General features: G+C 59.8%; 55 protein-coding genes and 2 pseudogenes (2 of these 57 running past the window's edge). 20 read left to right on the top strand and 37 right to left on the bottom strand.

The annotated features are described in order from the left end of the window. Together R6G97_RS11880 and R6G97_RS11885 are read left to right on the top strand one after the other, a co-directional pair. Positions 1-1139, top strand: partial view of an SLC13 family permease gene (locus tag R6G97_RS11880; RefSeq protein ID WP_317848133.1) — the 3' portion only. The gene continues 691 nt to the left of window position 1, outside the view; the window shows 1139 of its 1830 coding nt (coding positions 692-1830); its start codon lies off the left edge, out of view; its stop codon occupies positions 1137-1139. Between the two features lie 161 nt (positions 1140-1300). Beyond that, a complete protein-coding gene (locus R6G97_RS11885) occupies positions 1301-2710 on the top strand; it encodes a GGDEF domain-containing protein (RefSeq protein WP_043211689.1) in 1410 nt (469 codons plus the stop codon). A gap of 1 nt (position 2711) precedes the next feature. On the opposite strand, the gene R6G97_RS11890 is transcribed toward R6G97_RS11885, so the two are convergent. After that, on the bottom strand, positions 2712-3473 hold the full coding sequence (locus R6G97_RS11890) for a sulfite exporter TauE/SafE family protein (RefSeq protein WP_317848134.1): 762 nt from the start codon (positions 3471-3473) through the stop codon (positions 2712-2714). Between the two features lie 99 nt (positions 3474-3572). On the opposite strand from R6G97_RS11890, the gene R6G97_RS11895 reads away from it, so the two are divergent. After that, a complete protein-coding gene (locus R6G97_RS11895) occupies positions 3573-4478 on the top strand; it encodes a LysR family transcriptional regulator (protein ID WP_090344534.1) in 906 nt (301 codons plus the stop codon). Between the two features lie 546 nt (positions 4479-5024). Here R6G97_RS11895 and R6G97_RS11900 read toward each other — a convergent pair. After that, positions 5025-5516, bottom strand: coding sequence for a GNAT family N-acetyltransferase (locus R6G97_RS11900; RefSeq protein WP_043211682.1), 492 nt, complete (start codon positions 5514-5516; stop codon positions 5025-5027). A 515-nt stretch (positions 5517-6031) separates the two neighbouring features. Between R6G97_RS11900 and R6G97_RS11905 the strand changes: the two genes are divergently transcribed. Beyond that, a complete protein-coding gene (locus R6G97_RS11905) occupies positions 6032-6208 on the top strand; it encodes a hypothetical protein (protein ID WP_167358086.1) in 177 nt (58 codons plus the stop codon). 74 nt (positions 6209-6282) lie between these two features. Here R6G97_RS11905 and R6G97_RS11910 read toward each other — a convergent pair. From R6G97_RS11910 to R6G97_RS11935, 6 genes and pseudogenes are all read right to left on the bottom strand, one after another. Then, positions 6283-7001, bottom strand: a pseudogene (locus tag R6G97_RS11910) (hypothetical protein). A gap of 124 nt (positions 7002-7125) precedes the next feature. Continuing rightward, positions 7126-8700, bottom strand: a complete 1575-nt coding sequence (locus R6G97_RS11915; RefSeq protein ID WP_102082273.1) for a DUF5666 domain-containing protein — start codon at positions 8698-8700, stop codon at positions 7126-7128. Then, a complete protein-coding gene (locus R6G97_RS11920; protein ID WP_317848136.1) occupies positions 8697-9557 on the bottom strand; it encodes a DUF6502 family protein in 861 nt (286 codons plus the stop codon). The genes R6G97_RS11915 and R6G97_RS11920 overlap by 4 nt, the downstream gene beginning before the upstream one ends. A 207-nt stretch (positions 9558-9764) precedes the next feature. Further along, positions 9765-10172, bottom strand: coding sequence for a hypothetical protein (locus R6G97_RS11925; RefSeq protein ID WP_090344523.1), 408 nt, complete (start codon positions 10170-10172; stop codon positions 9765-9767). A gap of 448 nt (positions 10173-10620) precedes the next feature. Next, positions 10621-11394, bottom strand: coding sequence for an ABC transporter ATP-binding protein (locus R6G97_RS11930; RefSeq protein ID WP_090344520.1), 774 nt, complete (start codon positions 11392-11394; stop codon positions 10621-10623). Positions 11395-11483: 89 nt separating this feature from the next. Then, positions 11484-11666 (bottom strand): hypothetical protein, encoded by a 183-nt coding sequence (locus R6G97_RS11935; RefSeq protein ID WP_080642114.1) that lies wholly within the window; start codon positions 11664-11666, stop codon positions 11484-11486. Between R6G97_RS11935 and R6G97_RS11940 the strand changes: the two genes are divergently transcribed. Then, on the top strand, positions 11665-11979 hold the full coding sequence (locus tag R6G97_RS11940; protein ID WP_102082249.1) for a phage holin, lambda family: 315 nt from the start codon (positions 11665-11667) through the stop codon (positions 11977-11979). The genes R6G97_RS11935 and R6G97_RS11940 overlap by 2 nt on opposite strands. A 61-nt stretch (positions 11980-12040) precedes the next feature. On the opposite strand, the gene R6G97_RS11945 is transcribed toward R6G97_RS11940, so the two are convergent. Next, positions 12041-12424: a hypothetical protein gene (locus tag R6G97_RS11945; protein WP_043212267.1), complete on the bottom strand. Its 384-nt coding sequence runs from the start codon at positions 12422-12424 to the stop codon at positions 12041-12043. Between the two features lie 661 nt (positions 12425-13085). On the opposite strand from R6G97_RS11945, the gene R6G97_RS11950 reads away from it, so the two are divergent. Both R6G97_RS11950 and R6G97_RS11955 read left to right on the top strand, forming a co-directional pair. Then, on the top strand, positions 13086-14309 hold the full coding sequence (locus tag R6G97_RS11950) for a tyrosine-type recombinase/integrase (protein ID WP_060492758.1): 1224 nt from the start codon (positions 13086-13088) through the stop codon (positions 14307-14309). Between the two features lie 250 nt (positions 14310-14559). Next, positions 14560-15294, top strand: coding sequence for a hypothetical protein (locus R6G97_RS11955; RefSeq protein WP_317848138.1), 735 nt, complete (start codon positions 14560-14562; stop codon positions 15292-15294). Here the strand turns inward: R6G97_RS11955 and R6G97_RS11960 are convergent. After that, positions 15213-17438 (bottom strand): Mov34/MPN/PAD-1 family protein, encoded by a 2226-nt coding sequence (locus R6G97_RS11960; protein WP_060492760.1) that lies wholly within the window; start codon positions 17436-17438, stop codon positions 15213-15215. The genes R6G97_RS11955 and R6G97_RS11960 overlap by 82 nt on opposite strands. Continuing rightward, positions 17431-18627 carry a hypothetical protein gene (locus R6G97_RS11965; RefSeq protein WP_046785944.1) on the bottom strand — a complete coding sequence of 399 codons (1197 nt, stop codon included), beginning with the start codon at positions 18625-18627 and terminating at the stop codon, positions 17431-17433. Before R6G97_RS11965 ends, R6G97_RS11960 begins: the two co-directional genes overlap by 8 nt. Positions 18628-18758: 131 nt before the next feature. On the opposite strand from R6G97_RS11965, the gene R6G97_RS11970 reads away from it, so the two are divergent. After that, positions 18759-19634, top strand: a complete 876-nt coding sequence (locus R6G97_RS11970) for a WYL domain-containing protein (RefSeq protein ID WP_046785943.1) — start codon at positions 18759-18761, stop codon at positions 19632-19634. Next, a complete protein-coding gene (locus R6G97_RS11975; protein ID WP_046785942.1) occupies positions 19627-20166 on the top strand; it encodes a hypothetical protein in 540 nt (179 codons plus the stop codon). Before R6G97_RS11970 ends, R6G97_RS11975 begins: the two co-directional genes overlap by 8 nt. 83 nt (positions 20167-20249) lie before the next feature. Here R6G97_RS11975 and R6G97_RS11980 read toward each other — a convergent pair whose 3' ends face one another. Beyond that, positions 20250-21461: a hypothetical protein gene (locus R6G97_RS11980; protein ID WP_317848139.1), complete on the bottom strand. Its 1212-nt coding sequence runs from the start codon at positions 21459-21461 to the stop codon at positions 20250-20252. A 244-nt stretch (positions 21462-21705) separates the two neighbouring features. Here R6G97_RS11980 and R6G97_RS11985 point away from each other — a divergent pair, with 244 nt between their 5' ends. The 5 genes from R6G97_RS11985 (at position 21706) to R6G97_RS12005 (ending at position 25415) form a co-directional block, all read left to right on the top strand. Continuing rightward, positions 21706-22035 (top strand): hypothetical protein, encoded by a 330-nt coding sequence (locus tag R6G97_RS11985; RefSeq protein ID WP_080952104.1) that lies wholly within the window; start codon positions 21706-21708, stop codon positions 22033-22035. Positions 22036-22127: 92 nt separating this feature from the next. Then, positions 22128-23096 (top strand): DUF932 domain-containing protein, encoded by a 969-nt coding sequence (locus R6G97_RS11990; protein WP_060494215.1) that lies wholly within the window; start codon positions 22128-22130, stop codon positions 23094-23096. Between the two features lie 75 nt (positions 23097-23171). Continuing rightward, positions 23172-24176: a YqaJ viral recombinase family nuclease gene (locus R6G97_RS11995; protein WP_046785938.1), complete on the top strand. Its 1005-nt coding sequence runs from the start codon at positions 23172-23174 to the stop codon at positions 24174-24176. Positions 24177-24265: 89 nt separating this feature from the next. Continuing rightward, a complete protein-coding gene (locus R6G97_RS12000; RefSeq protein WP_046785937.1) occupies positions 24266-25153 on the top strand; it encodes a recombination directionality factor in 888 nt (295 codons plus the stop codon). Continuing rightward, positions 25131-25415 (top strand): hypothetical protein, encoded by a 285-nt coding sequence (locus tag R6G97_RS12005; protein WP_372241096.1) that lies wholly within the window; start codon positions 25131-25133, stop codon positions 25413-25415. The genes R6G97_RS12000 and R6G97_RS12005 overlap by 23 nt, the downstream gene beginning before the upstream one ends. A gap of 83 nt (positions 25416-25498) precedes the next feature. Here the strand turns inward: R6G97_RS12005 and R6G97_RS12010 are convergent, their stop codons facing one another. Beyond that, positions 25499-25846 carry a helix-turn-helix domain-containing protein gene (locus R6G97_RS12010; RefSeq protein WP_060494216.1) on the bottom strand — a complete coding sequence of 116 codons (348 nt, stop codon included), beginning with the start codon at positions 25844-25846 and terminating at the stop codon, positions 25499-25501. Between the two features lie 137 nt (positions 25847-25983). Between R6G97_RS12010 and R6G97_RS12015 the strand changes: the two genes are divergently transcribed. Next, positions 25984-26337 (top strand): hypothetical protein, encoded by a 354-nt coding sequence (locus R6G97_RS12015; RefSeq protein WP_060494217.1) that lies wholly within the window; start codon positions 25984-25986, stop codon positions 26335-26337. Positions 26338-26382: 45 nt separating this feature from the next. Beyond that, positions 26383-27171, top strand: coding sequence for a hypothetical protein (locus R6G97_RS12020; protein ID WP_080952103.1), 789 nt, complete (start codon positions 26383-26385; stop codon positions 27169-27171). 593 nt (positions 27172-27764) lie between these two features. Here R6G97_RS12020 and panC read toward each other — a convergent pair. The 16 genes from panC to R6G97_RS12100 form a co-directional block, all read right to left on the bottom strand. After that, positions 27765-28640, bottom strand: coding sequence for a pantoate--beta-alanine ligase (gene panC, locus R6G97_RS12025; protein WP_060494218.1), 876 nt, complete (start codon positions 28638-28640; stop codon positions 27765-27767). Between the two features lie 4 nt (positions 28641-28644). Next, positions 28645-29196, bottom strand: coding sequence for a glutathione peroxidase (locus tag R6G97_RS12030; RefSeq protein ID WP_046785933.1), 552 nt, complete (start codon positions 29194-29196; stop codon positions 28645-28647). Positions 29197-29220: 24 nt separating this feature from the next. Beyond that, positions 29221-30423 (bottom strand): MFS transporter, encoded by a 1203-nt coding sequence (locus R6G97_RS12035; protein ID WP_054573056.1) that lies wholly within the window; start codon positions 30421-30423, stop codon positions 29221-29223. Then, positions 30389-31246, bottom strand: coding sequence for a cache domain-containing protein (locus R6G97_RS12040; RefSeq protein WP_046785931.1), 858 nt, complete (start codon positions 31244-31246; stop codon positions 30389-30391). Before R6G97_RS12040 ends, R6G97_RS12035 begins: the two co-directional genes overlap by 35 nt. A gap of 58 nt (positions 31247-31304) precedes the next feature. Continuing rightward, complete coding sequence (locus tag R6G97_RS12045; RefSeq protein ID WP_046785930.1) at positions 31305-32429, bottom strand: acyl-CoA dehydrogenase family protein; 1125 nt, start codon at positions 32427-32429, stop codon at positions 31305-31307. A gap of 41 nt (positions 32430-32470) precedes the next feature. Further along, positions 32471-33271: a crotonase/enoyl-CoA hydratase family protein gene (locus R6G97_RS12050; RefSeq protein ID WP_046785929.1), complete on the bottom strand. Its 801-nt coding sequence runs from the start codon at positions 33269-33271 to the stop codon at positions 32471-32473. Between the two features lie 2 nt (positions 33272-33273). After that, complete coding sequence (locus tag R6G97_RS12055; RefSeq protein ID WP_060494219.1) at positions 33274-34341, bottom strand: acyl-CoA dehydrogenase family protein; 1068 nt, start codon at positions 34339-34341, stop codon at positions 33274-33276. After that, the gene (locus R6G97_RS12060) at positions 34341-35489 is read right to left on the bottom strand and encodes an acyl-CoA dehydrogenase family protein (RefSeq protein ID WP_046785927.1); all 1149 of its coding nucleotides are present in this window, start codon (positions 35487-35489) and stop codon (positions 34341-34343) included. The genes R6G97_RS12055 and R6G97_RS12060 overlap by 1 nt, the downstream gene beginning before the upstream one ends. Positions 35490-35599: 110 nt before the next feature. Further along, the gene (locus R6G97_RS12065; protein ID WP_046785926.1) at positions 35600-36907 is read right to left on the bottom strand and encodes an amidohydrolase family protein; all 1308 of its coding nucleotides are present in this window, start codon (positions 36905-36907) and stop codon (positions 35600-35602) included. A gap of 133 nt (positions 36908-37040) precedes the next feature. Then, positions 37041-38318, bottom strand: a complete 1278-nt coding sequence (locus R6G97_RS12070; RefSeq protein ID WP_317848140.1) for a cytochrome P450 — start codon at positions 38316-38318, stop codon at positions 37041-37043. Between the two features lie 139 nt (positions 38319-38457). Continuing rightward, the gene (locus R6G97_RS12075) at positions 38458-38961 is read right to left on the bottom strand and encodes a carboxymuconolactone decarboxylase family protein (RefSeq protein ID WP_169774691.1); all 504 of its coding nucleotides are present in this window, start codon (positions 38959-38961) and stop codon (positions 38458-38460) included. A gap of 1 nt (position 38962) precedes the next feature. Next, entirely contained in the window at positions 38963-40138 is a 1176-nt protein-coding gene (locus tag R6G97_RS12080; protein WP_046785925.1) for a thiolase family protein, read from the bottom strand. Beyond that, positions 40135-41040: a 3-hydroxyacyl-CoA dehydrogenase gene (locus tag R6G97_RS12085; RefSeq protein WP_046785924.1), complete on the bottom strand. Its 906-nt coding sequence runs from the start codon at positions 41038-41040 to the stop codon at positions 40135-40137. The genes R6G97_RS12080 and R6G97_RS12085 overlap by 4 nt, the downstream gene beginning before the upstream one ends. Beyond that, a complete protein-coding gene (locus R6G97_RS12090; protein ID WP_060494221.1) occupies positions 41037-41903 on the bottom strand; it encodes a fumarylacetoacetate hydrolase family protein in 867 nt (288 codons plus the stop codon). The genes R6G97_RS12085 and R6G97_RS12090 overlap by 4 nt, the downstream gene beginning before the upstream one ends. After that, a complete protein-coding gene (locus R6G97_RS12095) occupies positions 41903-42967 on the bottom strand; it encodes an amidohydrolase family protein (RefSeq protein ID WP_051095689.1) in 1065 nt (354 codons plus the stop codon). The genes R6G97_RS12090 and R6G97_RS12095 overlap by 1 nt, the downstream gene beginning before the upstream one ends. A gap of 321 nt (positions 42968-43288) precedes the next feature. Further along, positions 43289-44026, bottom strand: coding sequence for a TetR/AcrR family transcriptional regulator (locus tag R6G97_RS12100; protein ID WP_060494223.1), 738 nt, complete (start codon positions 44024-44026; stop codon positions 43289-43291). A gap of 183 nt (positions 44027-44209) precedes the next feature. Between R6G97_RS12100 and R6G97_RS12105 the strand changes: the two genes are divergently transcribed. Next, positions 44210-45841, top strand: a complete 1632-nt coding sequence (locus R6G97_RS12105) for an ATP-dependent acyl-CoA ligase (RefSeq protein WP_060494224.1) — start codon at positions 44210-44212, stop codon at positions 45839-45841. Between the two features lie 53 nt (positions 45842-45894). On the opposite strand, the gene R6G97_RS12110 is transcribed toward R6G97_RS12105, so the two are convergent. After that, complete coding sequence (locus R6G97_RS12110) at positions 45895-46695, bottom strand: SDR family NAD(P)-dependent oxidoreductase (protein ID WP_046785919.1); 801 nt, start codon at positions 46693-46695, stop codon at positions 45895-45897. Positions 46696-46795: 100 nt separating this feature from the next. Between R6G97_RS12110 and R6G97_RS12115 the strand changes: the two genes are divergently transcribed. Beyond that, entirely contained in the window at positions 46796-47539 is a 744-nt protein-coding gene (locus R6G97_RS12115) for a DUF2889 domain-containing protein (protein ID WP_317848142.1), read from the top strand. 27 nt (positions 47540-47566) lie between these two features. Here the strand turns inward: R6G97_RS12115 and R6G97_RS12120 are convergent, their stop codons facing one another. From R6G97_RS12120 to R6G97_RS12135, 4 genes are all read right to left on the bottom strand, one after another. Beyond that, positions 47567-48142: an aromatic-ring-hydroxylating dioxygenase subunit beta gene (locus tag R6G97_RS12120; RefSeq protein WP_046785917.1), complete on the bottom strand. Its 576-nt coding sequence runs from the start codon at positions 48140-48142 to the stop codon at positions 47567-47569. Between the two features lie 92 nt (positions 48143-48234). Further along, positions 48235-49635: an aromatic ring-hydroxylating dioxygenase subunit alpha gene (locus R6G97_RS12125; RefSeq protein ID WP_051095695.1), complete on the bottom strand. Its 1401-nt coding sequence runs from the start codon at positions 49633-49635 to the stop codon at positions 48235-48237. Positions 49636-49748: 113 nt separating this feature from the next. Continuing rightward, the gene (locus R6G97_RS12130) at positions 49749-50750 is read right to left on the bottom strand and encodes a fumarylacetoacetate hydrolase family protein (protein WP_046785915.1); all 1002 of its coding nucleotides are present in this window, start codon (positions 50748-50750) and stop codon (positions 49749-49751) included. Further along, positions 50747-51448 (bottom strand): SDR family NAD(P)-dependent oxidoreductase, encoded by a 702-nt coding sequence (locus tag R6G97_RS12135; protein ID WP_060494226.1) that lies wholly within the window; start codon positions 51446-51448, stop codon positions 50747-50749. Before R6G97_RS12135 ends, R6G97_RS12130 begins: the two co-directional genes overlap by 4 nt. A gap of 135 nt (positions 51449-51583) precedes the next feature. On the opposite strand from R6G97_RS12135, the gene R6G97_RS12140 reads away from it, so the two are divergent. Together R6G97_RS12140 and R6G97_RS12145 are read left to right on the top strand one after the other, a co-directional pair. Then, positions 51584-51982, top strand: a complete 399-nt coding sequence (locus R6G97_RS12140) for a Zn-ribbon domain-containing OB-fold protein (RefSeq protein ID WP_046786390.1) — start codon at positions 51584-51586, stop codon at positions 51980-51982. Beyond that, a complete protein-coding gene (locus tag R6G97_RS12145; RefSeq protein ID WP_051095800.1) occupies positions 51982-53172 on the top strand; it encodes a thiolase family protein in 1191 nt (396 codons plus the stop codon). The genes R6G97_RS12140 and R6G97_RS12145 overlap by 1 nt, the downstream gene beginning before the upstream one ends. A gap of 9 nt (positions 53173-53181) precedes the next feature. Here the strand turns inward: R6G97_RS12145 and R6G97_RS12150 are convergent, their stop codons facing one another. The 3 genes and pseudogenes from R6G97_RS12150 to R6G97_RS12160 form a co-directional block, all read right to left on the bottom strand. Then, positions 53182-53952 carry an IclR family transcriptional regulator gene (locus R6G97_RS12150; protein WP_196996667.1) on the bottom strand — a complete coding sequence of 257 codons (771 nt, stop codon included), beginning with the start codon at positions 53950-53952 and terminating at the stop codon, positions 53182-53184. 107 nt (positions 53953-54059) lie between these two features. Further along, positions 54060-55642: pseudogene (locus R6G97_RS12155) on the bottom strand (MFS transporter). A 30-nt stretch (positions 55643-55672) separates the two neighbouring features. Then, positions 55673-56174: the 3' portion of a fumarylacetoacetate hydrolase family protein gene (locus R6G97_RS12160; RefSeq protein WP_054573045.1), read on the bottom strand. It continues 383 nt past the right edge of the window; only the last 502 of its 885 coding nucleotides appear in the window; its start codon lies beyond the right edge, outside the window; it ends in the stop codon at positions 55673-55675.

The raw sequence follows: 56174 nt of genomic DNA on the forward strand, positions 1-56174 counted from the left end.
GTCTGCGCATCCGCGCTCACTCTCCGCTGATCGGGCACACCTTGGGCGAGCTGGAGCTGCGCACCCGCCACGGCGCCAACGTGATCGGCATCGAGCGCCAGCACAAGTTCACCACCCGGGTGATGGTCGCCGATTCGAGCACGGTGCTGCACCAAGGTGACGTGCTGCTACTCGACCTGTTCGCCAATCGCGATGACTTGCGCAGCCTGTGCCAGACCATGCAACTTGAGCCCTTGCACTTCAAGGCTGCCTATTTCATCGACCAGTCCCAGGACCTGGGCATGGCCGAAGTTTCCCTGCCGCCCGGGTCGCAATTGCTCGGCAAGAGCATCCTGGAGCTGGCCTTCCGTAGCCGCTTTGGGCTGAATGTCGTCGGCCTGCGCCGTGAGCAGACCGCCATTGATGAGCAACTGGTGGAAGAGAAACTGCGCCTGGGCGACACCCTGCTGGTGGTCGGTCCTTGGAAGGCCATACGCCAGCTGCAAAGCCAGCCCAAGGACTTTCTGGTCTTGAGCCTGCCTGCGGAAATCGATCAAGTGGCTCCGGCCCGGACCCGAGCCCCCTTTGCACTGATCAGCCTGATGGTGATGGTCGGCTTGATGGTCAGCGGCATGGTGCCCAACGTCGTTGCCGCGCTGATCGGTTGCGTGCTGATGGGTGCCGGACGCTGCATCGACATGGACGGCGCTTATCGCGCCATCCATTGGCAAAGCCTGGTGCTGATCGTGGGCATGCTGCCCTTCGCCCTGGCCCTGCAGAAAACGGGTGGCATCGACCTGGCGGTGAGCGGCCTGGTCAGCCTGCTCGGTGATGCGGGGCCTTACGCTATCCTCGGCTGCCTGTTCGCCGTCACCGCGCTGATCGGTTTGTTCATTTCCAATACCGCCACGGCGGTGCTGATGGCACCGGTTGCTATCAGCACTGCACAGCAGCTAGGCATGTCGCCCTACCCGTTCGCCATGACCGTCGCCCTGGCGGCCTCGGCGGCGTTCATGACGCCAGTGTCCTCGCCGGTCAACACACTGGTCTTGGGGCCAGGCCAATACCGCTTCGGCGACTTCGTCAAGGTTGGGGTGCCGTTCACGATGGTGGTGATGCTGGTGACTGTTTTCATGGTGCCGTGGTTTTTTGGACTGTAGCCGGCGTCAATAAGTCGACGAAAATGGCCGCTGCCACATAGAAAGCCGCCCAGACACCAGCTAATTGACATCCCTCCATTCAGGAAACACACTGACGCCTCATTACCCCAGGTGCTTACAGGCGTTTTCCTGGATTCCGTCTCCGCTAGCCGGTCGAGCCCATGGTGTTCCCAGCCCCGTCGCGCCTGCTTCCTCTTCTTGCCTTGTTCGGCTTGTCCCTCGCCCTGACGCTGGGCGGTATCCTGGCCCGACCGATCGAATCCCTGTCGCTGTTCTGGCCCGTCAATGCGGTGCTTGCCGGCGTGCTGCTGCGCTATCCACGGCAGGCCACCTTCGCAGGGTTCGGCCTGGTCTGGCTGGCCATGGTCACCGCCGACCTCGCCACCGGCAGCGCCTGGAAGCCTGCGTTGTGGTTCAACCTATGCAATCTGGGGGTGATCATCACCCTCTGGCGGGTGTTGTCGCATTTGCCGCGGGTGCATCGCCGCATGCGCACGCCGGAAGGCGTGCTGCGTGTATTCGGCGCCAGCGCCGCCGGAGCCGTCGTCGCGGCGAGCATGGCGTGTGTAGTGGCCGCTCCTTGGTTCCAGGAATCGCTCAAGGCCACTTGGCTGGCCTGGTTCAGCGAACAGTTCTCGACCAATGTGCTGGTGTTGCCGATGCTACTCACCGCACCGAACCTACGCTCCTTGACTCGAGGCGGTGGCCAGGCGATTCGTCTGATGCCGCTGCTGATCCTGCTAGGCTCCCTGGCACTGAGCATCGCTTTCGGCGGGCCAGGCGCCATCGCCTTCCCCATCGCCGCCTTGTTGTGGTGCGCCTGGACATACTCGTCATTCATGGTGTCGCTGCTGACCTTCACCACCGGCACTACGCTGATCGTCGCCGTGGCGCTGAGCCTCATGCATTTCAGTCTCCCGCAGAGCATGCCTGGGGTGAACACACTGATGTCGGCGCGCCTGGGCATCGCCATGCTCGTGCTCGGTCCGCTGGTGGTGGCCTGCGTCAGCAATGCCAACCGCAGTCTGCTGGCACGCCTGGCGCACCAAGCCACCATCGACCATCTCACCGGCGCCCTGACCCGCAGCGCCTTCACCCGTCGTGCCAACGCCCTGCTCGAGAGCCGTCAGCAGCATGCCCAAGCGATGCCCCTGACCTTGATGATGCTGGATATCGATCACTTCAAGAACATCAACGACCAATACGGCCATGCCGTAGGCGACCAGGTGCTGCGTCAGTTCTCCCATACCATTCAGGACCAATTGCACGAAGGCGAGCTGTTCGCCCGCCTCGGGGGCGAAGAGTTCGTGATCATCGTTGCAGGGCTTGCGCCGGAGCAGGCCACATTCACTGCCGAGCGTCTGCGTCGCGCCGTGCAGGACTTGCGCGTGGTGGTGCTCGACCGCCGCCTGCAGATCACCGTCAGCATCGGCCTGGCGGGTTGCCGCGCCCAGCAGTTGGCGCCCAACCTCGACAGCTTGCTGGCACAGGCTGACCAGGCGCTCTACCGTGCCAAGGCTGCGGGCCGCAATCGCATCGTACAGGCCGAGGCGCAGCGCCAAGTCGTCTGACTCAAACCGCCAGCAAGTCCCAGGACAACTTGGCAATCAGCACGCACAACAGCACCAGGAACAGTCCGCGAACGAACCCCGCCCCCTTGCGCACCGCAAGCCAAGTGCCCGTCAGCGCCCCCAGAATGTTGAAGGCCGCCATCGGCAATGCGATGGCCCAAAGTACATTTCCAGATGGGATGAAAAACACCAGTGCGGCCAGGTTGGTGGCGATGTTCACAAGCTTGGCTGACGCCGAGGCATGGAGAAAATCCAAGGCGAAGAAGCGAATGAACAGGAAGATCAGAAAGCTTCCGGTGCCCGGCCCGAACAGACCATCGTAGAAGCCGATCGCGCCACCGATCAGCACCGCCAGGCACTGCTCCTTGCGACCGATCCGGGCGGGCTTGTGCAGGGTGCCGAAGTCCTTCTTGCAGAAGGTGTAGGTGGCCATCAGCACGATCAGCACCAGCACCGCCGGGCGCATCACGCTGGATGGCACCAGCGAAACCGTGGCGGCGCCGGCGAACGACATGACGAAGGCACTGGCAGCGGCTGGCACGATCAGGCCCCAGTCCAGATGCACCTTGCGCAGGAACGAACGAGCCGCGAACGAGGTGCCACAGACCGAGGCCAGTTTGTTACTGCCCAGCAGCGCGGCCGGTTGCGCGTTCGGCAGTACGTTGAACAGCGCCGGAATCTGGATCAACCCGCCACCGCCAACAGCGGCATCGATCAGCCCGGCGGCGAAGGCGAACAACGAAAGCAGCGCGATATCCATCATGGGGCAGGTTCCGGAACGAAAAGCAGAGCCCCAAGGCTAACCAAATGGTGGCGCTTATGTTGAAATGCGACGTTGCGAAAACTGCAATCAGGAGCATCCATGGCATTGGACATGTTGCGAGAAATCCAGGCCTTCGTCACCGTCGCCCACAAGCGCAGCTTCGTTGCCGCCGCCCGTGCCCTGGGGCGCTCGCCAAGCGCCGTCACCCGCGCCGTGCAGGCGCTGGAAGACAATGCCGGGGCCAAGCTGCTCAATCGTAGCGCCAGTACCGTGACCCTCACCGAGGCCGGTGAACGCCTGCTACCTCATGCCGAGCGCTTGCTGGATGTGCAACGGGATGCCGTCGACGAGCTGGCGGCGCTGAGCGGCTCATCCCAAGGCTGGATTCGCTTCGCCGCGCCCGAGCTGCTCGGCCAACAGCTATTGCCCGCGGTGCTCGCTTCATTCTCCCAGCAATATCCGCAGGTCACCCTGGACGTGCAGTTCAGCGACCAGGCCCTCGATCCGCTGCAGGGCAAGTTCGACTTCGTCATCCGGGGCGCCTTTCCGCAGTCCAGCGAGCTGATCGGTTATCCCCTTTGGTCCTATCGGCGCTACCTGTACGCCAGCCCCGATTACCTGGCCCGCCACGGCATGCCCGAGCATCCTGAGGCATTGCATGGGCACGCCCTGATCCTGCATACCGCGCCGCGCGTGCTCAAGGCCTGGCACTTCTATCGCGATGGGCAGATCAGCAGCCTGCGCCCACATCCGCGGCTGCGTCTGAGTGCTGGGGGGGCGATCCTGCAAAGCGCGTTAGCCGGTGCGGGAATCGCCCGCCTGGCTGATTGGGTGGCCGAGCCAATGGTGCATGCCGGGCGCCTGGTTCGCGTCTGCACCGACTACCGCCTGACCTCGAGCAGCGGCCAGGATCCGCAGATGCATGCGCTGTATCCCGCAGGGGAACTGCCCGTGCGGGTGCGCGAGCTATTGCAATGGGTGCGCCGCGCCTATCCTCAGCACTAGGTCAGTGAGCGTACGCATGCGCATAGCCCCTTACCGACAGCGCTGCTCAAATTCTGTTCAATTTAACAGAGCCCGCCGCCGGCTTGGGTTGCAGCGATTTATCCACAGACCTACCCACGTTTTTTGTGGACAGATTTCTCAACGCCGAGAATGACTTATCGTACGCACGACAACGCCGCAGGGCATCGCCCTGCAGCGTCTGGAAGCGGGCCATGCCCAAGAGAACAAGCCCGCCTATTGAGGCGGCGGGCCGGCACGAACGTATCAGCTTGGCGGAATGGTGCCTAACAGGCCGACCAGGATTGTCAGCAACAGGAATCCACCCAGGAAAAGTGCGAGCTTGCCCATCGGAACCTCTATAGGTAATGGCGAAACGGCGAGGCTGGCCGGTGCTGTTGCAGAGCAGCGCAGCTTGCCCAGCGCACGCCGGTTCGGAAGGCTGGGCTTGATGGGTATTGTCTGATCCAGGCTGATACGGTTACAGATTCAGGTTCATGGAAAAAAAGCATATCAGATGGGGCCGCAGACCCAGTCGCAGAGCAAACGTCACAAAGCCATGACCATCTCGTGCCAAGCCATCCCGCCATGGTCGGAGGCCGAAGGCTGCACATAGCGGTAGCCCATTTTTTCGTACAGCCCCACGTGGCGGTCCTTGCACATCAAGTGGATGGTGGCCTTGCCGCGCTGACGCATCTGATCGACGAAATGGCTCATGAGCAGGCCAGCGAACCCTCGCCCCTGAAAGGCAGGATCGACCACTACCGACATGATCACTACATTCGGCGCCTGGGCGTCATGGCCGACCAATTCCTTGAAGGACTCGTCGGACATCACCACGTCAAAGGCACAACCACTGTTGATGAACCCGATCACCACCCCCTCGAGTTCCAGCACCAGGAACCCTTCCGGGTACTGAGCGATGCGCGTGGCGATCTTCTCGCGGGTGGCGGCCTCGTCACCTTCGTAGGCGCTGATCTCGATCTGATAGCAACGATCCACATCCTTGGACGTGGCCTGGCGCAAATGCGGGGTACTCATGGGGGCAATATCCGAAATACAAAAACGGAACGACATGCTAGCGCAAGTCTGTGCGCACACCGAATGAGGAATGCCAGCATTCACCCGTAAGTTGTGCCCAATGAAGCAGCTACCCAGCGCGGCAGGCTTTCACCTGCTCTGCGTCCAGCGCTCAGAACCGGGATCGACGGCAGCCGTGGCCACGCGATCTCTGGAGCGACAGGCCGTGCGCGGCGCGTGATTTCGAGCCCCATTTGCAACATAACTTTTCAGTGAATCGACACTGGCCATGCGCGCCTGAGCGCGACACTGAGCGGACTGGAGCCCGTGCAACCCCCATGAACATTGAGTGCTAGGCCGTAGGCGGTACATCACCTGAAACACTCCTACCACCTTTCCTGTAGGAGGGTTCCTATGTGCTAGTAGCTTCCAGACTACGAGCTTGGCCGCTGCTGTATGAAACATCAGTTTCACCTGTTTGAACGAGCTGATACGGTCGCGGCCTCCTACCCCAGCATGGAATGCACGAGAGCGACATGGACCCCTATCGAACCTCCGCCCTGGCCCTGCAGAAGACGCTTCTCAACCTGCGCCAACAGCGTGACCTGCTCAAATCCCAAGGCCGCGACCAGGAAGCCGACAAGCTCGCCAGAACCATCGCCGGCATAGAGGCGACACTGCGCGAGATACCGGACACCCCTACCCTGCAGTAACACCTGATGCCAAAACCGCCTGGTTTCGCGGGCCAGGCGGCAGGCAGCTCTGAGGCAATCGCACCGGTGCGGGGTCAAAACGAATGGTTGAGCAGCAGCCCGCCGCCTGAATCAGGGCTCGCGTCGGAAAAGCCTTTCAGCGCATACAGCTGGACCTTCCAACCCTCGCTGAGTTTTTGGGTCAGAAACAGGGTGAGCTCCTGGATCTCATCGCCGTCTGATGACACTTTCTGTCGCCAGTCGTACACCGCCCCTATCGATGTGGCTGTTGCGATTCGGCTGAGCAGGCCGATGGAAGTGAAAACCGGATCATGGAAATCCGAGCCGGCCGGATCGCCAAACTTCTTCCAACCCAATGTGGCGAAGCCATTCACCGCACCGAATGCCCGAACCAGATCCACCTGGGCTGAATAATCGGTCTTGCCGGTGCCCAGGCAATGGTTTCATCGGCGGTAGGCAGCTTTATCTTTCCAACCAGATCCACAAGCAGATTACCGCCGTCGCGGCCATCGAGCAGTGCATAATCGGCACTGGCCACCGTATCGCCGAGCCCGCTCTCGACGCGGCCACAGTCGTCACCCGCCAGCGGTTCACCACCCGGCCCTACCGCAGGATTGGTGATGCGTAGATAGGGAATGGTCATCTTGTAGATCATCGGACCGGTTTCGTACTTGCCAATGACCGGGACATACCAGGTCTCGCTGGTGGCCGCCGTGCCGTAGTCCCCCCGCGAGTAATCCATCCCCGTAGACAAGGTCACTTCATCGGCCAGGGCTGGCCAGGCCAGGGCCATCAGGCAGGGAAACAACCCACGCATCGAAATCATGCCTACCTCGTTGCGATCAGGACATTACATCAGGTGCGGTACAGCCTGGTCTGGATGCTTTGAAGCATAGCCGGGCGCAGGCAAACCGAGCCTAATGAGAACCAGAATGTTCAGAGCGCTCGAGCTTCTCAGGCCGTTCCACTTTTTCAGGGCGCTCAGGGCGCTCGACCTTCTCGGGCCGCTCGACTTTTTCCGGACGCTCGACCTTCTCAGGGCGTTCGACTTTGTCCGGCCGCTCTACCCTCTCAGGACGCTCGACTTTCTCGATGCGCTCGATCTTCTCGATGCGGTCAGGCTTGTCTGGCCGGTCCGAACGCTCGATCTTCTCAATCCGTTCGATCCGCTCAACACGCACGCCATTTTCGAAGACCTCAATGCGCTCGCGCGTTTCCACCCGATCACCGGATTCGCGCGTTTCGATGCGTTCTCGACGCTCTACGCCCCCCGACTCAGATACGTCTGTGCGCTCCACCTTTTCTCGGGCTGCGCCACTCTCGATGCGCTCGCGGGTGTGCCCCTGTTCATGGCTGGAGCCACGGCCAGCTTGCTTTGCGGATTCGACGGCTGTAGACGTTCCCGATTCGACTTCCCGAGGCCCATCGGACTCGCCCCCCTGAGACTGACGGGGCTGCACGCCATGCCAGTGACTGTCGCCGTGATGTTCATGCACCACCTCCACTCGCTGCGCGTGAATGATGCGCCCAGTGTCGAACACACCGCTGACGCGGACGCGTTGACCGATGGCAAGCGTCTCGACCCGTCCCTCGGTGGCGCGGTCGACATTGGCTGTGAAACCACCGACTTCGATGCGATTACCCTGCTGTCCACGTACCAGCCCTTCGACCAAGGCGTTACGCACTCGTCCAGCGAAGGGGAAGCTTGGATCCCGGAGGGTTTGCGCCACATTCAGTTGTTGACCGTTCCAGGCGCCGCGCACCAGTACCTCACCCGTGGGTGGCAACACCTTATTCAAGGCCAGGCCATGCAAGTCGCCCGGTTTGCCGATATCACCGATGGCACTGACCTGGACCAGACCCGGCGCTCGATCTACGCGGCTGGCTACCACCTCGCCCTGCGCATTGCGCATGCCGCTGACACGCACCGGCTCGCCAATGCGCAGGCCCGGCGCTACCCGGGCACCTGCCGCCACCCGCACCGGTTGGCCCATGACGCGCATCGGCGTATCGCCGGATGCAAGCCCAGTCACCGGCCCTTCATAGGCATTGAGTATGGCGATGCTGCGCGCTTCCAGACCCCGACGGGACGGCTGGGCCTCGACGGCCACCACCTGGCCGATCGCCAATCGTTGACTGCTGGCAGGCTGGCCGTTCTCGCTGAGCGCCACTTTGTTGTCGAAATGAACCTCCACGCCATTGACGCAGATCGAACCGAATCCTGTGATGGTGCCGACGATGCCCGTGCCGCCCACACCACCTTCGTCCTGCGACGCACCGGTACCCCCGATGCCGCCACCGCCCGGACGCGCACCGGTCCCACCGACGCCTCCATTGTCAGGCGCGCCTGTCCCACCGACGCCGCCCGGCGCCATCATGCCTGTACCGCCGCTGCCACCCGGCTCGAGGCAGGCAGGCGCGGCACTCAGCGGCGCCGACAGGGTAAGCGCGCAGCACAGCGCTGCGAGCGAGCTCAGCAGGTGCGACGTCATGTCCATGGCTTACTGGCCTTGGTCGCGGACGCGGCCTCGGGCGGGCTGGGTTCGGCGTAGAAATAAAGGCCGACGGTGATGCGCTGACGGACCTCAGCCGGCGGCTGTTCGCGCTCCTCGAGCTCGGCGGCCAGCTGGTTGAGCGTGAGCAGGAGCTGCATGCCATCGGTACGCACGGCGTCTCTGAGCTGCTGGACACCCGCCTGGGACAAGCTGTCGTAGTGCACGCTGCGCTCGAAGAACGGCTCGCCTGCATCGGTCAGGTTATGTACAGCGGCGCAGGCATGGTCATGCAAGTTGTGCCGAAAATAGGCGATCTTTTCCTCGAAGCCGCGCTGAGGGATGAATGCTCGGGTCTGCAAATGGACCTGATCGTCTTCATCGACGCTCACGACCCCTAGGCGGAGCCACTCATCCAGCACGACACGGGCGCGGATATCCGTGCTCAGCGACGCGACCAAGGCATCGAATGACCGTTCGCCGCCCACACTGGCCAAACGCGGCAATGCCCGAGGTTCGCCGGGTTGTTCACAGAATGGCTCGTGGTTCAGCCAGATACTCACCAGATGCGCGCCAAAAGATACTGCTTCCGGCAGGCTGGCCTCGTCCTCCAGGACCTGGGACCGCAAGCGCCGGACGTCCTTGCGGTGAACCCCTGTCAGCAGACTGATCCGACTGTCGCTGGGCGGTTTTCCATCGAGACGGAACTCGCGCTCAGCAACCTCTACGAAGACCTCCTTGAGCAGGTTGACGAAGCTACTGAAGGTCACTCCCTTTCTCAGCATCAACCGCACCAATGGCCGCATCACAGAGCGCAATGCCGGTAACAGGGAGGGCGGTAGAGTGGGCAGATGCATTGCAAAGCTTCCTTAACCAAGGGGGAGCGCACGGTGTTCATGGGCGGTACATTCGAGCACCTTGCCCTGCACATCACAACCGTTCAGGACCCGCCTCGTCGATGCGAAACCCGGATCGCTCCGGGTTTCGGCTTCCGAGGTTCAGCGGTCAGGCACCGCCACGATCATCACCAACATCATGATCGGGGCCATCATCGGCGCCGCGGCCTACACCGTGATCGTCGCCCACGTCGTGGTTAGGACCATCATCTGCGCCATGGCCGACACCATGAGGCCCGCCAGCATCGTGGTTGGCACCATCATCGGCACCGTGGCCGACACCATGGGTACCACCGTCATCGCTGCCACGCCCCGAATTGCCATGGCCACTGTTACCGCTATGGCCTCCATCGCCCCCGTGACCTGAGCCACCGTGGCCACCACCACTACTACCATGGCCCCCACCGCTGCCGCCACCATGACCGCCTCCGCCGCCACCGTGGCCACCGCCGCCATGACCGCCACCACCTCCGCCATGGCCACCGCCGCCATGACCGCCACCACCTCCGCCATGGCCACCGCCACCACCACCACCACCACCGCCGTGGCCACCACCGCCGCCACCATGACCGCCACCTCCGCCGCCATCCTTGGCGTATGCGCTGGAGAAATCACTAATCGAGTCAGGCACCAATGCCAGCGATGCCGAAAGGACGCCACCGATGGCCAGCGCCAACAAGCATTTTTTGAGCAGCATGACGAATCTCCGCTTCAGAGTTGCATTTCCGTACTCAAATCGAACGCAACAACCAATGAACTCCAGCTGCCTTGCGGGCAACCAGCCAACCAGCGGCCGCTCCTTGGTGATGAAGGTGCAGTAACTCGTGCACGTTCCCTTCTATGCCAGTCAGCGTTTTTATTTTGTGGGAATTTTTCCCACGTCATGAGATTAGTTTTCCACACTGGAGAGTCAATGACCGGTTATCCGGTTATTGGGTGCAGAGATCGGTCAGGGGAAGCCCCGCCCTTCGGGAAAATGCCAGAGGTGGCTACAAAGGGCGCGGGTAAGACAGGCCAGTGGAGCTCACGCATGCCAGCAGCGGTACCAGCCATCCTGTTCGGTGATGCGCAGCTGCGTCTGGTAGAGGGCGGACAAGCGTTCGCTGGTCAGCACTTCGGCCTTGGGACCATCGGCGATGATGCGTCCCTTCTCGAGCAACACCACACGCTCGATCTCGGGAATGATTTCGTCGATATGGTGAGTGGTAATGATCATCGCATGGTCTTCACCGCAGAAGCGCCGCAACAGGTTGAGCATGCCCAGGCTGGCGCCCATGTCCAAGCCATTGGCCGGCTCGTCGAGAATCAGCGCTCGCGGCTGATGGACCAACGCCCGTGCCAACAGAAGCCTGCGTCGCTGGCCGGTGGACAGCCGCTGGAACATGGTCTGCTCGTATTCGGCCATCTCGACGACTGATAGCAACTGACGCGCCCGCTCGCGCTGCTCATCGCTCGGCTGCAGATGGCCATGGGCGCCAATGGCACCAAAGAAACCGGAAACCACCACATCCAGGGCCTGGGTATAGGGTGTGTAATCATCCTGCAGGTCTTGAGAGATGAAGCCGATGCGGCTTCGCAGCGCCCACAGATTGACCGTCTCGCTCCCGAACAGGCGCAAGTGGCTGCCTTCGCGCTCCACCGGGTAGAGCTCTCGGGTGATCAGCTTGAGCAACGTGCTCTTGCCGGCACCGTTGGGGCCCAGAATGGCGACTTTCTCGCCTTCGCCGATGTGCAGGGAAAACCCATCGAGCACGCGGGTCTGCTGCTGGAAGGCGGTCACATTGTGAATATCGATCATGGTTGGCTCATCTGAGGGCAAACGAACGCAGAGTGTGCCGTCGATGTACACAAACGGAAAGACATGAAGCGCGCCATGAAGCGCCAGTCCTAGAACATCTGCGGATTGTCGATTTTCGAGCCGCTGCAGACCATGCCGACATCAAGGCGATATCGCGCCGTTAAAAGGACACCTCCATGCCCCGCCCTGCCTGTAGCTTCACGAAAAACATTGCCGGTCTTGATTGCCCAGACCAGCCACAACCGAATGGCCATGAGGAAGTGTGCAATCATGATTGATCGACCTGAGGCCTGGGCCTGGCTCGAACGCTGGCTTCAAGATAACTGGCCAGGGCTGTACGCAGGCCTATTGGCCTTAATCATCGCAGCGTTACGCGTAATTTATGGGGGCGGCTCGCTGCGACGAATGCTGATCGAAGCCCCCTTGTGCGGCGCCCTCGCACTCGCTGCAAGTCACGGCCTTTCGCTGATCGGCGTGCCAAGCGAAACCGCACCCTTCTTTGGCGGCGTGATCGGACTGCTCGGCGTCGAAGGCATACGTGCCGCAGTCATCAAGTTCTTCGTTCAGAGAAAGCCGTTGCCCTGACGCTGCGCAACGGCGATACAAAAAGCCCAGCTCAGGCTGGGCTTGATGAGGGGGAGGATATTCAGAGACTGGCTCTAGAACACATCAGCGCCGCATCGAGCAAACGGCCTTGGTCGTACCAGGCATCTCGCTGGTATGCCAGATATTGATGCTCCTGCCCTGAACCCTTGACTTCGACAAGGCCAGTTGCCTGGTTCGGGTCGGTACTGTCGACATATAGCGCGAGCACGTCCTGATGCTCTTGCGTATACGTCTTCGCGCTTGCCGGGAGCTCACTCTTCACACAACTTAAGTAAGCCGATGGGTTTTTCCCCGTGTAGCCCGAGGAATTGTCGTGCCCCATGCGGATATCAGGATCGTGTGTACAGCCAACAACGAAGAAACCCGCAAGGACCGACAGCAGCGCGCCATGCGCCAGCGTTCTAGGCGTTATGGAACTGTTCATGTGAAATCTCCGGCCACCCCACTGAAATGGATAGGTTCGGACCCACACTGCCCCTTTTTTGAAATAATTACTGCGGTTCGATTTTCGAGCCTACACCCTCCGTTGGTGTTTGGCGCGTAAAAAAGCTCATCTATTTCAATTCGCTATAGAAACGAAATCACCTCGTTCTATACAACGAATGGCACTCGTTCTTGAATATACGGCACGATCTACCCAAGCAATTAGCGGGCATAATCCACCAACTCAAGCGGCGCATCACGCTCGAACAGCATGACCTCGAACCAAGGACTCATCGTTGCGGAAAATTTCGAAAACAGTCTGATCTTCACGACTGCACACGAGCGCTAGGCCATCGTGGCCGAGCGTCATGCTGGGTCGGTCAAGGATTCGAGGTGCCGACCCTGGTCCGGGGCCTTCAGGGATGACTGGCGGGATGGGCTCAGCAATGATTTGCCTACCCTAGAAATGCAAAAAGCCCTGAATAGTCAGGGCTTTGAATGTGGCGGAAGCGTAGTCCGCCTGAGCAATATCCACCAACGTCCACATACTTCCATGGAGACTCTGATTTTACTGGCCTCAAGTCCACATCACGTCCACCAACGTCTTGCACCATCTACTCAAATCCAGCTATAAAACGTGGGTAGAAAAATGGGTATGAATCATGGCGCGTGGCATCAACAAGCTCTCCGCTCTCGCGGTGCAAAAAGCAAAGGACCCTGGCTATTACGGGGATGGCGGCGGTCTCTGGTTGCAAGTCAGCAAACTAGGTGGGAAGTCCTGGGTGTTCCGCTACACCAGAAACGGCAAGACCCGCGACATGGGACTTGGCCCTGTACACACCGTTTCTCTCAGCGAAGCGCGCTCGAAGAGCCTGGAGCATCGAAAAAGCCTGCTTGAGGGTATCGACCCTCTCGAAGCAAAAAAAGCAAAGCAGCAGGCAGCCAAGCTTGAGGCTGCCCGGCATAAGACCTTCAAAGAGTGTGCGCTGGCCTACATCCAAGCCAACCGTGCGGGCTGGAAAAATCCGAAACACGTCCAGCAGTGGGAAAATACTCTTGAGGCCTATGCCTATCCAATCATCGGTGAACTGGCTATCGGAGCGGTCGACACGAACCTGGTGTTGAAGGTCCTACAGCAACAGGTCGGTTCGCCTAGCGAACCCACACAGTTCTGGTACACAAAGGCGGAAACCGCGAGCAGGCTCAGGGGCCGGATCGAGAACATTCTCGATTGGGCGACTTTCCGCGGATACCGCCAAGGTGAAAACCCAGCTCGCTGGAAAGGCCATTTGGAGCATGAGCTACCTGCAAGAAGCAAAGTCCAGAAGGTTGAACATCACGCCTCCCTCCCCTACGCGGAAGCTCCGGCTTTTATGCGGGAGTTAAGCAAGCGCAAAGGTGTCTCGGCCAGAGCACTGGAGTTCTCAATCTTGACTGCTTGCCGGTCAGGTGAGGTACGTGGCGCAGAGTGGAGCGAGATCAATTTTAAAGAGTCGACATGGACGATACCGGCAGCACGAATGAAGGCAGGCAAGGAACACTCTGTACCGCTGTCGCCCGAAGCAGTTCAGTTGCTCAAATCATTGCCTCGCATCGCAGATAGTCCATACGTGTTCCCCTCCCCGCGAGGAAAACAGCTATCGGACATGTCACTCACTGCCGTTCTGAGGCGTATGGAGTTGGGGCACCTCACACAGCATGGCTTTCGCTCCACCTTTCGAATCTGGGCAGCGGAGCAAACGCATCACCCTCGTGAGGTATGCGAGCATGCCCTTGCCCATAAGCTCCCTGATAGCGTTGAAGCCGCGTATCAGCGGGGTACTTTATGGCCGAAACGCGTCCAACTCATGCACGATTGGGCTCATTACTGCTTTGTAAGCAAGTGACAATACAGCAATGTAGATTTTTGGCTTCCGCTGTATCCGATTGAAATTTCTGTTAGCACCTAGTTATCCTATGGACAGGGCCTAGAGCCCAGGTCGCCGTGAACCGCCCTGCTGCGTGGGAAAGATCGGTGTTTTGACGCTAACCACATTACTCCCCGTGGCCAGCCCGGCTCGCAGCAAGCCCAGCGAAGCATCCAGGACTTGTCCCCTGGCAAGGTGCTTTTACGGCCATGACTTTGGAGTCAATGTCATGCCTTTCACAGCCGAATCTATCATCGAAACCTTCAAAGAAACTGAGGTTGCCGGTGCCCCCAAGCTTAAACATACCCAGTATTTGAACTACCTCGCCAAGCGTCTCGGCTATCAGAGTTTCAAGCATTTCACACAGTGTGTCGAAACCGCTCCGTCCGATCGCCTTGGTGACTACTACACGGGATTGATGAAGAAGATCTGCGGCATCCGTGTACCCAAACAGGACATTGGGCACATCCGCCTCAGCCACTTCGACGGGAAGTCGATCAGCTATGATTCGTACTTCATTGGTTGGGACGAGCATGGCCGAGAAATCCGAATGCCCAGTGCCGACCACGGCAGGCTGGCTATTATGGATTTCCGAGAAATTTTCGACATGCCGCTGTATGTGATCGAGACCCAAGCGGAGTTCATCGCCTGGCAATGGAACTGGGCCTCATTTGCCGTCGCGCCTCCCGAGCTTGTCAGAGCAAACTTCCCTTCGTTGTTCCATCAGCGCGATCGAGTGGTTGAGAATCCGCCCATGGATAAGGTCAAGCGGCGTTATCGTCGCGAGCAAAAAAAAGCGGCCTCATCTAAACGTTGCAGGGCGGTCTCAGACCGCCCATTCACCGCGCCGCACTGCCAACCTAGCGACGTGGTCTACGCTCGTTACCGAACAAACACCGCAACCTCCCCCTTGGACGCAATCACCATGAGCGCTGGCAATCCTTCCGCGCTCATCTTGCGATGAAGTGTATCCAGCAGATGCTCATCCAGCTGGCTCGGGCGAGCAGGACAATTATCAGGATGAGAGTGCCATTCCCCTACGTAGTCAACCACCCGAGCAGTGCGCGAGTGCACTGTGCCCAGGGCCTCAGCCTGACCTACCTGTCCCCTTATAAAGTGGCTCGGGCTCGCCTCACTGTCTGGGGGAGCTGGTAAAACATCCACGATAACGATGGTCTTCGTTTTCAGGTCGGTGACGCCGAGAATCGCGCCCCCCGTTTCATTCGGCAGCGCCGCAAGGCGAGAGGTGAGCAGCTTCTGAACCAGGGCCTCATCATATTTCACCGTCCATCCAGCAGACTCCACTGAATGTATCTGGGCAACTTCAATTTCGTGCGTTCTTACCGCTCCCGACTGCTCATCACACTCCCAAACGCAGATCCTGGCCTGAGGCTTCGCCACCGACTTGCGGAGCTGTCTAGCCAGAATCCCTGCGTGCAAGTGGATGTATTCGCCCGACAGTCTGACCGAAATATCTCGACATCCCCCGCCCACCCAGCGGTCACCCAGATGACTGACCAGGTGCGTACGTCCCCACTCATGATGAAGAAGTGCCCGATAGTATTGGCCTTCCAAACCATCAACCCGATGCCGTCTCGCCTCGTCCTCCAAAATCATCACACAAGACTGACCAGAAGGAGTGACGAATAGACTTACTGTACGCGGAGCTTCATCTCTGCGCGCAAGCTCTCGGGGCACCCCGAAGGTTGTAGTGACATCGACGACAAGGTCGGCGCTGGTCAACGATGAGGTGACCTCTGCGGACTCGTCCAGGACACTTCGATCAATAGCGCTAGGTGGCGTCCAGTTGGGATAGGTAGCACAAGCCATTTCCTGCAATACCTTGACCTTGGGCATTCCAACGAATCCATCAAAAGCGATGTGCCGACAAAGGTTGTGAGGCAGCAATCGGTCAGGATCGATGAAAGTCCATTGCCCCCACCCTTGGCGTATCCATAAATCAGCCAACACGCTACCCAGAGCGCCCACTCCGGCGAGTACGCCTTTGATTTCACTGTGCTCTTCTGGGGTGCCGGAGAGATCTCGTGCGGTTTGCGGAGTGAGTGCTGTGCGGATTTCCACAGGCATCAGTGAAAGGGAACGCCAGGCCGAGCCGGCAGCCCCACCCAACAACGTGATCCGCTGACACAGCCCTTTTGCATCAGGCATACCAAGCATGTCCAATGCAGTCGCAAGGTCAAACAGGGAAGCATTCAGCATGTATCCCGCGACATCGATCCGCTCAGCACCGCCTTCACGGACGCGAGGAATCCACACGGTGATGAGAATACCCTCGCCTTTTCCGTGCGCGGGCGATATCCCCCCTTCGATTGCCTCGTAGACGGTGTCATACAAGGCGCCGTAGAGATCGCTCCCCCACGAAACGAGTTGATCCTGTAATTTCCCAAGTGTTTCTGGAAAGCCGGCCAGCGTGGTCGTTCCTACCGGCTCAACCATCACCGGCACCATTCGCACCGTCTTCGATTGATCGTCGGGTCTGGACGGCTCAGCTTTCAGAATCACCGAGTCGCCCTGATCGACCTTGAAGATGGTCAACGTCCTACTACCTGCCTTGGCGTAATCTGGGTAGTTCGAGGGTAGGATCAGTTGGTAAGGGCTCATGTAAAACAGCTGCTCTAGCGGTTGGTCATCCCTGTGCAACTTCAGCAACGCAGACTCCCGCAGCCACCAGAACATTCGCGCTATGAAGCGCTCCGGCGTCCAACTGCGCTCTACTGTCGACCAGGCGCTATCGTACAAACACAGAACCCGGGGCCCATCGCTCGATGGCGGATGCTGGTGAGAAAGCAGCGGGAAGTCCTTGCGTAGGGTGTAAACGACGACTGGTACGCGATACCTGGGATTGACTCCAATCGCCAAGCGCTCCCGCCGGCGGATACCCGCTTGGTTGCCGGCATCCACGGTCCCGTCACCTGCATCAATGACGATGTATTCGGTACCGTCTTTCCCCGATGAATCTGCCCGAACCTCTCGAACATCGGTATAGGGGCACGCCCGCAAGGCGCTCAGTAAGGCCTGCGTTTGAGGATACAGTTCGTCTTCCCCGCAATCAGGCCTCGCATCCCCTAGCTCGAAGTACTCAAGCATCACAGGCGCCTGCGCGAGGCGGAACTGAAGCGGCTACCGAACTGGGCACCGCACCAGCGAGTGCTACAGCAGCGGCAAGCAGTTTCACCTTACCATCCGTGCAGACCTCAAAGTCCATGGCTGCCTTTTCGCCCAGATCGCCTGTGCACGAGAACCAGCCGTCCACATCGTCCAGAATTGCCTGGTATTCGCGCTTCGCCCGAATGCACGGCGGATCGCAGTCGTCGTCGAGAATTTCAACACTACTGGAAACGATCGTTGCTCCGTTGCGGGCCTGGCTCAACGCTTGGCGTGCATCCCAACTCACCCTCGCCTTTTCTCCCAGGCCCGACCAGCTATCCCAGGAAAGCGTGTGCCAAGAGCAATGATGAGGTGCCAGCAGCAGATCATATTCGAGCACCTCCGGCGTCTGCTCAAAGCGCTCCCACATGCGCTCCCAGATCAACACCTCAGCGTCGCCGCCGACGAGGAATTTAGTTCTCGTCTGTGCGTAGCCAAAGGGCGAAATCTGGATGTTCATGACCACGCTCGACTCGTTTTTCGACAGGCGCTCTTCGAGATAAGCGTCATCTTCATGCGGCGCGGGTGCGAGCAAGTGGGAAGTGAAGAATGGCGACATATCCTCACCTGCAATGCCGCTGAATTTTTCACCGGACTTGATCAGGATCGGGCCCAGATCGTCAGTCTTACCTGCGTTATCTTCGCCCATGATCTTGATGCGGTTACCGTGCCCTGCACTACGGTAGGTACGCCAATATTCCACACGCCGCCGCGCTTCCTTGTCGAAGGCTTTGGCATCGTCACACAAGACATGGTTCTTCTTCGAGCTCCGACGGAAAACCAGAGGAGACGACCACATTTCGCGAATCATGATCCGCTTTTCCCAACGCCCCTTCTCATCATCTGGGTAGTCGGCAGGATCACCGAGCCAGAAATGCTTTCTCATGCCTGCGCAATGATCCTGGTCTGGGTGGCTAAGCAAGAAGGCGTTCACGAATGGACGTCCCTTTTCGTCCCACTGCAGCCGCTCCCTCAACGCACGTCCGACATCAGGCGTGTCATCGTTGGAGTTATCCGCAGCCTGGCGGATACGCGAGTCGATCAAAATGGTGGTCACTGACGTGTCGGCGAGCCGGATCAACGTCATGTCGCCAGTACCTACTTGGAAAAAAGTCACCTTGGCAGCCATTTCATCCCTCCCCGGGCACTGCGCCAACTATGAGAAACGCTTCAGGTAAGATAAGATACGTATAGAAATTCAACCCGTCTAGATTTTATGCGAATATTTTTTATACCCAACCTTCTTCAGGCTGATCCTCCATGACTGCTACCGCTACTCGCACAGGTCGCTGGGGCCAGGAACGCCGCCTCGAATTCATTGACTTTCGACTGCTCTGGGAGGGCAGGCTAAACCGTTCCGACCTGACCGGTTTTTTCGGAATTTCTGTTCCACAGGCTTCCCTGGATTTCTCGGCTTACCAAGAGCTGGCTCCGGACAATATGGCCTACGATCGTACGCTCAAGGCATATGTGGCCGGCCCCAACTTCAAGCCCGTACTCGCGAATCCTGATCCTGGGCATTACCTGAATGAGCTGCTGCAGCGCGGCATCGGGAATATCGCGCCTTCAGACAGTTTCATCGGCTGGGCGCCCCCCGTTGCAAGCCTGCCATCCCCCACAAGACAGGTGGATCAGCAGATTCTGATCAAGCTGATCCGAGCGATTCAGATGGGTGAGGCCGTCGAGGTCGACTACCGATCAATGACCAACTTCGATTCTCCGGAGCTGCGCACGATTTTTCCCACGACGTTCGCGCATGACGGCTTCCGATGGCATACCCGCGCGTACTGCTTCCGATCCGAAAAATTCAAGGATTTCGTACTGGGTCGCATCACCGCTTTGCATGCGTCGATGACGGCGCCCGCCAAGGTGCCCCAGGACGTGGAATGGGAAACCTTTGTCGACGTGGTCATCGGCCCAAACCCGAGCTATCCGCCTGAAAAACGAAAAGCGATCGAGCACGACTACCAGATGGTGAACGGTGAAGCCTACCTTCGTGCGCGTGAACCTCAGCTGTATTACCTGAAGCGCAGGCTCAATTTGGACGTGAAGCCTGGCGAAACAGTGGGTGAGCATCAGCAGATTGTGATGCTCCGTATTGAAAAAGTTGTCAGGGAGTCGTCAGCAGATGAGTGAAGCATCCGCAACCAAGCCAAGAAGGGATTACACGATCCTGATCATTTTCTACCTGCTGGCCCTTCTGGTTTTTGCAACCTATTCCATCGGCTCCATGGCCTTGGACTGGCTACCTCAGCCCTACGCACCCTTGAAGGTGCCCCTGATGTGCGGGGCCATAGCCTATGTGGGCGGCGCGCTGTACTGCTTCCGCTCGATTTACCTGAACAAATGCGTTTACAAGCGCTGGGATCCCGACTGGCAGGTTTGGTATTTCATTCGCCCACTCACCAGTACGATCGCGGGTGCGGTCAGCTACCTGTTTTTGAAGGCGGGATTGTTGGTGCTGGAGTCGAGCTCAAATGCTGGTGCAAGCGAGATAGGCTTTTTCGCACTGGCTTTCATCGCAGGCTTCAACGTAGACAAGTTCGTCGCGAAAATTGAAGAAGTGGCGAAGGCAGTGTGGGGGATTGAGAAGACGCGAAGCAGTCTTGCCCGTACCGATCAAGGAGAGCCCCCTAAGCCACCCACCGCTACCCCGCCTCAAGGTTGAAGACATCTGGATTGTCACGACTATCTATCGAGTAGCAGTGGCAATCCAGATGTCCCCAGGCCTGAAACACTCCTCTGCGCCGGCTAAGGCAGTACCGGCAATAGGATCGTGAGCTGGAGGTAAACGAACCAGGCAAAGCAACCTCCGCTGACCATAAACAGGCTGATCAGGACTAGCCGACTCCATGGGCGCATCGTGTTCTGCCATTGGGCGATGATACGAGAGAAGGTGAGTGCCGACGCGTCGCTGCGGAACAGGTAGAGGAGCCCTTCAGCGTAGGCCGAGATCATCAGATTTCGGTAACCCGGTAGCTTCGTGAGGAATGTCAACGAGTTGTCAAACCAGCGCACCACCAAATCACCTTCCTGTCCGACCTTAGCCATCTCTGCCTCGCTTGAACTCATGCAGCTGAGGTAAAAATTGCGAAGAGGTGTGTTCAGTGGACAAATCCGGTGCCCCGGGGCGAACCGGTGGTACTCGTTTGGCTTGTAACCTTCTGTCCAGATGACCGCCGAGGTAAGTTGGCCATACTCATGTAGTGCGTGCTCAATGCGCGCGGCCGCATACTCCCCAAAGCCACCATAAGCTGGGGTGTCCCTATAGCTCTGGATCGCCTGAGCTATCTCATACTCCCCAGATTCTGGTCGAGTGCTACCAACCTCCATATCGTAGAGCTTGATGCTCCACCACCGCCTGAGTTCATCCTCGACGAGCGCAAGAAGCCAGCGCCGCCCCTCAATCCCCAGGTATTCATCCTTCCCGGCGAGGGTACGCTTGAGCAATACCGGACACCTAAATTCAAACCAGAGAACGGCGAGCAGGTAAAAGCCGCCACCCAGCAGCAACCAACTCAATGGGCCAACGGCTGCCTGGGCACCTTTCAGCTCAGGGGCGGCTTGAAGGAACGTGGCAATCAGGCCGCCCACTGCAGCCAGCTTGATACCTGTGGAAGATTTCATTCGCGACCAGAACGACCAACTCGTCATCTGGCGGAAACGGTGGTACGTCATCTCTTGCCTTGTGTTGCGTCGTTCGACGGGTGATGGCCTGTAGAAATCCTCATTCGGATATTGATCGAAGAACCAAGATATCCAACTGAACTCACGCCACCATTGGCGACGTTGCTCACGTCGATGCTCTTTCTCCGACTCAATCATTCGCCGGCACATCTCATCTGTGAACTCGAATTCTATTCGGGGCTTCTCGTTCAGGTCGTTTAGCTCGCTCTGTGATTCGAGTTCACCGGGTTCTTTCTGGGATATCAAATTCTCACTCCTTTGCTTGAATCGTTCCATTTGATCACCCGGAACGGGGCTCCACCTTCACGCGCACTTGTGCCTTGGTCTGCTTGATCTTGCGCAAGATCGAGCAAAGCTTACTGGGAGTGGCTGAACGGGGAATTGTTTCAGCACAGGTTGGACGGCCTACGCTGACTTTATCCGAGAGTCCTTAGGACAATGTGAGCAAGGCAACTGTTCTATTCAAAAAAAACTCAACCACACATAACTGCCCTGACATACCACTAAAGAGGTTCAACCCATGTCATTGCAGTGTCCCCGCTGTCACTCCCCCAAAGTTGCGTCCTTCCATCACGCCATGAAAGTCAGCGCCGCCATCGGTACCGTGGGCGGTGTTGCACGTGGCGTCAGCGCTGCCCTGGCTGGCGGTCAGGCGGGTGCAGCTATCGGCGCGTTCGCCGGCCCTGTCGGCGTCACCCTCGGTACCGTGTCGGGCGCCATCCTCGGCGGACTGGCCGGCGGCGTAGGCGGCTGCGCGCTCGGCGCTCAGCTCGGAGAGTCGCTCGACCGCCACGTCCTGGCTCACAACCTCTGTCTGCTCTGCGGTCATCGCTTCAACCTACCGACCTGATCCGGCTCCTCTCTCCTCATCTCATAACGTCCGGACGGTGCTGCGCCTCGCGCAGCACTTTATGCCCTCTTGCTCCCAAAGGAATCATTCAAATGGCACATCTCGTCGAAACCATGGCCTATGCCGGCGCCACTCCATGGCACGGTCTGGGCAATCAACTCACTCAAAAACAACCCATCGAAGTTTGGCAACGTGAAGCGGGCATGGACTGGCAGATCCTCGAAAGCCCCGTGCATTTCAAATCAGAGGTCACGGGCCACCTGGGCGCGATCCACTCTTTCCCGGAGCAGAAGGTGCTCTACCGCTCAGACACCAAGGCGCCGCTATCAGTGGTATCGCAGCGTTACCACACCGTGCAGCCTCGGGAAGTTTTGGAGTTCTACCGCGACCTCACCGAAGTTTCCGGATACGAGCTGGAAACAGCTGGCGTACTCAAAGGTGGTCGCAAGTTCTGGGCACTGGCGCGTACCGGACAAGGCGCCGCGCTCAGGGGCAACGACCAAGTCAATGGGTATCTGCTGCTTGCCACGTCGTGCGACGGCACCCTTGCCACCACGGCAACCCCGACCACCGTGCGGGTGGTGTGCAATAACACTCTGACCATAGCCCTGGATGGCACCAGCCGGGCGATTAAGGTACCGCACAACACCCGCTTCGACCCGAAGGTCGTGAAGAGACAACTCGGCATTGCCGTCTCGCAATGGGACGACTTCATGTACCGAATGCGCACGCTGGCCGAACGCAAGGTGCAGTGGCACGAGGCTTTGGGATTCTTCATGTCCGTGCTGTGCGAAACCAGCCCAACCGGTGCAATACCGGAGGTATTACCGAACGAGCGCGCCCTGCGCAAAGTCCAGGAGCTGTATGAAGGTCGTGGTCGCGGTAGCCAGCTCGAATCGGCCCGCGGCACTGCTTGGGGTCTGCTCAACGCTGTGACGGAATACGTCGACCACGAGCGCCGTGCGCGCAACAACGAATACCGCATGGACTCGGCGTGGTTCGGCCAAGGCGCTCAGATCAAGCAACGCGCCTTGGATGCCGCGCTGCGACTCGCGGCTTAAAGCCGCCCTCACCTCCCCTCGCGCTCGGTCAGTGTTGTGCTGGTCGGGCGTTTTTCCGTCTTCAAGGTGAACCGCATGAAAGCAATGTCATTGAACGGCAGTACTCGCAAGAAACGCCCAGCCCTGCGCCTGGTCAGCACCAAGGAGCTGCCGCGCTTGGACTGGCTGCAGATCCGCAAGCAAGGCATCGGCAGTTCTGATGCCGCCGCTGCGGTGGGGCTGAATCCATACAAGTCGCAGCTGGAGCTGTGGCTGGAGAAGACCGGTCGCGACACTGGACTGCCGAAGGCCGATCCCCAGGATGAAGAAAGCCCGATGTACTGGGGCAATGTCCTGGAGCCCATCGTGGCCTGGCACTACAGCAAGCGCACCAAACACAAGGTCCGTCGCACCAACGCCGTACTGCAGCATCCGGATCCGGAGTTGCCTTGGATGCTCGCCAACATCGACCGCGAGGTCGTCGGTACCGACGAGGTACAGATCCTCGAATGCAAGACAGCCGGCATAAACGGGGCACGCCTTTGGAAGGAAGGCGTGCCCGAGTATGTGGTGTTGCAGGTCATGCACCAGCTCGCCGTCACGGGCAAGCAGGCTGCAGATGTAGCGGTGCTGCTTGGCGGTCAGACGCTGGAGGTCCATCGAATTGAGAGGGACGAACAACTCATCGCGCGCCTGATCGAACTGGAGCGTAAGTTCTGGCAGCACGTGGAGACCGATACGCCACCGCCAGCCAATGGCACCGCTTCTTCCGAAGCGGCATTACGTTGTCTCTACCCGAAGGATGACGGCCAGATCATCGACTTCAGCAACCACGCCGGACTGAGCGCCGTCTTCATCGAGCTCAAAGCCGTACGCCAGTCGATTGCCGATAAAGAAAAGCGCGAGGCTGAGCTCAAGCAAATTCTGCAGCAGGCCATGGGTAATGCCAGTCGAGCTGAGTTCTCTAGCGGCTACGTCAGCTGGCGCAAAGCCAAGGACAGTGTCGCCCTCGATGTCGCTCAACTGCTTCAGGACAAGCCCTACCTGCAGGCCAAATACCCGCTGCTGAAACCCGGCGCGCGGCGTTTTCTGGTCGGCTGATTCCATTTTCTTCACCCTTCCCTCCCCTTGGCCAGTCCATGCAGTTCGCTCTGCATGGCTGGCTTTTTTTCATTTCCAGGAGAATCACGATGCTCAAAGGCTTAGCCCTGACGCCCCCTGTTCTCGGGCGCATCTCCATCGGCAAGGTCATCGAGAAAAACGGCAAGCGCCTGCCGGAAAAAGATGATCAGTTCACCATTACCTCTCAGGTACAGAGCAAGGACGGTTGGCTGTTGCACCCGCTCAACGACGAACTGCGTCAGAGCCATGGAGACAAGCTGCGAAACATCCCGGTGCGAATGCTATTCAACGAGCCGGAGTTGAATTTCCGTGCCGACTACACCTTGTTCGATCGACAGTCTGGACGGCCGCTATGTGTCGGTAATGGCGAGACCTGCAAACGGGTCACCCAAGACGGCATACAGTCGTTTCCTTGCCCTTCGCCCGACGCCTGTCCGCTGTCCCAGGGTAGAGCGTGCAAGCCCTACGGCCGGCTGAACGTGGTCATTGGCGACGACGATCCGCTGGGCAGCTTCGTGTTCCGCACCACGGGTTTCAATAGCATCCGGACCTTGGCGGCTCGCCTGCATTACTTCCAGGCGATCTCGGGTAATCGGCTAGCCTGCCTACCGCTGGAGTTGCGTCTGCGTGGCAAATCGACTCGCCAAAGCCTCGGCACCCCGATCTTCTATGTCGACCTGACGGTACGGGCCGGCATGGACATGAAGGAGGCGCTAAAGGCTGCCTGCGAGCTCGAATCGCAGCGGCAAACAGCAGGTTTCGATCAGACAGCCTTGGATAAGGCGGCACAGCGTGGCTTCGACAATGGTGCCTTCGAGGACAGCGAGGAAGACGTTAGGGCCATCGCCGAGGAGTTCTACCCTATCGAAGAAAACCAGGCACCAGCCGTTCTTCCTCAACGTACGTCGAAAATCAGCCTAGCCGAGAAGCTGGATGTACAAGCTGAAGCGCAATGAATCGACTGATACTTATCCCTACCGCTGGCTGAACAGGGATACTTTTGAGGAGAACATATTGATGAAACTGCTACGGGTCTTCCTTGCCATGCTCTTTTTCGCTGGCATCCTCGCAGGTAGCGTGGCTCTTCTGCTGCTGGTACTTCTAATAGTGCGGTTTCCGCCACTACTAATTGCCATGCTGTTGGCGTGCTGGGTTTTCTGCCGCCTGGTAAATACATTGGCGCCCAGCGGAGCAGATTCCTCGGCTCCATCGAACTAGACGCAATACGTAAGCTGCCAGCGGCCCTGGCAGCTCCAACCCAGCAGGAGCGTGAAAGCTCGGGCTTTCATTATGAAAAGCTCTTAGCCCCGACTTAGACGCGCCACCAAACGCTCCACGAACTCCAGCACCATCGCCCGATCATCCAGATTCAACGGGGTCAGCAGCGCCTGTAATCGACGTGCCTGATCCTCAGGACGCGAGCTGCCCTCGGTGAGTAGATCGGCTGTCTCGCAGCCAAAGATCGCCGCCAGTTCCACCAGACGCTCAACATTAGGCATCACGACCCCGCGCTCGATCCGGGAAACAGCTTCACTGCCTAATCCTAATCGCTCCGCGACCTGCTCTTGACTCAGCTTGCATCGCATTCGTTGGCGAGCTATCGCCTGCCCCACGACCTCAGCCAACTGCTTGGAATCAATTTTTGACATGCCACCCTCCAGATCAACCTGGATGGTTGAGCATCAACCTGTTGACATGAAGGGCCTTTCAAGATGAGACTCAACTCAAAAGGTCGATTTCCGACCTCTTGAAGATCTCCATACCTTGCAGGGAGCTGAGAAATACCATGATCGTCGTAACCGGTCTGAATGAAGCGCAGATTGAGGCTCTTGTGAAAAGCAAAGCATCCTTCCAGATTCACGGCCTCAGAGGCCAATTCATGGCAGGCATCAAACTGGTTGAAACCAAGATTGAAAGCCAGGGACTGAAGTGTCGAGTCAGAAGCGATGTGAAAAGTACCGTGGTACAGGGCGGCACACTCGGTGCTGTATTCAGCGTGCTGACAACACCTGCGACATTGACCATTGCAACACTAACGGCCGCGGCAGGTGTAGGCCATACGCTGGTTACATACAACCCCGACTACGAAATCATCAAGGACTACGTCAACAAAAAGCTCAAGATTGTTTACAAGAAATAGTCGTTTTGTTTACCCCACTCTCCCCGCCATAGTCAGAAATAAACCATGAAACGTATCTTTGGCATTTTTCTTCTTGCGTCCTGTGCTCAGGCTAACGCTGAAATTTCCGCATACCAAGGTACTGCGGCTTTCTTTCCTGATGAAACGTCACCGAGCGGCTTACCCGACGCAATCCCCTGTGTCACCAGACCAGCTCACACGGGTCAACCTATGCTGTTCTGCACGTGGCTTACCAGTACCCGTTACGTGGAACTCTGGGATGCGCAACGTCAACATAATGTGCGTTTAACTAATAAAGTCAATGGCATGTGTCAACGTGGCAGTTGTCGAGTTCGAGGTGCGGAGGTTGGCAACTGGAAAGAGGATACACCGTTCCAGCTCTCGATATGGTATCGCATAGGTAGCAGTACTGATGGCAAGCCAGTCGCATACCACATCAATACAACCCACCAAGTTTCCTACGCAAAAGCAGGCAGCCTGCTTATGAAGTTCTACATGGATTCCGGTGTCCCGAATAATGAACTGGTTTCGACCTTCGACAAACGGTACAACGGTGGTTGGGCAGCATGGAATCTGGAAAAAGACGGAGCTGCATCAGCCGCTTCAAACGGCCCTTCCACGCCTCGGTCCGAATGGCCAGAAGTCAAAACCGCTTGGTGTAATCCACGTCTGGATGACGACTGCCACATCAACAACAATAAGGTGCCTATAGCGGAGCTGGGTAAATGGTTGCCCGAGATCAGCGAATCGAATGCCGATCAGCTGGGCGGATATTGTGAAGCAATTCTCTGCTTCGATAAAAACGGCCAACCGATGGGTTATTTATTGCGATAGCTATTCTGAGCTCTGCTGAACCAGCGAATACTCAGCCGATTGGCTAATCTCAAGATAAGGGGCATGCGCCCCTTATTTATTTCAATGCAATATTATTTTTTGGTCACCTCAACCTTCGTATTCTGCGTTGCTTCGATCACCGCAAATTTCCACGCAAAGTTTCAAGCGTAGGATCCTCTACAGGGAGGGCAGCAATCGGCTAGAGACGAACAGGGGGTAACTAACATCAGAACAGCAGCTTATGTAATAAATGACCGAACACTATCCAACAGCGGGCCACGCACTCATGCCTCGCTTCATTTGTACAGCACCAAGAACTTTGAAGAACCACTTTTCGTTCGCGATCAGCTAGCAATCGCTGCTTGTAAGCGCTGGAGACACCTGCTGGACTGTTTGGGTGCGAAAGACAAAAGCACGCAAAGGATACGTTCTTTCCCAAACAGGAAGCCAGGTCGAACAGGCTGGTTGGTTGATCTTCTGGATGATTCGTTTTCTCCGCTCGCAGATTGTAATTGCAACTGAACCCGTAGAGAGCTGTACAATCGAAGGGGTAATCACGCGGTAGGTAGCTCCTGTAGAAGAAAATCCGCCTCTCACTTCAAGGTGGAAACGACCGCTGGAAAGAGAACATCGACCACAAGGTTGTCGATAAGCCGCGTCTTACCTAGACGAGCCGCAACCAGAATCACCCAGTGGTCGTCATCGTGTGTCGCCGGTTCCAAGCTCTGCGCGTTTCTGACCTCCAGGTACTCAAGCTCGAACCCTGCAGCCTCTAACCGCCGTCGGCAACCATTCAATGAGGGGCCGACCTCCTGCCCTAGCTTTAGCAATGACGCTAGGTCCACCAGGCACTTGTGCAGCAACGGCGCCATCGAACGTTGCTCCTCACTCAGATAGCCATTTCGGGAAGAGAGTGCCAAGCCGTCCTGGGCACGAACTGTCGGCGCCCCCACGATCTGCGTCCCTATGTTGAGGTCTCGCACCATTGCACGGATGACCGCTAACTGCTGGTAGTCCTTTTCACCAAAGATCGCAACGTCCGGCTGGACAACATTCAGCAGCTTGATGACCACCGTCGCCATGCCATCAAAATGGCCAGGGCGCGAGGCGCCACACAACCCTTGAGAAACTCGTGGCACCCTGACGAGAGTGACATCCTGCATTCCATCCGGGTACATCTGTTCGACGGTGGGTGCAAACAGCACATCGCATCCTACAGCCGCCAAGCGGTCCTTGTCGGCTTGCAGCGTTCTGGGGTAATTGGCCAGATCTTCGCCAAGCCCGAACTGAAGGGGGTTGACGAAGATACTGACCACCACGACGTCGGCCTTCTGCCTGGCCAGCTCAACCAACGCGATATGCCCGTCGTGCAAGTTGCCCATGGTGGCCACCAGCGCTATCTTGCTGTGCTCGGCACGCAGGTGCCCAAGGTGTGTGTGAAGCGCCTTGACCGTACCTATTGTCAGCACAGATTTATACCCCTCTGGCCAACTGAGCGTCGATTGCTTCGAGCAAGCGTGGGTCGTCAGCCGCCACATCGGGAGCGAAACGGGCGACAACCTTTCCCATCCGGTCTACTAGGAATTTCTCGAAATTCCACAGCACGTCCGTGCGGTTATTAGCCACGATGCCATAGCCCTTGAGCCGCTCCCTGAATGGGCCTTCACCAATCGTCTCGGGTTGCGCAGCCGTGAGCTCGGCGTATAGCGGGTGCCGATCTTCGCCGTTGACCGACAGCTTCGAGAACAGCGGGAATTGTATACCGTAGTTCAACGAGCAGAACTCGGCGATTTCAGTGTCGCTGCCGGGTTCCTGCTCCTTGAAATTGTTAGCTGGGAAACCCAACACCTGCAGCCCTTGGTCTTTCTTGCGCTGATAGAGTTTTTCCAAACCTTCATACTGTGGGGTTAGCCCGCACTTCGAAGCCACATTGACCAGCAATAGAACTTTGCCGCGATAACGGCCAAGGGTGCTGGCTGTGCCATCGATCTGCTGCAAGGAAATATCGTAAATGGAATTGCTCATGACTACTGCCCCTAAAGATTGAGTTCAACGGTGGAAAGAACTGGATTTCCAATACAGGTGAAGAACTAGCCCCCCAGCGCTCCCTGACAACAGTGCAGACCAAAGGAACACCCAAGCGTAGCCGTAGCCTGCAGCAACCAGGCCCAGCGCCGGCCCTGCCACCCCGACTGCGACGTCAAAAAACAATGAAAGTGCACTGAGCGCCAAGGTTCGGTTAGCCGCCGGGATCATCGCCAGCGTTTCCATGCCTAGCCCTGGATAGACCCACGACACGCCGATGCCAGTTAGGGTGCCCCCTGCGATCACCAGTGTCGGCGACGGTGCCAGCCCGACCAGCAGCAGGCCGCTCGTCTGTACCAGCAGGCAGCCAGCAACCACCGCGTAGCCGCGCAACCGGTGCAGAATGCCCGGCAATGCCAGCCGCGCCACGATGAAACCCGCACCAAACCCGCTCAGACAAAACGCCGCACCCTGCCAACCCAGGCTGTCGAAATACAGTGCGACGAATGCCATGAGCCCACCGTATCCAACCGAGCTGCACATGAGCACCATCCCATTGGGCAGCACCGCCAGCAGTACCCGATGAAAGGCCAGTCGTACCCCAGCCACTATCGGCGCTGGGCGCTTGACCAACGCCATGAACACAAATACCAAGGCCAGCAGAGCACTGCACAACCCGACACTGGCAATGCCGAACGTATTGCCCAGTAAACTTCCCAACGGCGCGCCAACCGCCACACCGCCATAGGCCGCGATGCCGTTCCAAGACATCACCTTGGCGGTGCTGGGCACACCGTTCAGGCCAATCGCCCAGGTACAGCAGGGCGTGGAGATCATGGCGGTACACAGACCTAAGATGATCCTGCCCAGCACCAGAAGCACCAGGCACAGCGACACTGGAGCCAGCAGCGTAAGCGCAAGCCAGGTCAACAGGCCGCTAGCGATCAGGCCACCGAGCCCGCACAGCACCGAGCACCTGGCCCCAAAGCGGTCCGCCACGCTGCCAGCCAGCGGCCGTGCAAGCAATGTAGCAACGTACTGCACACCGATCACAGCGCCGGCCAGCACCGCGCCCAAGCCGAGGTCATGAAGCACGAAGCCCGGCAGCACCGCCAGCGGCAAGCCGCTGCATATGTACCCGATGAAATTGAAGCAGATGATCGAAAGGATCTGCGCATTAGGATGCGCCGGCCTACTGACCGCTGTAGTATCCCAGCGCAACCACATACCCGTTTACCCGCTGCAATAAGGTTTTCTTGAACTCGTTCTGCCCAGTGATGGGGTTGCGCCACAGGTAGTCGAGTTCACCGGTTTCATGCTGTTGCATTTGCCGCAACATAGCCTCGCCAATCGGCTGGCCATCGGTGGAACGCAGCGACTTGAAATCCGTACCGATTAGGCGCGGCAGGAAGCCATGGGCAACGAAGCGCTGGCTCTTGATGTCCACCACGAAGGCATACAGGTCACCCTGAGTGAGCTCTTTGTCGTGCTGGTTGATGAGGGCAAAGGCCGCGTTTGGGTCCTTGTGCACTTGGTCCACGACCCGCTGCAGCAGCTCACGGGCCTGTTCAAAGCTGGAGCGCGGCATGTAATAGCCCACGGAGATCACCCGCTCGCCCACCCGTTGATAGAACACGCGCTTGCGCTCTACCTTGGCATGTTGCCAGTTCCACCAGCGATACTCGGCGCTGCGCACGGTGCCATCAGCGGGCTGCTCGATAGCTTGACGAAACGCGGCCTTGAGGTCGTCGTCCAGCACGCTCACCACCGGTTTGCCGACCAGCGACACCGATGGCCCGCCGCTGGCCAGCATCACCCCAGAGGTATCGACCACGTAGATGTACAACTCGCCATCGACGAACTCACCCTGGCGGCTGAACTCGGCCAGGGCGTTATCGCCGCTGGCCTGATAACGGGCCACCGCCTTCGCCAGCAGTGCACGAGCGCGCTGGCTTTCAGCATCGTAGACGTCACTCGACGGCGGCTGCGCCATGGCGAACAAGCAAGCAAGACACAAGCAAACACCTGTGAACGCTCGATAAAGGCTCATTGTTTTCATTTCTCCGGTGACCTTACTGGCAGCACTGCCACGCCCTGCCCGTCGGCGCCTAAAGCGTGCGACCGATAATCTCTTTCATGATTTCCGAGGTACCGCCGTAGATCCTCGCAACACGCGCATCGACCCAGGCTCGGCTGATCTTGTACTCGCTCATGAACCCATAGCCGCCGTGCAGTTGCAGGAATTCGTCAAGTAGCTTGCCCTGCATCTCCGAGCCCAGCAGTTTGGCCATGGCCGCCACATCCGCGGGCAGCTCACCGCGCATGACCTTGGCCAGGCAATCATCGACAAATACTCTCAGCATGGTGAACTGAGCCTTTGCTTCGGCGAGCTTGAACCGGGTGTTCTGGAAATCCAGCACCGGCTTGCCGAATACCTTCCGCTCCCGGGTGTACTCGATCGTCTCTTCCAGTAGCGTCTGGATCGACTGGGCGGCGCGAATCGCGATGATCAGGCGCTCCCATGCCAATTGATGAGTCAGGTACTTGAAGCCCTGCCCCTCCTCTCCGAGCCGATTGCTGGAAGGCACCCGCACATCGTCGAAGAATAATTCGGCGGTGTCCTGGCCCTTCAAGCCAATCTTCTCTAGCAACCGTCCCTTGGAGAACCCCTGGCACCCCTCTTCCACGCAAATAAGGGTGAGCTCCTTGGCGCTGAGGTCGAGTTTGGTCGCGGTCACCGTCAGGCCTGCATTACCCCCATTGGTGATGAAGGTCTTCTGCCCGGAAACGATATAATCATCGCCCTCCCGGCGCGCCAAGGTCCGCATCGAGCGCAGGTCGCTGCCGATACCTGGCTCGCTCATGGCGATCACACCAATCAGCTCGCCGCTGACCATCCGGGGCAGCCAACGCTGTTTCTGCTCCTCGCTACCGTAGGCGACAATGTATGGGGCAACGATCTCGGAGTGGGTAGTAAACCCCACCGCGGTTGCATTGGCACGCGCCAGTTCTTCGATCATCACCGCCGAGTGGCCGAAGTCCCCGCCAGGCCCGCCGTACTCCTCGGGTACCGTAGAACACAAAAGTCCGGTCTCCCCCGCCTTGAGCCAGACCTCCTTGGGCACAATGCCGTTCTTTTCCCACTCATGCAGGTAGGGCACGATCTCACGATCGACGAACCGGCGCGCTTGTTCGCGGAACATATTGTGGTCTTCACGGAAAACGCCACGCATCTTCAATACTCCAAAATTCCGTCGGTTGTGCCTTTATGCGGTCACCGATCGAGGTAGTCGGGATTTCGCTTTTCGACAAACGCCGAAACGGCTTCTTGATGATCTTCAGTGTGGTGGGCCAGCGATTGGTAAGCCGCCGACAGCTCGAGCAATGAGTCCAGGCGCATGTGCTGCCCTTCGCGCAGCAAGCGCTTGCACAGTCGCAGCGAGTGCCCCGGGTTGCTAGCGATGCGCCCTGCCAACGAACGCGCTTCGGCCATCAAGGTCTCGTGCGCGCACACCTGCTCAACCAGCCCCCATTCCAGGGCCTTGACCGCATTGATGGTATCGCCGGTAAAGGACATCAGACTCGCCTTGGGAACGCCGATGATTCGCGGCAGCAACCAGGCACCGCCATCGCCCGGCACGATACCCAGGCGTACGAAGCTCTCGGCGAATACCGCCGAGGTGGATGCCAAGCGGATATCACACATGCAGGCAAGGTCCAGGCCCGCTCCAATCGCGGGCCCGTTGACGGCGGCGATAACCGGAATGTCCAGGTCGTACAGCGCCAGCGGAATGCGCTGAATGCCGTCACGGTAAGTGTTACGCAGCTCATAGGGCGAGCCTGCGAAGATACCAGCACGCTCGTGCATATCCTTGACATTGCCGCCGGCGCAAAAGGCGCTGCCATTGCCGGTCAGCACCATGACCCTGACGGACTTGTCGCGACGCAACGCGGCGCACAGATCGACAAACTCCTGGATCTGCTCCGGTGTGGTCAGGGCATTGCGGGTGTCCGGGTGGTTCATGCGCACAGTGACGATACCGCCCTCGCGCTCGATCTGAAGAAAAGGGGTCATAGTCAATTGCTCGCAAGGCCGGTCAATGGTTGCTTGCCGTGGTGGGTCAACAATGGCCAGAATCCGTCGCTGCCACCCTGGCAGACTTGTGCGCCCAGGCGTTGGCTCCAGAGGCTGGCCGAGCCAAACTCGCTGCGCCATGCCCACAGCCGTCGGCTGAGCAGGTGAAGCGGGTATTCCTCGGTGAAGCCAATGGCGCCGTGTACCGAATGGGCGATGCTGGCGCCGGCACTCGCGGCGTCGGCGGTACTGATTTTCGCTACGGCGATGGTCAATGCCGCGAGCCCGTCGTCGGACTCGCAAAAGGCTGCTTCAGCGGCAATACTGGCAGCGGCCGTCTGTTCGGCCAGTACCGCCAGCTGTTGCTGGATCGCCTGGAACGACCCGATAGCCTTGCCGAACTGCTTGCGCTCTCGCGCATAGTTGGCGGTCATGTCCAGCAACGCATGCAGCGCACCGGCGGTCTGCGCCGAGCGGAGCATCGCGCCGCCAAGTTCCAGGACATCGACACCGAGGCCATCAGGCAGCTGTGCGTGGGCAACTACGCGCGCACCACGGAAGACCAGGTCATCGCGCGGCTCTCCCGCCACGTTGAGGCTGGGGGTGAGTTCGCAGGCCATGCTGCGTCGCAGCAACACCACCTGCGGTGTACCTGCATCGGTGGTGGCGACGGCCACCACGGCATCTACATTGCGCCCCCAGGGTACGGCGCGGGCGGTGCCGCTGACGTGCCCATCGATCAGGGCCAAATCGGCATGGGCGGCGATGCTCAAAGCGCCTTCGTGCCCTTCAAGGCCCGCCTTGCTCAGCAGCCAGTTGGCCAACAAGGCCTCGCCCAGCGGGGCCGGCACCGAATAGCGCCCGGCGGCTCGGACCATTACATAGATATCCGCCCAGCTGGCGCCCGCGCCGCCTAGCGCTTCGGCGGCGCCCGCTAGGGTAAAGCCTGACTCATCGAGTGCAGACCAGAGCTCGGCTGGCCACTCGCCGCCCTCGCAACCAAGCACATAGGCCGGGGTGGACAGATCGGCAAACAGGCGTTCGATCATCGTCTCAAATAATTCGCGCATTATCGCAACTCCAGGCCACGGGCAATGATGCCGCGTAGAATCTCGCGCGTACCGCCACGCAGTGAAAAAGACGGCGCCATTTGCGTCAGGTAGGCCAGCACCCGTGCGTATTCGCTGCCACCGACCTGGCGCGGCTCGGTGTCCAGCAGCAACTGCGCGATTTCCGGCAGTTCCTGTTCGAACACGTTGCCCAGGTCTTTCACGCACGAGGCGGCCCAGGCCGGATGCTCCCCTGCAGCCAGTTGTGCGGTGACCGACAGCGACATGTTGCGCAACGTCAGTAGCCTGGCCGATAGGCGCCCGATCTCCCGTGCCTGCAGGGCATCGGGCACCTTGCCCAACGCGTCGATCAGGCTGGTGAGCAGCGCCATGCAACTGAGAAAGCGCTCTGGGCCGCTGCGCTCGAACGCCAGTTCCGCAGTTACCTGCTCCCAGCCCTTGCCTTCGCTGCCGATCAGCGCGTCGGCGGGTAGGCGAACGTTGTCGAAGAATACTTCGTTGAAATGCTCACCCCCGGCCAGGTCGCGGATTGGCCGGATGGTAATCCCTGGCAGGCTCAGGTCGACGATGAATTGCGACATACCCTCGTGACGCGCGGCCTGTTTTTCGCCGGTGCGCACCAGCGCAATCATGTATTGCGAATGGTGCGCGTTGGTGGTCCAGACCTTCTGCCCATTGAGCAGCCAGCTGTCGCCCTCGCGTAGCGCATTGCTCTTGATCGAGGCCAGGTCCGAGCCGGAATTGGGCTCGCTCATGCCGATGCAGAAGTAGCTTTCACCCCGGCAGATGGCAGGCAGATAGCGCTGCTTCTGCTGCTCGGTACCGAAGCGGTTGATAAGCGGCCCGCTCTGGCGGTCGGCAATCCAATGGGCCGAGACCGGCGCACCGGCAGCCAGCAGTTCCTCGATGACCACATAACGCGCAAATGGCCCCGCCGCCGCGCCACCGTAGGCTTTGGGCAATGCCATGCCGACCCAGCCACGGGCGCCCAGCTGCCTACTGAATTCGGTATCGAAGCCCATCCAGGAATGGGCACGCAAGGTCGGTGGATAATCGGCCAGATGGGCCTGAATGAATGCCCGGACGTCGGCGCGAAGCGCCTCGGCCTCGGGAGGGATGGAGTTGTAGCTGAATTGACTGATGGCCATATGCGCTCTCTAACGCTGAACACAGGCGCAATCGCCCCGCTTGAGGCGACCACAGAACCGCCCCCTTGCTTCAGCCGCCGATGCGCGACACCTGAAGCAAGGTGGGCGACTTACAACGCGGTTTGCGCGTCAGCCTGGGCGAACATCGCATTGATGTCGCCGGAGGTGACAGGCTTGTTGTCATGGCGTCCATGGTCGGCGCCGCCCAGGCCTAGGGCGGGCTCGATGCTGACGTGTGTGGCCTGGGCCCGCAGCGCACCCACCGTGCAGTTTTCGCGACCGTGGATGGAGAATGGGTCGAAGGAAAACTCGCGCATCGCATTCAGATGGGTGACCTTGTCGATGACGTCCTTGGAGAGGTGTTGCAGCCCTTCCCAGGCGGTTTCCGGCGAGTTGGGCCATGTGCAGTCGGAGTGTGGGTAATCGCTTTCCCAGGTAACCATGTCGGCGTTGAGGAAATCCAGGTTTTTGAGGCCGAAATTGTCCTCAATGAAACAGGTGATGAAGTGCTTGTTGAAGATATCGCTAGGCATCTTCCCGCCGAAGTTGGAGTTGGTCCAGGCGTTGTGATGGCGGTGAGTGAAGTCAGCACGCTCTAGCAGATAGGGGACCCAGCCGATGCCCCCTTCGGACAGGGCCATGCGCAGGTCGGGGAATTTCTTCCACATTGGCGCCCAGATCCAGTCGGCCGCCGAATTGGCGATGGAGATAGGCATGGACGTGATCCAGGCATCAATAGGCGACATGTCAGACGCATGATTCGCTTTCACGCCAGTACCGATATGGCAGCAGATGACCACCTTGTTGTCGCTACAGGCCTTCCACAGTGGGTCCCAATAGTCGCTGTGAATCGACGGGTAACCATGGATGGCCGGGTTATCCGACAGCGAAATGGCATGCACGCCTTGCCGTGCCAGGCGCTCGACTTCAGCGGCGGCGGCCTTCATGTCCCACCACGGTACGATCATCAGCGGGATGAAACGGCCCGGAGCGGCGTTGCACCAGTCGTGCAGGTGCCAGTCGTTATAGGCCTGGATTGCAGCCAGCGACACGGCGCGGTCGCCGTGCACTTGAAAGCGCTGGCCGGCAAAGCCCGGGAAGGTGGGGAAGCACAAGGAGCCCAGTACGCCGTTAGCGTTCATGTCGTCGACACGGTCCTTGATGTTCCAGGTGCCACGACGCATCTGGTCGTAGCCCAGCGGCTCCATGCCGTATTCCTCTTTCGGCCGGCCGACTACCGAGTTCAAGCCCATGTAGCCGGTGGCCTGCTCCTCGAACACCCAGACGTCGCGCTCGCCTTTCTTGACCACATGCGGCTCGCGCCCCTTGAAGCGGGCCGGCATATGGCGGGCAAAGGCATTGGGCGGCTCAATCGCGTGGTCATCGACACTGACGAGAATCAGATCTTCAACTTTCATGGCTATCCCCTTCGCATTCGGGCTTGTTGTTGTGAATGAAGCATAGAGCAGATTCAACTAAAATTAAACACTTTTTTTGTTTGTGTTCATATTTAGTCGAATGCAAGGCTATCAGCGACGACCAGGGGCTGCTTCAATCCCACAGCACATGCAGGTAATGCGGACCGCGCAGCTGCGCGCCTATTATCTGCGGCGCGGGCTTGCTCTGGTCTAGGCGGATGTTGGGCATCAGGTCGAAAATCGCGTTCAGCGCGCAGTTGATCTCGGTCTTGGCCACGAATTGGCCGATGCACATATGCGGACCGAAGCCGAAGCCGAACGAAGGCTTCGGTTTGCGATCGATGTCGAATACGTCGGGGTGTTCGAAGGCGTCTTCGTCGCGGTTTGCGGAGCTGACAATGCACTGCACCATCGCCCCTTGCGGGATAGGTACACCGCGGATCTGCAGGTCTTTGGCGGCCTGGCGCACCTTGAAGGTAGCCACGGGCTCGAAGCGCACTGCTTCATCGATGGCCTTGTTCACCAGGCTGCGGTCATTGCGCACCCGCTCCAGTACTTCAGGGTGCTGGAGCAGGAGCGACATCAGGGTGCCGAAGGTACGGGTGGTGGTTTCACTGGCCGCCGGCAGCAGCGAACGCACGAAGGTCGCGATTTCATGATCGTCCAGGGATCGGCCCTGGTACTCGGCCTGGATCAGGCGACTGATGAGGTCGTCGCCCGTACCGCCCTGCGCGCGGCGATCGGCTACTACGTCCTTGACCACGTCATACAACGCCTGTGCGGCGTGCATCGCCGCGCCACGCGCCGCCGCGGCCTTCTCCGGGTCAACCTGAGGACCCGCCAGGATCGCCAACGCCCAGGCCGCGTACTGCTCGATCTGCTCCGGCCGGTCTTCCGGGAAACCGATCAGCGAATAGATCACACGGATGGGGAAATACAGCGCGAAGTCCATCAAGTCGGCCGACTTTGCCGGCACCATGGGCTTGAGGTACTCCTCACGAATCACCCGGTCAATCCTGGTTTCTTTCCAGCGATTGACGGTATCGGGCATGAACACCGGTTGCAGCAGGCTGCGGATGTTCTTGTGCGCCTCGCCATCCATCGCGGTCAGTATCAAACCGTCGAAAAAGGCGCCCAGACCCTCGGCGATAAAGCCGCTGGTGAAGTTGCCAGCATCGCGCATCACAGCCATCACGTCGTCGTACTTGAACAATGTGAAGGTAGGCCGTGCGGCGTCCAGCCCGGCGATGGATGGCACCCCGAGGCGCGCCATGAAGTTGTCTTGCAGTACAGGGGAATTGGCGCGCATGTCGCGATAGGTCGCGTGCAGGTCGATATCATTGGTACCACGGTAATTGCTGGCTACGTCGGAAAATGCCTTGGTCAGATCGCTTTGTGCCGGTGTGGACATGATCATCTCCGGTTTTATTGTCATTATTTTTAATGAGTTTTTGGTATGGGCCCTCTATGGGGTTTGATGCCAGGCCCTACTCGAGTACAAATGAACAAATACTGGTTTTATGGATACTAAAATTGATTCATGTCCGCCTTTAATACGCTTGCTGCACCAGCGTCATACGCCCGCCCGCCAGCATCAGAGCGCAGTACATACCCAATTCAGCTATCTGTGCGGCAGAAAAATACGCAGCGAGCTGGCTAAAATGCCGGTCGTCGATCGCCAGGTAATCGCTGGCAAACAACTCGGCGTAAGTCAACGCCGCCCTTTCCTCGGGGCTGAACCGGGCGTCGTCGCTCGCCATGCAGGCGATGTCCTGTTCGGTGACGGTGTCCGACTTACGCGCCAGTTGGCAGGCCCGGCAGGTGGTGATGCTGGCGATCTTCAGGCGTACCAACTCGCGTAAGCGCTCGGATAGCTGGCTGTCGCTATGCAGGCACTCCATCAGCCCCAGCCAGGCCAGGGCAGCCGCCGGGCGGTGCGCCCAGACCTGAACCGGGGTGATGGAACTGAGCATGCGGCTGCGCTGCCCGCGGTCGACGGCGTCCCGCAACGCGGGCGGCATGTCGCTCAGGGCAACCAGAGGCAGGCGGGCCACTTCAATCGAGCCGTTCAATGATTGTGGCGGTGCCCATGCCGCCAGCGCAGCAGATGGCCTGCAGGCCGAAGCGGTCACCGCGGCGCTCGAGCTCATTGAGCAAAGTGGTCATCAGACGCGCGCCACTGGCCCCCAGAGGGTGCCCCAGGGCAATGGCACCGCCGTTGACGTTCAACTTGTCGTGAGGCACGCCGGTTTCCAACATCCAGGCCAGCGGCACTGAGGCGAAGGCTTCGTTGACCTCGAACAGGTCGATGTCATCGAGGTTCAACCCCGCCTTTGCCAGCACCTTGTGAGTGGCGGCGATCGGCCCGGTTAGCATCAAGGTGGGATCAGAGCCGACCGTGGTGAAAGCACGGATGCGTGCCCTTGCCCTGAGCCCAAGCTTTTTCGCCGTGTCCGCATTCATCAGCAGAAGCGCGGCGGCGCCGTCGGAAATCTGCGACGAATTGCCGGCGGTGATGCGCCCCGTCTCTGGACGAAAACTGGTCTTGAGGGTCGACAGCTTTTCCCGCGAAGTATCCCGCCGAATGGTTTCATCCCGGCGCAACACACCATCAGGCTCGATCAGGGATCGCTCCTTCAGATCATCGACCACGACCGGAATGATTTCATTGTCGAAATACCCGGCGTCGCACGCAGCGGCGGCGCGCTGGTGGCTAGCAAAGGCAAAATCATCCAGGGCATCGCGGGTGAGCGACCATTTGTCGACGATCCGCTCGGCCGCTTCACCTTGGCTGGTCAACTCATAGTGCTGCGCCGCCATCCAGCCGAAGGCCTCACCATGTAGGTCACGGTTGCTGCCCATAGGTACGCGGCTCATGTTTTCCGCGCCACCTGCCACGACAACCTGCGCCGCACCGCTGGCAATTGCGCCAGCGGCCAGATGCACCGCCACTTCACCCGAGCCGCATTTGCGGTCGATAGTCAGGCCGGGAATGCCGACCGGCCAGCCAGCCCCCAACAGCGCGGTGCGAGCAATATTGGCCGACTGCTCGCCTATCTGGGTCACGCAGCCGAAGATCACATCTTCGACTTTTTCGGGAGCAACATCGACACGCTCGAGCAAGCGACTGATTACCAGCGAGCCTAGATGGTCGGCGCGCACGCCCGCCAGGCTGCCGCGAAACCTGCCAATGGCAGTACGCACCGCATCAACGATGACGACGTCGCTCATAGTGCACTCGCCTTGAGCCCGGACCCCGGGACCTGCTTGCCATCAACATAGCGATACACGCCCTGCCCTGTCTTGCGTCCGAGGCGGCCGGCCGCAACCATCTTGATGATCAGGGGGCAGGGACGGAACTTCTCGCCCAACGTCTGGTGCAAATAGCGCAATACCGAAAGCCGCGTGTCCCAGCCAGTCAGGTCACCCAGCTCCAACGGTCCCATCGGGTGATTGAAGCCCAACCGTAATGCGGTATCGATGTCCTCTGCGGTAGCGGTGCCTTCCTGCAGCATCCACATCGCTTCGTTGCCCAATAGCGCCGACATCCGGCTGGTGGTCAGCCCCGGCGATTCATTGACAATGATCGAGGTTTTGCCGATCTGATCGCACAATGCGCGGGTGCGCACCACCACCTCGTCGCTGGTGGCCAGGCCACGCACCAGCTCCACCAGTTTCATCTTGTGCACCGGGTTGAAGAAATGCATGCCGATGACCCGCTCGGCGACATCTACCGACGTGGCGATCTCGGTCACACTCAGAGCTGAGGTGTTAGTGGCAATGATGGCGTCGGCGGCCAGCAGCGGAGCAGCCTGGCGGATGACCGCCTGCTTCACCGCCAATTGCTCGGAGACAGTTTCCACCAGCCAGTTCGCACCGCTGGCAGCTTCGTCCAGGTCACTGGTGGTCAGCAGGTTGACCAGCGAGCGCTGTGCGTGTTCCTCGCCGACCTTGCCCAGGCGCACTCCATCGCCAAGGATTTTTTCGATACTGGCCCGCGCCTGGGTCAACGAAGCCGCATTGGTATCGACCAGAACGGTGACGAAACCGGAATTGGCGAACGCATGTGCGATGCCGGTGCCCATCAGCCCTGCACCCACGACCACTACTTTCTCTTTGTTGTTGGCGTTCATGTGTGGTTCTCGATTAGCTGCGGTTTTTTGCCGACTACATTTCGCAATGTGCCGATGCCTTCGACGCTGGCCTCAACCACGTCGCCCTCCTTGAGATACAGGCCAGTACCCATGCCGACGCCCGCCGGCGAGCCGGTGAACAGGACGTCGCCCGTGGCAAAGCTGGAGCGTTGCTGCACGAAGCGGATCAACTGCCCCACGTCCCAGGTCATCTCCGCGGTGGACCCGTCCTGGCGAATCTCGCCATTCACTTTCAAGGTCAGGCGTAACCGCGGGGAGCCTTGCGCAAACTCGTCCTTAGTGACGATCCACGGGCCGAGGCCCGTGGTCTGGTCCTGGCTCTTGGCGGCGAACAGGTCCATGCCGATGCCGGGCGGCCCGCTGCGCTGCAGGTCACGCGCACTCACGTCGTTGCCGACGGTGTAGCCGAGCACGCAGGCCAGCGGGTTTTCAAGGTCGATCTCGCCCGTGCCGATCACCGCCACCAGTTCAACCTCGTGGTCGAGTTCTTCGGTCAAGGGTGGAAAGCGTATTGGATCCCTGGCGCCGATTAACGCACCGTAGGCCTTGAGGAATGCGACCGGCTGCGCCGGTGCGTTCAATCCGAACTCCACCAGGTGCTTGGCATAGTTGGCGCCCGCCACCACTACCCGATTGATCGGTTCGATCGGTGGAAGCAAACGCACTTTCGACAGCGCCAGCGCCGGGCCGGCGAGCCGGACGGAGCTGATACCCCGCCCAGCCGCCACGCCCGGCGCCCAGTCCCTGAAGTCGCCGGAAATAGGAGTTACCTGATCCTGGGCGACATCTACCACAGCCCAGAAAATACCGACTGCTGGGTGCTCACAGCGTGCCAGCTTCATCAGGCACCTACCTTGCCCAGCTTGGTGGGATCCAGATGCAGCAGGCGGCAGGCGTTCTCATAGCGGATCTTGCGCAGATCGGCATCCGAAAGCTTCAGGCCATGGGTCAGGTCATGACGCACCGCATCGCTGCCGCCAAAGTTGCTGCCGTACAGCACATGGTCGGCACCGATGATATCGACCAACGCCTGGCGCATCGGCACTTCGTGCAATTCGACATCGAAGTAGAAGTTCTTCATGTAGTCGAGCAACGGCTTCTTGTTGTATTTGACGTCCAGGTTCTCGTTGGTCTTGGCCAGACGCCCAAGCTGATACGGCACGTAGCCGCCGCCGTGGGTGATGTAAACCTTGAGGTCGGGGAAGCGGTCCAGCACGCCACCGCAGATCAGGTTCCAGAAGCAGCGACTTTCGTCGTACTGCATGCCGACGATGGCGGTGGTTTCGTAACGGTCGTCGTTGGCGTTCTTGCCCCAGGTGACCGACTGATTGTAGCCGTGGATGAACATCGGCAGGTCCAGGTCGCAGAGAGTGCGCCACACCACGTCAAGCTCCGGAGAATCGAACTCCAGGCCGCCGAAGTTGGCACCACCTGCCACCATGCCCTTGGCCCCCAGCTCGGTACAGGCATAGCGCAGTTCGGCGGCGGCCGCCTCGGGCGCGTTCAACGGCACGTGGGCCCAGAACATCAGACGGTCCGGGGCCGCCGAGCAGTACTCAGCCAGCGTCGTGTTGACGGTACGTGCAAATGGTACGGCGAACTCGGCCTCGGTCCAGTACATGTAGCAGTGCGACGGCACCGAGATTACCTGCAGGTTCTGCCCTGCCGCATCCATCCCGGCCAGGCGGACTTTCGGATCCGCCCAGCGCGCGAAGTACTCTTCAAGCTTGGGGCCGTTGCCAGAACGCACGGCCGCCTTACGCTCAGGCGAACCGAGCCCCAGAATCCATTCCCCCACCCGCAGCTTGATATCGCCATCGGCGTGCTGTTCGAAGAACGGCCCCCAGTGCGGGTGCTGGTTGTAGTAACCCGGATGGGGTGCGTGAGCGTGCAGATCGATAAGCATGTGCAGGTACCTCGAAGTTGGCACTTTTTTGTTGGTTTGCAGCGGGGTGCCTTTGCGTGGTCACGGTCAACCGACGCGGGAAGGGGAACAGCAAGGCTCGCTACTAGGCCAGAGCTTAAAATTAATTTGAGCAGAAATCAAAATTCTGTTCACATTATTTTCAAGCCATCCTGAAACCCTCGAGGCAGAGCCTGCCCCCAACCTAGGAAAGAGGGCTTGAACTGACCAACAAGCGCAAAAATGAGGAAGAGGAATTTCGACAACCCACAAAAAACCCCCGACTGACGGGGGCTTAGGTGTACAGAATGGCGAAAGAAGGTATCAGCGGCGGGTGCGCGAGGTAGACCCCATGATCAGTGCGCCAAGCAGCTTTTTCACGCGTACCGGGAATAGTCGGCGCCCCGCCGCCTCCGGCACCAAGATTTCACTCAACACATAGCGAATGATCATTTCGCAGATCAGCTCCCGATCCAGGCGTACGCCTAGGCGGTCGTCCCAGTCATCAAAGACAATGCCAAGGCCATCCTGAAAACGCACGATCGAGTCGTGGAAAATCCGCCGAAAGAATCCCAGCGCATAGTCTGGCGCCACCACCAGCAGGCGCCGCGCACGGCTTTGCTCAAGGTAGTTGTCGAGGTAGGCGAACAATGCGTTCAGCCGCGCTTCCGGATCACTGGTGTGGCCCAGCTCCTGCGACAACGAGGTGTGGAAGCTTTCACGCTTGTGCCGTGAGAAGGTGTCCAGCAGGTCTTCCTGGGAAGAGAAATAGCGGTAAAAGGTCCCGCGCGATACACCCGCGACCTGGCACACATCGAGAATGGAAATGCGATCGGCGCCCGACATCAGCACCACTTCTTCGGTCGCCTTTAGGATGTTGGCGATGGTTTCTTCCGAACGGCGGTTGGGCTTGACCTTATTGACTGCCGCTGCCGGGCCATTGCGCCGCTCGACGGTGTTGACGGCCTTGGGGCCGCTCGCAGGGGTGTCAGGTGCGGCTTTTTTCCTGGTTTTGGCAGCGGCCTTAGGCGCTTCAGCCACCTGAGTTACATTTTTTGGCATGGACTTGCAGGCTCGTGGAGAGTAATGATGAGGCAACGTTAGCACAGAATCTGCGCACAAATAATCGTATATGTTCAACTTTATGCTAAAGACAATTTTGGATTTTGCATTTAGAATCAGGTTCTCTATTTAAAACAAAAACCAGGCAGACCAGCAGTTTCGGGGCCTAAACGGAGAAAATTCATGGGTAGCAGTGGGAATCCAGACACTTGGGCGGTAGGAGAACGAGACACTGTCATTGATGCGCTAGACCGTGCAGTGGCAAGGCATCCGGAGCGAATCCTGCTGGATTTCAGCGGAGAGTTATACACATACGGTGATGTTGATTCACTTTCGACAAGAATGGCCAACGCCCTGGCGTCGCTCGGCATTAAGCCGGGTGAAACTGTACTGACCATGCTCGACAATAATATCGATGCGGTCATCACCTGGCTGGCCATCAACAAGCTGCGCGCGGTAAGCGTGCCGATCAACACGGCACTTAAGGGCGAGTTTCTGCGCCACCAGATCGCTGACACTGGCACCTCGCTGGTGATCTGCGAAGCTGCCTACCTGCAGCGCATCACACCGCTGGCAGAACAGCTGCATGACGTGCGCCACATTTTGCACCGCGGTACCCCCGACAGCGTGCCCGAGTGCGCGATCCGCATTACCGCGCTGGACAGCTATCGCGGCCAGGACGCCACCCCGCTGGCCACTAAGCCGCAACCTTCCGATCTCGCCTGCCTGATCTACACCTCGGGCACCACCGGCCCGTCCAAAGGCTGCATGATCAGCTACAACTTCATGTGTAACCTGGCCCGCCTGCAATTGCGTGCCGGACCTGCTAGTGCCGATGACGTCACCATCACACCGCTGCCGCTATTCCACATGAATGCCCTGTGCGTGTCGATCATCGCCAGCATTCTGGTGGGTGCACGTGCCGCCATCCTGCCGCGCTTTTCGGTGTCCGGCTTCTGGCCGGAAGTGGAACGCTCGGGCGCCACTATCGCCTCGATTCTCGGCGGCATGGGAGGGCTCCTCGCACAGGCGCCAGACAACGAGGCCATGTTGCGCTGCGTCGGGCAGATACACACCGCTCGCGGCAACCCCTATACCGAAGAAACCAAGAAGATCTGGCGCGAACGCTTCGGCACGCCGCTGGTGGGTGGCAACGGCTATGGCCTGACCGAAGCCTGCGTGATCACCTCGCTGGCAGCCGGCGAATATGCAGCGCCCGGCTCCTCGGGCAAACGCATTGCCGACTTCGATGTACGCATTGTCGACGACCTTGACCAGGAAGTCCCCCCTGATACCGCCGGTGAAATCGTGGTACGCCCACTGCGCCCGGACATCATGTTCCAGGGCTACTGGCGCCGGCCGGAAGACACCCAGAAGCTGATGCGCAACATGTGGTTCCATACTGGCGACATCGGCAAGTTCGATCATGACGGCTTCTTCTACTTTGTCGACCGCAAAAAGGACTATCTGCGACGCCGTGGAGAAAACATCTCCAGTTTCGAGATGGAGGCGGCCTTCGGCGTGCATCCTGCCTTGGCCGAAGTGGCGGTACATGCGGTGCCGTCCGACAAAGGCGAAGATGACGTGAAGGTCACTGCAGTTTTGCATGAAGGCGCCACGCTGCACCCCGAAGACCTGTTTCACTGGGCCGTGGAGACGGTGCCCTACTACGCCCTACCCCGCTACATCGAGTTTCGCCCCAGCTTGCCGAAGAACCCACAGGGCCGTGTTTTGAAATACCTGCTGCGCGACGAAGGCAAAACCTCTACTACCTGGGACCTCGAGGCTACCTCGATCAGCGTTGCCAAGAAGTAGCCGCTTCACCCAGCACGCGAAAAGCGCGGCACTAGCCGCGCTTTTTTTTGGTTTCAGTATTCGCGCACGGGGATGCCTTTGGGCCGAGAGTTGTAGCCAGGCAGGTGCAGACCGCCGTCGACGTGAATGGTTTCGCCGGTAATGAAGCGCGACATCTCGCTGGCCAGGAACACCACCACCGGACCGATATCGGCCTCAGGCTCGCCACAACGCCCCAGCGGGCGCATGGAAGCAGACATTTCAGCGAACCCCGGGTTCTCTGCCGCCAGCTTGTGGAAAGTGGCGCCCATCGCGGTGGGCGCGATGGCGTTGGTGCGAATGTTGAAGCGCCCCCATTCAGAGGCCGCGCTGCGGGTCAGCCCCACGATGGCCGATTTTGCTGTGTTGTAGTCGCCATGCAGCCAGGCACCGATCTCGATATCGATCGAGTAGAAGTTGATGATCTTGCCGCCCCCGCGCGCCTTCATGTGCGGGAGCGCCGCCTTCATCGCCCACCAGGCTGCCCACACGGTCGAACCCAGTGTCTGCGCGAGCATCGCATCGGTCTTGTCTTCCAGCAACACGTTGGGCGTGGGCGCAAACGCGTTGTTAACCAGTATGTCCAGGCCACCGAACTCGTCTACAGCCAGTTGCACCGCGGCTTCGATATCGGCCTTGCTGCAGACGTCCGTGCGAATGAACACCGCCCTGGCGCCAAGCGCCTTGAGATCCGCTACCACCGCTTCCCCGCTGGCTTCATCCAGTTCTGCGACCACCACCGCAGCTCCCTCTCTGGCGAAGTTCAGCGCGATGCCTCGGCCGATTCCGCCCCCTGCGCCGGTAATCAGCGCGACCTGTTCGTTCAGCAGGGCCATAACCGCTCCTTTTCTTGTTTTTAGTGAACATTAAAGTATTTAGTGTTCAAATATAGCCGATTTCAGCGCCCCCTTACACCCTTTGCAAAAGGACACCAGGATGACTGTATTTCGACGCCGCGTAGACATCATTGCCCACGGAGACCACGTTCGTGCGGCCCTGGAAGATGATTTTCACCACTTTCGCGTATGGGCCAGCCACACAGCCGGCCATGTCACGGCCGTCGGTGGCGAAGCGCTGCGCTACCCCTATTCGCTGTGCCCGCAGGCTGGCGACCAACTGCAGGCACTGGTAGGCATGCCACTGGCGCGCATTGCGCATTCGGTCACCCGGCACACTGACGCCAGCCATCAATGCACCCACCTGCTCGACCTGGCCGGCCTGGCTATTGCGCGCGCCGCCCGCGGCACCGGCGAGCGGCGCTACGAGATCCAGGTCGGCGCACGTATCGACGGGCATACCCGCGCCAGTCTGAGCTGCAACAGCGGGCAGGTCCTGAGCTGGGAAGTGAACGGTACGATGATCGAAGGGCCGCCACCCTTTGCAGGGGTCAACCTTCGCGAAGGGATGGCGCGCTGGGCGCTGGGCACCCTCAGCGAAGACACCGCCGAAGCGTCGCTGCTTCTGCGCCGTTGCACGCTTATATCGATGGGGCGCGCCTACAACTTCGACGAACAAGCCCACGCCGTCAGCAGCGGTCGCTGCTACAGCCAGCAACCGGCCCGCGCCGAACAGGCACTGCGTATGCAGGGCTCGACCTTGGATTTCAGCAACAACCCACAGGCATTGTGCGCCCAGGACCAGGCGTGGCTGCGTGCCATGCCCGGTGACCACGCGGCGTGACACGCCGCGTGGCCTTTACACGACGCTTTAGAGGAAGATGGCCAGGTTGGGGGTGCCCAGCACCGCCTGGTCCAGAATCACCTCGCGCCGCGCCAGCTTGAACCCGGCCGCCCCCAGGCGCAGCACATCGCGCCGCTCACCGCTGATGATGTCGACGTGGTGGTCTTTGAAACGGCTGCGCGTGAGCAACAGGTAACTGGTGACCACGAACTCGTCAGGCTTCTGCGTTTCCTCCACGAACACGTTGGTCACCAGCCGGCGGGTACGCGAAGGCGGGTCTTCTGCCCAGGCGCTCTTGCCGGACAAGCGCAGGATGCGCCCCATCATCGAGCGGTAGTCGTCGTGGTAGTGCTGCACGCTGCGCACGATCGTGGTCTTAAGTTCCGAGGCCAGGCGCGTTTGGCGCAGCGGCACGGTGTAAACCAGGTCGGTGTCCAGGCGCTCGGCCCATTCCTGAAGGCGAATCTGGTCGAGCAAGGTGGCCTCCTCGAAAAGGAAGGTCACCACGTCGTTGTAGAGCGCCGACCCCACCGGTACTCGCCGTGTGCCGACCGGGGAGCCAGGCTGGATCTCCTCCACGCCGCGTTGCTGAACCTGCGTCATGAGCAATTCCTCATTGTTGTTCTTCTACTTGAAGGGTGACGAGTTGAGGCGACAGCACAAGGGCCGCTTCGAAAAGCGAGCCACCCCCATGCTCATGCCTCATCCGCGGCGGTCATCAGTTCGTGCCAGTACAGCCACCAGTGCCACTGCGTGTCGTCCTTGGTAAAGCCTTCGTTGACAATGCCCGGGCCGGGCCAGCCTTCAGGCGCACCCGTCTCGTAGCAGGCCTGATACTTGAGGGTGCTCTTACGCCCCATCGCGCCCTTGGCGGCCAACGTCATGTGCGGCCAGGTATCGGAGTCATCCTGCTCGACCATGCCGGAGGTGCCGAATAGTTGAATGGTCTGCTTGAGCATCTTGTCTCGCAGCTCTGGTGGCGCGTCCTTCTCGGCGAACACCCAGTTGACGAACTCCAACTTGTCAGGGCCTTGCGGCACATAGGCGTGCAGGGTCATGGAACCGACGACGCTTCCGTCGGGCTGTGGAATGTAGACAAACCCAAAAAGAATATTCGGGAACATTCCACCCACTTGTGGAGGCATGCTGGTGAGCACCTGCAACTGCTCGTCGCTCAGGTTGCGTGCCAGCTGCTCGACCATCCCGGCGGTCATGCCGGCAGGTGGCAGTGCTTCAAGCTTCTGCTGCACGCTCAGCTCGGCCGGGTCCAGGCCGGTAAGGCGCTTGATCTTGCGGGCTAGGTCGATGCAACGCAGGGCATGGCCATGCGGCGAGCTGATCTCGACACCGATCATTTCCGGGCTCAGGTCGGCGGTTTCACCCTCGCCCTTCTTCGCATAGTTGCCCACCTCGCCCAGCCAGCGGTGCAGGGTCAGGGTGTGGAAGCCGTCCGCGGCGGACTGCTCGCCAGCGGTTTTCCAGTTGGCGTTGACGATGAAGCGCTGAGGCGGACCGAGCACTTCCATGCCCTTGTCGGAACGACAGAACAGCATGTCGTAGTACCACTTAGCGTCGCCCAGAAACTCCTCGAAGGACGGCCCCTCGGTGTTCCAGGTGGCAAACACCAGGCCGCCATACAACGTGACCCGCGCCTTTTTCAGCCCCAGCTCCTCTTTAGGCATCATCTTGCCGTGCATGCACTCGCGCTCCACCGGCGAACCGATGAAATCCCCGTTCGGACGGAATGCCCAACCATGGTAGATGCATTTATGGATCTGGGTGTTGCCGCAATCGGCGGTGGTGATGCGCATGCCGCGGTGCGGGCACACGTTTAAGGTGACGAACACCTCGCCTTGTTTGCCACGGGCGACGATCACCGAGTCAGAACCCAGGTCGCGAACCATGAAGTCCCCGGCGTTAGGGATCTCCGTTTCATGGCCCAGCAGTACCCAGATCTTGCCGAAGATCTTTTCCATCTCCAGCTCGTAGATTTCACGGTCGGACAGCACGCGCATCTGCACTTCGCGAGTGTTGGGATAAATGAGGTCCGAGACCTTGGTTCCATCAGACAATACGGGGCTTGTTCTTGTTAGCATGATTGCCTCCTGCTCAGGGTGTCACGGCGGGCCCGCAACGAAATATAAGACACTTTATTAATTTTTGTACACTTAATTCACGTTCAAAAAAGTAGACCCTTGGCGGTTCAGTGTCAGGCCTCAGTAGCCGCCTTGCGGCCAACCTGGGTGCGCAGCATGCCGATACCGTCGATTTCCAGCTCGACCACATCGCCAGGCTTGAGGTAACGCAACTGCTCCAGGCCACAGCCGTTACCCACCGTGCCCGAGCCCAGGAACTCGCCGGGGTATAGAGTCTCGGAGCGCGAAACATGGGCGATCACGTCTTCAAATCGCCAGCGCATGTCCCGGGTGTTGCCACGCCCCCACTCCTCGCCGTTGACCCGCGCCACCATGTTAAGGTCGTAGGGGTCTCCCAGTTCATCCACAGTCACCAGGCATGGGCCCATGATGTTGGCAGTGTCGAAGTCCTTGCTCTTGGCTGGGCCGAGCATGCCGGGCATTTCCAGAGCCTGGGCATCGCGGGCGCTCATGTCGTTGAAAATGGTGTAACCGACGATGTGCGCGCCAGCGGCCTCACGACTGATGTCCTTGCCTCGCTTGCCAATGTAACAGCCGAACTCCAGCTCAAAATCCATCGCGCAGCTGAAGCTGGGCCACTGGAACTCGTCGTCGATGCCCACCACGGCAAAGCGGTTGCCCTTGTAGTAGATGGGCTGCTTGTTAAAGGTCTCAATCACTCGGTCGTCGGCACGCGTATTCATGGCCTTGAAGGTCGCTTCGGGATCGTCGGTACGCAGCGCTCGGGCACGCCGGGCGGCGGCAAAACTCTGGCGCAGGTGCAGTTCGAAACAGGAGCAATCGCGCATTTGCGGTGGTGGCTGGATCGGTGCTCGCAACTTGACCGCAGAGCGCTCCAGCACAGCCGCCGAGGGCGCCTTGGCTACCAGGGCGCGGGCCAGCTCCAGCGCCGCATCACCGCCTTCGACCAACGCAAGGATGCTACCCAGAGCGGCGCTGTCGCCCCCTTGCATCACCCGATAGGCCGATTGCAGATCGAGCACCTGGCGGTCCTGGTCGAGCAGTGCACCGGCACGGTCAACGCCATTGGCGTCCGTATAAGTGACCAGCCTCATACCCGACCGCTCACAGGCAATAACGCGCCGGTCACGACGGCCGCTTCATCGGACAATAGGAACGCGACCACCCCCGACAGTGCCTGCGGGGTCACCCAGCGGCTGCTGTCGGCGTCAGGCATGTCAGCGCGGTTGGCTGGGGTGTCGATGATGCTGGGCAATACCGCGTTCACCGTCACGCCACGGTCTTTCAGCTCCTCGGCCAGGGCTTCGGTCAGCCGGGCCACCCCCGCCTTGGAAGCAGCATAGGCGCCCATGCCGGCAGCGGCCTTGACCGATGCCAGCGCGCCGACATTGACGATTCGCCCGGCGCCGGCCTGCAGCAGGTAAGCCAGCGCCGACTGGGCGCTTACCACGGCGGTGCGCACGTTCATCTGGTACAGACGGTCCCAGGTGTTCAGGCTGCCACCCTCGAGGGTTTCCCAGGCAAACCCGCCGGCGACATTGACCAGGCCATCGACGCCGCCCCAGTGCGCTGCCACCTGTTCGAAGGCGGCAGCGGCCGACTCGGTCGAGGTCAGATCGACGCCGCCCAGCCGCAGCAGGTTGTGCGTATCGAGCAGGTCGGCAGGTGCCTCGCTGCGGTCCAGAAGGGCCACTCGCGCGCCCTGCGCCAGCAAGTACTTGCCCAGCGCGCTGCCCAAGACACCGAAACCGCCCGTGACGACTACCCTTTTGTCCAGTAATGACTGGGACATAGCCAAATCCTCTTGTTGTTTTACCGCGCGAACGGTCGATTCGTGCTTTCGCCTGAGCCAATATATGACACTTTTCCAAAATATGTGCAAATGATACTGTGTGGATCCATGTCAAACATTCACCACGGACTGCTGATGCCTAGAAAACTCCCTGCACTGAACGCCGACAACCGCGCCTTCTGGCAAGGCGGTGAAACGGGCCAGTTACTGATCCACCGCTGCGCCGCGTGCAGCCGCTACTTTCACCCGCCTGCTCCGCTCTGCCCGCAGTGCGCCAGCTTTGAGGTGGGCCCCGAAGTGGTGTCTGGCCGGGGCAAGGTGCTCAGCTTCACCATCAACTATCAGGGTTGGACGCCCGACCTAGAGGTGCCCTACGTGGTGGCGATCATCGAACTCGCCGAACAGGCCGGCTTGCAGTTCATCAGCAACGTAGTGGGCATGCCGGTCACGGATGTGCACATCGACATGCCGGTTCGGGTCAGTTTCCTCAATGTCGAGGACGTGTGGCTGCCCCTGTTCGAGAGGGCTCAATGATGTTCGATCACCGTTACGAAAAAGACGTGGCCATCACCGGCATCGGCCAGTCGGAAGTCGGCCGGCCGTCGGACAAATCAGCCATGCGTCTGACCCTCGATGCGTGCCTGCAAGCGATTGCCGACGCTGGGCTGCAACGCAGCGATATCGACGGGGTGGCCTGCTGGCCCGGCGACAACAACAATGGCGACCCGTTTTCCCCGGTGGGGCCCAGCGCACTGAAGAGTGCACTGGGGCTCAACGTCAACTGGTTTGGCGCAGGCTACGAAGGACCGGGTCCCCTGGCTGGGGTGATCAACGGGGCGATGGCGATCGCCGCCGGGTTATGCAAGCATGTGCTGGTGTTCCGCACCATCACCGAAGCCTCGGCACGCGCAGTCAACCGCCAGGCCGGCGCCTTGACCGCCAAAACCCAGGGCCGCGACAACAGCTACGCCTGGCAATGGTTCACCCCATTCAATGTGCATTCGGGAATCAACCTGATGGCCCTGTATGCCCAGCGCCATTTTCACGAGTACGGCACCCGCCCCGAGCAACTGGCACAGATCGCCCTCACCTGCCGACGCAATGCCATGCGCAACCCCAAGGCGGTGTACCGCACGCCCATGACGATGGACGACTACATGAACGCGCGGATGATCTCCTCGCCCCTGCGCCTGTTCGACTGCGATGTGCACTGCGATGCCTCTACCGCGATCATCCTGTCGCATCGCGATGTCGCCCAGGATCTGCCGAACAGGCCGATCCGCATCGAGGCGATGGGCGCCGCGCTGAACCAGCCCTGGTCGTGGGACCAGATTTCACTGACCCGGATGGCCGCCTTCGATGTCGGCCAGATGATGTGGGCGCGCACCGACTACACCCCGCAGGACGTCGGCTCAGCGCAGCTGTACGACGGCTTCTCAATCCTGACCCTGATCTGGCTGGAAGCCCTGGGTCTGTGCCCGGTGGGTGAAAGCGGGTCCTTTGTCGAAGGTGGAGGGCGTATCGCGCTGCAAGGCAGCTTGCCGATCAACACCAATGGCGGGCAGTTGTCAGGCGGGCGCACCCACGGGCTGGGCTACGTGCACGAGGCGTGCCTGCAACTGTGGGGGCGCGCCGAAGGCCGGCAAACCCGCGACCATGGCGTCAGTACGGTGGCCGCAGGCGGCGGCCCGCTGGGGGGCAGCTTACTGTTGGTACGCGAATAGCGACGGGGTTCAGTAGAGTACGCAGGCCACTTCGTTGCAGAACTCGATCAGCGCCTTGCCCATCTCGGCAAGGCCCTCTTCGTCGCGCTGGCCGCGGAACATCACCGCCGAAACGGTGAACTCGATGCTGTTGGAAGGAGAATAGATCGGCGCTGCCACGGCCAGGATACCGCCGGAAAAATGCCCATCGTCCATCGCCCAGCCGCGCTCGGCAGCCACTTTGACGTCCTCGCGGTAATTTTCCAGAGACAACGGCCGGGCCCAGCGGATCTTCTCGAAATTACTTTCCACCAGCGGGTCGTGCATGTCGAGCTGAGTGGCGAACAGTCGCCCGCTTGCGCCCATCAGGATCGGCAGTCGTTGGCCTTCGGCCATGTCGATGCGCACATCGGTGGGGCTGGCCGCGGAGCTGACGATCACGATCCGGTCCGGACTCATCTTGCGCCACAGCGTGATGGTCACCCGCAGCCGCGACGCAAGGTTCTGTAACAACGGCTTGGCCATCTGCACGCGATGACCCTGGGTCACCAGTTGCTCCACCAGGCGCGCCAGGCCGGAGCCCACTGAGTAGCGTTTGGACAGCGGGCTGAAATCGACCACATCCTCCTGCACCAGGGTACGCAGGATGTTGAAGCAGGTACTGGGGTTGATGGAAAGCTGCCGGGCGATATCCAAGGAGCGTTCAGGTTTGCCGACCTGGCTCAGATGACGCAGGATGCGTATGGCGTTGGATACCGGCTTGACGAGGGTTGCATTGGCCGATTTGGCGGTGTCGCTCATGTCTGAAGTGTCCATACTGCGTCCGGTAACTAGTTGTTACCAACATTCTAGCCTGAGAATTACTCGCCCCGTAAAGTTTTACATGGGAATTTACCGCGATCCGGAGCCTATGGGTTCAGCGGCGGCTGGTAGATCAGCCGGCGGGTTTGCAGGTCTTCGCGGCGAAACTGCTGCAAAAGCCCTTCCAGAGCCAGGTCGGCCTGGGTCACCCGCACCTGCTGGCGCAAGTAGTCGAGCCAGGACTCGACGATGAACCGTTCGCTGTAGCGTTGCGTCTCGGCCATGTCGCGGTAGAGCCGCCAGTTCTGCGCGCCATTGCGCCGCCGCGCCTTGCCTACCGCATACACCGCCAACAGAAAATCATCTCGCTGCGGCGCAGGCACCTCGTATATCACCTCCACCGAAACCGGCCCGTCGGCGTGCGCCACTGGGGCCTGCAATTGAAGGTTGTCGGTCAGCGGCGCCTGTGCAAAGTCGGCTTCTTGGCCCAGTTCCACACGGCCGTTACGCGTCAGTAGCACCCCGGCGAACAGGCACAGCGTCGACACCAGCAGGCTTGCCTGCAGCCCCGCATACTCGGCCAGCGCCCCCAGGCGGCGCCACCGAAGGCCATCGCGCCCATCAGGGTCAATACGTACATCGACGCTACGCGGGCGCGCACCCAGTTGGCGGCATAAGTCTGCACCACCGAAGAGAGCGTGGCGTTGACCGCCATCCAGCCGAACCCGGCACACAGCATCATGACGCACACTAGGTAGCGGTTGCTCGACAACGCAGCGGCCAGCGCGGCGGCGGCAAAGGCGGCGGTACCGCAGGCAATCAGTTGACGCAGGCCGAGCCTGCGATGCAGGCGAGGTGAGTTCAGTGCAGCCAGTACCGCCCCCGCCCCCAGGAATGCCATCAGCAGGCCGTAGCCACCGGCGCCCATGCCCAGTTGCTGGCGCGCAACCAGGGGCATCAGCGCCCACAGAGCACTGGCGCTGGCAGTGAACACCAGCACCTGCTGCATTGCGCTGGACAGTACCGCCGAATGGCGAATGTAGCGCAGCCCGCTGCGCATACCGCCTATCAGGGTTTCCGGCGGAAGCCCGTGGACAGGCGGTGCCGGCGCCAGGCGCAACAGAAAGAACATCACGGCGGCCATGCACAGCGCGATCAGCACGAACACAGACGTGTTGTTCCAGTAGGCAATCAACGCCCCGGCCAAGGCCGGCCCCAGGGCACGGGTGGCGTTGACCGCAATGCCATTCAGGGCGACCGCTGCCGGTACCTGATCACGCGACAGCACGCTGATCATGGTCACCATCCACGCCGCCATACCCAGCGCGCTGCCAGTGCCCAGCACGAAGGTGAAAGCCAGCAGCCCCCAGGCTTCGAGGCGCTCGAACCCGGCCAACAGGCTGAGCATGATGGCCGCGAACACCATCAGGCACTGGGTGACGATCAGCCAGCGACGTCGGTCGACCAGGTCGGCGAGCACCCCGCCCGGCAGTGCGAATAGAAAGACCGGCAGTGTCACCGCGCTTTGCACCAGCGACACCATGATTGGTGAGGCGGTGAGCGTGGTCATGATCCACGCTGCGCCGACCGTCTGCATCCAGATCGCCAGATTCACCACCGCACCGGCCAGCCACAAGCCCCGAAAGGCCCGGTTGCGAAATGGCGCCCACGCCGAACCCTCGCTCATCATTGCTCCTTAGAACGTCTAGCCCATCAGGGTTTAGTGATCCAGCGGCAGCCCCAGGCGCCCCACCGCGCGGGCCGGGCCGAGCGGGCACGGCGCAGCAATGGTATTGCGCAGCTGGCCGATGCCGGAGATTTGCGCCACCACCTGGTCACCCGGTTGCAGGAAGCGCCCGCTTTCCAGGCCCACCCCGTGCGTGGAGCCAGTGAACACCAGGTCGCCGGGGCGCAGCTTGATCCGTGCATCCAGGTAATTGAGCAGCTCGTCCAGGGGGAAGATCATGTGCTGGGTATTGTCGTGTTGGCGTACTTCGTCATTGACGCTCAGGCGCATCTCCAGCGCAGGCTGCTGCTCGCCGCCCAGCTCGTCAGCCGTCACGATCCACGGCCCTGCGGGCGTGGTGCAGTCCATGGCCTTCTGGGTCAGTAGGTCGAGCCGCCCGATCTGCTGGCCCGCATCGCGTGCACTGATGTCGTTACCCACAGTGAAACCCAGAAGGCAGGCGCTGGCGCGGGGTTCATCCTGCAGCGCTCGCCCC

This window comes from Pseudomonas sp. HTZ2 (assembly GCF_033173945.1).
Lineage (GTDB): Bacteria > Pseudomonadota > Gammaproteobacteria > Pseudomonadales > Pseudomonadaceae > Aquipseudomonas > Aquipseudomonas guariconensis.

Coding starts and splice junctions, on each gene's coding strand:
- R6G97_RS11885 (WP_043211689.1), top strand. CDS start 1,301: ATGGTGTTCCCAGCCCCGTCGCGCCTGCTTCCTCTTCTTGCCTTGTTC.
- R6G97_RS11890 (WP_317848134.1), bottom strand. CDS start 3,473: ATGATGGATATCGCGCTGCTTTCGTTGTTCGCCTTCGCCGCCGGGCTG.
- R6G97_RS11895 (WP_090344534.1), top strand. CDS start 3,573: ATGGCATTGGACATGTTGCGAGAAATCCAGGCCTTCGTCACCGTCGCC.
- R6G97_RS11900 (WP_043211682.1), bottom strand. CDS start 5,516: ATGAGTACCCCGCATTTGCGCCAGGCCACGTCCAAGGATGTGGATCGT.
- R6G97_RS11905 (WP_167358086.1), top strand. CDS start 6,032: ATGGACCCCTATCGAACCTCCGCCCTGGCCCTGCAGAAGACGCTTCTC.
- R6G97_RS11915 (WP_102082273.1), bottom strand. CDS start 8,700: ATGACGTCGCACCTGCTGAGCTCGCTCGCAGCGCTGTGCTGCGCGCTT.
- R6G97_RS11920 (WP_317848136.1), bottom strand. CDS start 9,557: ATGCATCTGCCCACTCTACCGCCCTCCCTGTTACCGGCATTGCGCTCT.
- R6G97_RS11930 (WP_090344520.1), bottom strand. CDS start 11,394: ATGATCGATATTCACAATGTGACCGCCTTCCAGCAGCAGACCCGCGTG.
- R6G97_RS11940 (WP_102082249.1), top strand. CDS start 11,665: ATGATTGATCGACCTGAGGCCTGGGCCTGGCTCGAACGCTGGCTTCAA.
- R6G97_RS11935 (WP_080642114.1), bottom strand. CDS start 11,666: ATGATTGCACACTTCCTCATGGCCATTCGGTTGTGGCTGGTCTGGGCA.
- R6G97_RS11945 (WP_043212267.1), bottom strand. CDS start 12,424: ATGAACAGTTCCATAACGCCTAGAACGCTGGCGCATGGCGCGCTGCTG.
- R6G97_RS11950 (WP_060492758.1), top strand. CDS start 13,086: ATGGCGCGTGGCATCAACAAGCTCTCCGCTCTCGCGGTGCAAAAAGCA.
- R6G97_RS11955 (WP_317848138.1), top strand. CDS start 14,560: ATGCCTTTCACAGCCGAATCTATCATCGAAACCTTCAAAGAAACTGAG.
- R6G97_RS11960 (WP_060492760.1), bottom strand. CDS start 17,438: ATGCTTGAGTACTTCGAGCTAGGGGATGCGAGGCCTGATTGCGGGGAA.
- R6G97_RS11965 (WP_046785944.1), bottom strand. CDS start 18,627: ATGGCTGCCAAGGTGACTTTTTTCCAAGTAGGTACTGGCGACATGACG.
- R6G97_RS11970 (WP_046785943.1), top strand. CDS start 18,759: ATGACTGCTACCGCTACTCGCACAGGTCGCTGGGGCCAGGAACGCCGC.
- R6G97_RS11975 (WP_046785942.1), top strand. CDS start 19,627: ATGAGTGAAGCATCCGCAACCAAGCCAAGAAGGGATTACACGATCCTG.
- R6G97_RS11980 (WP_317848139.1), bottom strand. CDS start 21,461: ATGGAACGATTCAAGCAAAGGAGTGAGAATTTGATATCCCAGAAAGAA.
- R6G97_RS11985 (WP_080952104.1), top strand. CDS start 21,706: ATGTCATTGCAGTGTCCCCGCTGTCACTCCCCCAAAGTTGCGTCCTTC.
- R6G97_RS11990 (WP_060494215.1), top strand. CDS start 22,128: ATGGCACATCTCGTCGAAACCATGGCCTATGCCGGCGCCACTCCATGG.
- R6G97_RS11995 (WP_046785938.1), top strand. CDS start 23,172: ATGAAAGCAATGTCATTGAACGGCAGTACTCGCAAGAAACGCCCAGCC.
- R6G97_RS12000 (WP_046785937.1), top strand. CDS start 24,266: ATGCTCAAAGGCTTAGCCCTGACGCCCCCTGTTCTCGGGCGCATCTCC.
- R6G97_RS12005 (WP_372241096.1), top strand. CDS start 25,131: ATGTACAAGCTGAAGCGCAATGAATCGACTGATACTTATCCCTACCGC.
- R6G97_RS12010 (WP_060494216.1), bottom strand. CDS start 25,846: ATGTCAAAAATTGATTCCAAGCAGTTGGCTGAGGTCGTGGGGCAGGCG.
- R6G97_RS12015 (WP_060494217.1), top strand. CDS start 25,984: ATGATCGTCGTAACCGGTCTGAATGAAGCGCAGATTGAGGCTCTTGTG.
- R6G97_RS12020 (WP_080952103.1), top strand. CDS start 26,383: ATGAAACGTATCTTTGGCATTTTTCTTCTTGCGTCCTGTGCTCAGGCT.
- R6G97_RS12030 (WP_046785933.1), bottom strand. CDS start 29,196: ATGAGCAATTCCATTTACGATATTTCCTTGCAGCAGATCGATGGCACA.
- R6G97_RS12035 (WP_054573056.1), bottom strand. CDS start 30,423: ATGTGGTTGCGCTGGGATACTACAGCGGTCAGTAGGCCGGCGCATCCT.
- R6G97_RS12040 (WP_046785931.1), bottom strand. CDS start 31,246: ATGAGCCTTTATCGAGCGTTCACAGGTGTTTGCTTGTGTCTTGCTTGC.
- R6G97_RS12045 (WP_046785930.1), bottom strand. CDS start 32,429: ATGCGTGGCGTTTTCCGTGAAGACCACAATATGTTCCGCGAACAAGCG.
- R6G97_RS12050 (WP_046785929.1), bottom strand. CDS start 33,271: ATGACCCCTTTTCTTCAGATCGAGCGCGAGGGCGGTATCGTCACTGTG.
- R6G97_RS12055 (WP_060494219.1), bottom strand. CDS start 34,341: ATGCGCGAATTATTTGAGACGATGATCGAACGCCTGTTTGCCGATCTG.
- R6G97_RS12060 (WP_046785927.1), bottom strand. CDS start 35,489: ATGGCCATCAGTCAATTCAGCTACAACTCCATCCCTCCCGAGGCCGAG.
- R6G97_RS12065 (WP_046785926.1), bottom strand. CDS start 36,907: ATGAAAGTTGAAGATCTGATTCTCGTCAGTGTCGATGACCACGCGATT.
- R6G97_RS12070 (WP_317848140.1), bottom strand. CDS start 38,318: ATGTCCACACCGGCACAAAGCGATCTGACCAAGGCATTTTCCGACGTA.
- R6G97_RS12080 (WP_046785925.1), bottom strand. CDS start 40,138: ATGAGCGACGTCGTCATCGTTGATGCGGTGCGTACTGCCATTGGCAGG.
- R6G97_RS12085 (WP_046785924.1), bottom strand. CDS start 41,040: ATGAACGCCAACAACAAAGAGAAAGTAGTGGTCGTGGGTGCAGGGCTG.
- R6G97_RS12090 (WP_060494221.1), bottom strand. CDS start 41,903: ATGAAGCTGGCACGCTGTGAGCACCCAGCAGTCGGTATTTTCTGGGCT.
- R6G97_RS12095 (WP_051095689.1), bottom strand. CDS start 42,967: ATGCTTATCGATCTGCACGCTCACGCACCCCATCCGGGTTACTACAAC.
- R6G97_RS12100 (WP_060494223.1), bottom strand. CDS start 44,026: ATGCCAAAAAATGTAACTCAGGTGGCTGAAGCGCCTAAGGCCGCTGCC.
- R6G97_RS12105 (WP_060494224.1), top strand. CDS start 44,210: ATGGGTAGCAGTGGGAATCCAGACACTTGGGCGGTAGGAGAACGAGAC.
- R6G97_RS12110 (WP_046785919.1), bottom strand. CDS start 46,695: ATGGCCCTGCTGAACGAACAGGTCGCGCTGATTACCGGCGCAGGGGGC.
- R6G97_RS12115 (WP_317848142.1), top strand. CDS start 46,796: ATGACTGTATTTCGACGCCGCGTAGACATCATTGCCCACGGAGACCAC.
- R6G97_RS12120 (WP_046785917.1), bottom strand. CDS start 48,142: ATGACGCAGGTTCAGCAACGCGGCGTGGAGGAGATCCAGCCTGGCTCC.
- R6G97_RS12125 (WP_051095695.1), bottom strand. CDS start 49,635: ATGCTAACAAGAACAAGCCCCGTATTGTCTGATGGAACCAAGGTCTCG.
- R6G97_RS12130 (WP_046785915.1), bottom strand. CDS start 50,750: ATGAGGCTGGTCACTTATACGGACGCCAATGGCGTTGACCGTGCCGGT.
- R6G97_RS12135 (WP_060494226.1), bottom strand. CDS start 51,448: ATGTCCCAGTCATTACTGGACAAAAGGGTAGTCGTCACGGGCGGTTTC.
- R6G97_RS12140 (WP_046786390.1), top strand. CDS start 51,584: ATGCCTAGAAAACTCCCTGCACTGAACGCCGACAACCGCGCCTTCTGG.
- R6G97_RS12145 (WP_051095800.1), top strand. CDS start 51,982: ATGTTCGATCACCGTTACGAAAAAGACGTGGCCATCACCGGCATCGGC.
- R6G97_RS12150 (WP_196996667.1), bottom strand. CDS start 53,952: ATGAGCGACACCGCCAAATCGGCCAATGCAACCCTCGTCAAGCCGGTA.